The sequence below is a fragment of the Afipia sp. Root123D2 genome (genome assembly GCF_001425835.1).
In the GTDB taxonomy this organism is placed as follows: domain Bacteria; phylum Pseudomonadota; class Alphaproteobacteria; order Rhizobiales; family Xanthobacteraceae; genus Afipia.
The window spans coordinates 567,102-624,131 of the sequence record NZ_LMDP01000002.1 but is presented as its reverse complement, the minus strand read 5'-3'; the positions used below and the strand labels follow the sequence as shown (position 1 = coordinate 624,131).

Annotated in this window: 54 protein-coding genes and 1 pseudogene; 34 read left to right on the top strand and 21 right to left on the bottom strand. The window is 58.9% G+C overall.

Annotated features, from left to right (window positions below):
* Positions 1-144: 144 nt before the first annotated feature.
* On the top strand, positions 145-927 hold the full coding sequence (locus ASC80_RS12115; protein ID WP_056297223.1) for an IclR family transcriptional regulator: 783 nt from the start codon (positions 145-147) through the stop codon (positions 925-927).
* Here ASC80_RS12115 and ASC80_RS24765 read toward each other — a convergent pair.
* Entirely contained in the window at positions 905-1,138 is a 234-nt protein-coding gene (locus ASC80_RS24765) for a hypothetical protein (RefSeq protein ID WP_056297220.1), read from the bottom strand. The genes ASC80_RS12115 and ASC80_RS24765 overlap by 23 nt on opposite strands.
* A 517-nt stretch (positions 1,139-1,655) precedes the next feature.
* On the opposite strand from ASC80_RS24765, the gene ASC80_RS12100 reads away from it, so the two are divergent.
* The 4 genes from ASC80_RS12100 to ASC80_RS24625 all read left to right on the top strand — a co-directional run bounded on the left by ASC80_RS12100 (position 1,656) and on the right by ASC80_RS24625 (position 6,065).
* On the top strand, positions 1,656-2,702 hold the full coding sequence (locus tag ASC80_RS12100; RefSeq protein WP_244487257.1) for a transporter substrate-binding domain-containing protein: 1,047 nt from the start codon (positions 1,656-1,658) through the stop codon (positions 2,700-2,702).
* 165 nt (positions 2,703-2,867) lie between these two features.
* Positions 2,868-3,782 (top strand): ornithine cyclodeaminase family protein, encoded by a 915-nt coding sequence (locus ASC80_RS12095; protein ID WP_056297214.1) that lies wholly within the window; start codon positions 2,868-2,870, stop codon positions 3,780-3,782.
* Between the two features lie 33 nt (positions 3,783-3,815).
* The gene (locus ASC80_RS12090) at positions 3,816-4,973 is read left to right on the top strand and encodes an ABC transporter permease subunit (protein ID WP_082512539.1); all 1,158 of its coding nucleotides are present in this window, start codon (positions 3,816-3,818) and stop codon (positions 4,971-4,973) included.
* 3 nt (positions 4,974-4,976) lie between these two features.
* Positions 4,977-6,065, top strand: a complete 1,089-nt coding sequence (locus ASC80_RS24625) for an amino acid ABC transporter permease (RefSeq protein ID WP_082512538.1) — start codon at positions 4,977-4,979, stop codon at positions 6,063-6,065.
* Positions 6,066-6,117: 52 nt separating this feature from the next.
* Here the strand turns inward: ASC80_RS24625 and ASC80_RS12080 are convergent, their stop codons facing one another.
* Positions 6,118-6,750, bottom strand: coding sequence for a VOC family protein (locus ASC80_RS12080; RefSeq protein ID WP_082512537.1), 633 nt, complete (start codon positions 6,748-6,750; stop codon positions 6,118-6,120).
* An 18-nt stretch (positions 6,751-6,768) separates the two neighbouring features.
* Entirely contained in the window at positions 6,769-7,941 is a 1,173-nt protein-coding gene (metC, locus tag ASC80_RS12075) for a cystathionine beta-lyase (protein WP_056297206.1), read from the bottom strand.
* Between the two features lie 75 nt (positions 7,942-8,016).
* On the opposite strand from metC, the gene ASC80_RS12070 reads away from it, so the two are divergent.
* The 13 genes from ASC80_RS12070 (at position 8,017) to ASC80_RS12010 (ending at position 23,227) form a co-directional block, all read left to right on the top strand.
* Positions 8,017-10,353: a molybdopterin-dependent oxidoreductase gene (locus ASC80_RS12070; protein ID WP_056297201.1), complete on the top strand. Its 2,337-nt coding sequence runs from the start codon at positions 8,017-8,019 to the stop codon at positions 10,351-10,353.
* 22 nt (positions 10,354-10,375) lie between these two features.
* The gene (locus ASC80_RS12065) at positions 10,376-11,185 is read left to right on the top strand and encodes an IclR family transcriptional regulator (protein ID WP_056297199.1); all 810 of its coding nucleotides are present in this window, start codon (positions 10,376-10,378) and stop codon (positions 11,183-11,185) included.
* A 194-nt stretch (positions 11,186-11,379) separates the two neighbouring features.
* Positions 11,380-12,660, top strand: a complete 1,281-nt coding sequence (locus ASC80_RS12060; protein ID WP_056297196.1) for an NAD(P)/FAD-dependent oxidoreductase — start codon at positions 11,380-11,382, stop codon at positions 12,658-12,660.
* A gap of 8 nt (positions 12,661-12,668) precedes the next feature.
* Positions 12,669-14,771, top strand: coding sequence for a hydantoinase/oxoprolinase family protein (locus ASC80_RS12055; protein WP_056297195.1), 2,103 nt, complete (start codon positions 12,669-12,671; stop codon positions 14,769-14,771).
* Positions 14,752-16,395 (top strand): hydantoinase B/oxoprolinase family protein, encoded by a 1,644-nt coding sequence (locus ASC80_RS12050; RefSeq protein ID WP_056297190.1) that lies wholly within the window; start codon positions 14,752-14,754, stop codon positions 16,393-16,395. Before ASC80_RS12055 ends, ASC80_RS12050 begins: the two co-directional genes overlap by 20 nt.
* Positions 16,396-16,408: 13 nt before the next feature.
* A complete protein-coding gene (locus tag ASC80_RS12045) occupies positions 16,409-17,158 on the top strand; it encodes an SDR family NAD(P)-dependent oxidoreductase (protein WP_056297187.1) in 750 nt (249 codons plus the stop codon).
* Positions 17,159-17,230: 72 nt separating this feature from the next.
* The gene (locus ASC80_RS12040) at positions 17,231-17,983 is read left to right on the top strand and encodes an amino acid ABC transporter ATP-binding protein (protein ID WP_056298841.1); all 753 of its coding nucleotides are present in this window, start codon (positions 17,231-17,233) and stop codon (positions 17,981-17,983) included.
* Positions 17,984-18,356: 373 nt separating this feature from the next.
* Positions 18,357-19,307, top strand: a complete 951-nt coding sequence (locus tag ASC80_RS12035; protein WP_244487256.1) for a LysR substrate-binding domain-containing protein — start codon at positions 18,357-18,359, stop codon at positions 19,305-19,307.
* Positions 19,308-19,461: 154 nt separating this feature from the next.
* The gene (locus tag ASC80_RS12030; RefSeq protein ID WP_056298838.1) at positions 19,462-20,694 is read left to right on the top strand and encodes an ABC transporter substrate-binding protein; all 1,233 of its coding nucleotides are present in this window, start codon (positions 19,462-19,464) and stop codon (positions 20,692-20,694) included.
* A 42-nt stretch (positions 20,695-20,736) separates the two neighbouring features.
* Positions 20,737-21,120 carry a cupin domain-containing protein gene (locus tag ASC80_RS23100; protein ID WP_082512536.1) on the top strand — a complete coding sequence of 128 codons (384 nt, stop codon included), beginning with the start codon at positions 20,737-20,739 and terminating at the stop codon, positions 21,118-21,120.
* Between the two features lie 6 nt (positions 21,121-21,126).
* A complete protein-coding gene (locus ASC80_RS12020; RefSeq protein WP_056297177.1) occupies positions 21,127-21,768 on the top strand; it encodes an alpha/beta hydrolase family protein in 642 nt (213 codons plus the stop codon).
* Positions 21,769-22,353: 585 nt separating this feature from the next.
* Positions 22,354-22,701, top strand: a complete 348-nt coding sequence (locus ASC80_RS23730) for a hypothetical protein (RefSeq protein ID WP_156464369.1) — start codon at positions 22,354-22,356, stop codon at positions 22,699-22,701.
* 244 nt (positions 22,702-22,945) lie between these two features.
* On the top strand, positions 22,946-23,227 hold the full coding sequence (locus ASC80_RS12010) for an aldolase/citrate lyase family protein (protein ID WP_156464368.1): 282 nt from the start codon (positions 22,946-22,948) through the stop codon (positions 23,225-23,227).
* 252 nt (positions 23,228-23,479) lie between these two features.
* On the opposite strand, the gene ASC80_RS12005 is transcribed toward ASC80_RS12010, so the two are convergent.
* Positions 23,480-24,544, bottom strand: coding sequence for a ketopantoate reductase family protein (locus tag ASC80_RS12005; RefSeq protein ID WP_056297173.1), 1,065 nt, complete (start codon positions 24,542-24,544; stop codon positions 23,480-23,482).
* Positions 24,545-24,995: 451 nt separating this feature from the next.
* On the opposite strand from ASC80_RS12005, the gene ASC80_RS12000 reads away from it, so the two are divergent.
* The 4 genes and pseudogenes from ASC80_RS12000 (at position 24,996) to ASC80_RS11985 (ending at position 26,877) form a co-directional block, all read left to right on the top strand.
* Entirely contained in the window at positions 24,996-25,499 is a 504-nt protein-coding gene (locus tag ASC80_RS12000; RefSeq protein ID WP_056297170.1) for a YciE/YciF ferroxidase family protein, read from the top strand.
* 20 nt (positions 25,500-25,519) lie between these two features.
* Entirely contained in the window at positions 25,520-25,864 is a 345-nt protein-coding gene (locus ASC80_RS11995) for a CsbD family protein (RefSeq protein ID WP_056297168.1), read from the top strand.
* 120 nt (positions 25,865-25,984) lie between these two features.
* Entirely contained in the window at positions 25,985-26,296 is a 312-nt protein-coding gene (locus tag ASC80_RS11990; RefSeq protein ID WP_056298830.1) for a polyhydroxyalkanoic acid system family protein, read from the top strand.
* 130 nt (positions 26,297-26,426) lie between these two features.
* A pseudogene (locus tag ASC80_RS11985) lies at positions 26,427-26,877 on the top strand (low affinity iron permease family protein).
* 105 nt (positions 26,878-26,982) lie between these two features.
* Here the strand turns inward: ASC80_RS11985 and ASC80_RS11980 are convergent.
* The 8 genes from ASC80_RS11980 to ASC80_RS11940 all read right to left on the bottom strand — a co-directional run bounded on the left by ASC80_RS11980 (position 26,983) and on the right by ASC80_RS11940 (position 34,240).
* Positions 26,983-27,498, bottom strand: coding sequence for an ureidoglycolate lyase (locus ASC80_RS11980; RefSeq protein ID WP_056297165.1), 516 nt, complete (start codon positions 27,496-27,498; stop codon positions 26,983-26,985).
* Positions 27,499-27,538: 40 nt separating this feature from the next.
* On the bottom strand, positions 27,539-28,282 hold the full coding sequence (locus ASC80_RS11975; protein ID WP_056297162.1) for an ABC transporter ATP-binding protein: 744 nt from the start codon (positions 28,280-28,282) through the stop codon (positions 27,539-27,541).
* Positions 28,279-28,998 carry an ABC transporter ATP-binding protein gene (locus tag ASC80_RS11970; RefSeq protein WP_056297159.1) on the bottom strand — a complete coding sequence of 240 codons (720 nt, stop codon included), beginning with the start codon at positions 28,996-28,998 and terminating at the stop codon, positions 28,279-28,281. Before ASC80_RS11970 ends, ASC80_RS11975 begins: the two co-directional genes overlap by 4 nt.
* Entirely contained in the window at positions 28,995-29,981 is a 987-nt protein-coding gene (locus ASC80_RS11965; protein ID WP_056297157.1) for a branched-chain amino acid ABC transporter permease, read from the bottom strand. The genes ASC80_RS11970 and ASC80_RS11965 overlap by 4 nt, the downstream gene beginning before the upstream one ends.
* Positions 29,981-30,880 (bottom strand): branched-chain amino acid ABC transporter permease, encoded by a 900-nt coding sequence (locus ASC80_RS11960; protein ID WP_056297156.1) that lies wholly within the window; start codon positions 30,878-30,880, stop codon positions 29,981-29,983. The genes ASC80_RS11965 and ASC80_RS11960 overlap by 1 nt, the downstream gene beginning before the upstream one ends.
* Before the next feature lie 28 nt (positions 30,881-30,908).
* Complete coding sequence (locus ASC80_RS11955) at positions 30,909-32,138, bottom strand: ABC transporter substrate-binding protein (RefSeq protein WP_056297153.1); 1,230 nt, start codon at positions 32,136-32,138, stop codon at positions 30,909-30,911.
* A 238-nt stretch (positions 32,139-32,376) separates the two neighbouring features.
* Positions 32,377-32,994 carry a TetR/AcrR family transcriptional regulator gene (locus tag ASC80_RS11945; RefSeq protein ID WP_056297148.1) on the bottom strand — a complete coding sequence of 206 codons (618 nt, stop codon included), beginning with the start codon at positions 32,992-32,994 and terminating at the stop codon, positions 32,377-32,379.
* Positions 32,995-33,067: 73 nt separating this feature from the next.
* The gene (locus ASC80_RS11940) at positions 33,068-34,240 is read right to left on the bottom strand and encodes an acyl-CoA dehydrogenase family protein (RefSeq protein ID WP_056297145.1); all 1,173 of its coding nucleotides are present in this window, start codon (positions 34,238-34,240) and stop codon (positions 33,068-33,070) included.
* An 84-nt stretch (positions 34,241-34,324) separates the two neighbouring features.
* On the opposite strand from ASC80_RS11940, the gene ASC80_RS11935 reads away from it, so the two are divergent.
* Entirely contained in the window at positions 34,325-36,010 is a 1,686-nt protein-coding gene (locus ASC80_RS11935; RefSeq protein WP_056297142.1) for a long-chain fatty acid--CoA ligase, read from the top strand.
* On the opposite strand, the gene ASC80_RS11930 is transcribed toward ASC80_RS11935, so the two are convergent.
* A complete protein-coding gene (locus ASC80_RS11930; RefSeq protein ID WP_056297139.1) occupies positions 35,992-38,199 on the bottom strand; it encodes an amylo-alpha-1,6-glucosidase in 2,208 nt (735 codons plus the stop codon). The genes ASC80_RS11935 and ASC80_RS11930 overlap by 19 nt on opposite strands.
* Positions 38,200-38,560: 361 nt before the next feature.
* Between ASC80_RS11930 and ASC80_RS24410 the strand changes: the two genes are divergently transcribed.
* The gene (locus ASC80_RS24410; RefSeq protein WP_082512610.1) at positions 38,561-39,208 is read left to right on the top strand and encodes a PRC-barrel domain-containing protein; all 648 of its coding nucleotides are present in this window, start codon (positions 38,561-38,563) and stop codon (positions 39,206-39,208) included.
* A gap of 21 nt (positions 39,209-39,229) precedes the next feature.
* Positions 39,230-40,489, top strand: a complete 1,260-nt coding sequence (locus ASC80_RS11920) for an MFS transporter (protein WP_056297136.1) — start codon at positions 39,230-39,232, stop codon at positions 40,487-40,489.
* Between the two features lie 20 nt (positions 40,490-40,509).
* On the opposite strand, the gene ASC80_RS11915 is transcribed toward ASC80_RS11920, so the two are convergent.
* Complete coding sequence (locus ASC80_RS11915) at positions 40,510-41,571, bottom strand: glycosyltransferase family 4 protein (RefSeq protein ID WP_056297133.1); 1,062 nt, start codon at positions 41,569-41,571, stop codon at positions 40,510-40,512.
* Positions 41,572-41,778: 207 nt separating this feature from the next.
* On the opposite strand from ASC80_RS11915, the gene ASC80_RS11910 reads away from it, so the two are divergent.
* Complete coding sequence (locus tag ASC80_RS11910) at positions 41,779-43,542, top strand: ABC transporter ATP-binding protein (RefSeq protein ID WP_056297130.1); 1,764 nt, start codon at positions 41,779-41,781, stop codon at positions 43,540-43,542.
* 89 nt (positions 43,543-43,631) lie between these two features.
* Here the strand turns inward: ASC80_RS11910 and ASC80_RS23095 are convergent, their stop codons facing one another.
* Positions 43,632-44,021, bottom strand: a complete 390-nt coding sequence (locus ASC80_RS23095) for a BA14K family protein (RefSeq protein ID WP_082512609.1) — start codon at positions 44,019-44,021, stop codon at positions 43,632-43,634.
* Positions 44,022-44,084: 63 nt separating this feature from the next.
* Positions 44,085-44,348: a hypothetical protein gene (locus ASC80_RS11905; protein WP_056297126.1), complete on the bottom strand. Its 264-nt coding sequence runs from the start codon at positions 44,346-44,348 to the stop codon at positions 44,085-44,087.
* Between the two features lie 2 nt (positions 44,349-44,350).
* Between ASC80_RS11905 and ASC80_RS11900 the strand changes: the two genes are divergently transcribed.
* The 4 genes from ASC80_RS11900 (at position 44,351) to ASC80_RS11885 (ending at position 50,112) form a co-directional block, all read left to right on the top strand.
* Complete coding sequence (locus ASC80_RS11900; RefSeq protein WP_056297124.1) at positions 44,351-45,973, top strand: ABC-F family ATP-binding cassette domain-containing protein; 1,623 nt, start codon at positions 44,351-44,353, stop codon at positions 45,971-45,973.
* Positions 45,974-46,420: 447 nt separating this feature from the next.
* Positions 46,421-47,194 (top strand): ferredoxin--NADP reductase, encoded by a 774-nt coding sequence (locus ASC80_RS11895; protein ID WP_056297119.1) that lies wholly within the window; start codon positions 46,421-46,423, stop codon positions 47,192-47,194.
* Between the two features lie 125 nt (positions 47,195-47,319).
* Complete coding sequence (locus tag ASC80_RS11890; protein ID WP_056298826.1) at positions 47,320-48,453, top strand: M20 family metallopeptidase; 1,134 nt, start codon at positions 47,320-47,322, stop codon at positions 48,451-48,453.
* A 69-nt stretch (positions 48,454-48,522) separates the two neighbouring features.
* A complete protein-coding gene (locus ASC80_RS11885) occupies positions 48,523-50,112 on the top strand; it encodes a class I adenylate-forming enzyme family protein (protein ID WP_056298825.1) in 1,590 nt (529 codons plus the stop codon).
* Positions 50,113-50,343: 231 nt separating this feature from the next.
* Here the strand turns inward: ASC80_RS11885 and ASC80_RS11880 are convergent, their stop codons facing one another.
* Positions 50,344-50,574 (bottom strand): hypothetical protein, encoded by a 231-nt coding sequence (locus ASC80_RS11880; protein ID WP_056297118.1) that lies wholly within the window; start codon positions 50,572-50,574, stop codon positions 50,344-50,346.
* 211 nt (positions 50,575-50,785) lie between these two features.
* Between ASC80_RS11880 and ASC80_RS11875 the strand changes: the two genes are divergently transcribed.
* Positions 50,786-52,360, top strand: a complete 1,575-nt coding sequence (locus tag ASC80_RS11875; RefSeq protein WP_056297117.1) for an adenylate/guanylate cyclase domain-containing protein — start codon at positions 50,786-50,788, stop codon at positions 52,358-52,360.
* A gap of 6 nt (positions 52,361-52,366) precedes the next feature.
* Here the strand turns inward: ASC80_RS11875 and ASC80_RS11870 are convergent, their stop codons facing one another.
* Positions 52,367-53,938: a cation:proton antiporter gene (locus ASC80_RS11870; RefSeq protein ID WP_056297114.1), complete on the bottom strand. Its 1,572-nt coding sequence runs from the start codon at positions 53,936-53,938 to the stop codon at positions 52,367-52,369.
* A gap of 142 nt (positions 53,939-54,080) precedes the next feature.
* Here ASC80_RS11870 and ASC80_RS11865 point away from each other — a divergent pair, with 142 nt between their 5' ends.
* Both ASC80_RS11865 and ASC80_RS11860 read left to right on the top strand, forming a co-directional pair.
* Positions 54,081-54,560 (top strand): glutathione peroxidase, encoded by a 480-nt coding sequence (locus ASC80_RS11865; protein ID WP_056298821.1) that lies wholly within the window; start codon positions 54,081-54,083, stop codon positions 54,558-54,560.
* A gap of 29 nt (positions 54,561-54,589) precedes the next feature.
* Entirely contained in the window at positions 54,590-54,847 is a 258-nt protein-coding gene (locus tag ASC80_RS11860; RefSeq protein WP_056297111.1) for a DUF6894 family protein, read from the top strand.
* A 3-nt stretch (positions 54,848-54,850) separates the two neighbouring features.
* Here the strand turns inward: ASC80_RS11860 and ASC80_RS11855 are convergent, their stop codons facing one another.
* The 3 genes from ASC80_RS11855 to ASC80_RS11845 form a co-directional block, all read right to left on the bottom strand.
* Positions 54,851-55,093: a DUF2188 domain-containing protein gene (locus ASC80_RS11855; protein WP_056297110.1), complete on the bottom strand. Its 243-nt coding sequence runs from the start codon at positions 55,091-55,093 to the stop codon at positions 54,851-54,853.
* 88 nt (positions 55,094-55,181) lie between these two features.
* Positions 55,182-55,397 (bottom strand): hypothetical protein, encoded by a 216-nt coding sequence (locus ASC80_RS11850; RefSeq protein ID WP_056297107.1) that lies wholly within the window; start codon positions 55,395-55,397, stop codon positions 55,182-55,184.
* A gap of 57 nt (positions 55,398-55,454) precedes the next feature.
* Complete coding sequence (locus tag ASC80_RS11845; RefSeq protein ID WP_056297104.1) at positions 55,455-56,336, bottom strand: dihydrodipicolinate synthase family protein; 882 nt, start codon at positions 56,334-56,336, stop codon at positions 55,455-55,457.
* A 305-nt stretch (positions 56,337-56,641) separates the two neighbouring features.
* On the opposite strand from ASC80_RS11845, the gene ASC80_RS11840 reads away from it, so the two are divergent.
* Positions 56,642-57,001: a hypothetical protein gene (locus ASC80_RS11840; protein WP_056298818.1), complete on the top strand. Its 360-nt coding sequence runs from the start codon at positions 56,642-56,644 to the stop codon at positions 56,999-57,001.
* The last annotated feature ends 29 nt before the right edge of the window (positions 57,002-57,030 follow it).

The window sequence follows — 57,030 nt, the reverse complement described above, 5'->3', positions numbered from 1 at the left end:
GCCTTCGGATACCATTTACCAGGCCAGGACTGCCTGTCCCATTGATCGCGTGTCTACGCGATGTCCCTATTTGCGCTGATGTCAATTTTCGAATATTCTATTATACGGAACGCACATTCACATACGCGGGGCGCAGCAGAAGCAATGACCACCACGAACAAAGGGCGAACCCCTCCGCGGGTCGACAGCACGCTTCAAAAAGGACTTCAAATTCTCGAAGCGCTCGCGACGTCCCAGCGCTCGCTAGGCATAACGGAATTATCGACGCTTCTGAAACTGAATAAGTCGAACGTTCATCGCTTGATCAAGACGTTGGGCGTGATGAACTACGTCGTCCAGGACGAAAATCGAAGCTATCGCCCGAGCATGAAGCTTTGGAAGCTCGGCTCGTCAGTGATGAGCCATGCAAACCTGGTTCAACTATGCATTGGGGAAATGAACAAGCTCGCGCAAAAGACCGGTGAAAGCGTCCATCTCTCGGTTCTTGATGGGTTGCGCGTGTTGTATGTCGAAAAAATCGATAGCGCCCAGTCTGTGCGAGCTTATTCCGAAAGAGGAGGGAGTGCCCCTCTTCATTGTACGGCCACCGGTAAGGTATTGCTGGCGTATTCGTACGACGCCCTGAGGGAGCCGATCTCCAAAATGCTTCATAAGCACACGACAAAAACGATTACCTCGATCAAAGCGCTAGACGGAGAGGTCGCTGCGATCCGCAACGCGGGATACTCGGTTAACATGGGTGAATACCGTGCGGATGTTGGAGGTGTTGCGGCCCCCATATTCGACTCCGACGGAAAGAACGTCGCCGCGATCGGCATTTCTGGTCCTACGTCGCGGTTGACGAAGCCGCTGATAAAGGAATTTGTCGCCATGGTCGTCGCTTCGGCGAAGACAGCATCGACGACTATTGCGTCGTTGCAACGGTAAGTGCGGCGATCCAGCCTGCTGCGGGTTCAGTGAACAGTAAGTTGAGTTCATCCCAGCTTGCGTCAAGCTCAACAGGGCTGCGATATCCGATCGTCGTGCGCCGGCGGTCGGTGTTGTCGATCCGCTCGATATCGCCGAACACATCTGCTTTGGCCTCGCTTCTGATGCGATAGATTTTTGCGCGCGGTGTGCCCGACCATCCGCGCCCCATTGTGCTGTCATGCTGGCGCTTATCGGCCAGCCACCAGACGGCGCGAGAATAGATCGATGACCGCCGTCACGTAGAGCCAACCCCCGCCGTCCAAATATAGGCGAAGTCGGCAATCCAAATCTGGTTGGCTGCTGCCCAAACTGGCGATCCGAAGGTTCGCCTGCACGTTTACGATCTGGCGATAATTCTCGTCATTCGGCCGTCGCCGGCACCGAAGCCGCGAGGCCTGTAGCCACGTCAGCCGCCTGATCCGGCGCAGATCACAGTCGACGGCAGCCTGCTGGTGGATCACGCCAGAACGTCTTGCGCCGCAACTTGCCGTTGAAGGGCGCCATGAATGCGTCGCGGTCGTGCGGTTTTAGCGATGGGGCCGTCGGATGCATGGTGGCAATTTGTATCGGTATGCAGCACAGCGATTTTATATATTGACACAAACCCAGCTCTCACGCAGCCTGCAAGAACAGGTGTCCTGCCTGTCCATGTCCGAGGGGACGCTTAATTTGGGAGGGGATTAAGAGTGAAAAAAATTGCCACCACAGTAATCACGGCCGCTGCCGCGATCTTCGTTAGCGTTGCAAGTGCGGCCGCAGCACCAGCGGAGCCTTCGCCGACGGTCAAGACCATTCTGCAGCGCGGGAAGCTGCTCTGTCCTGGGCATAACGGAAGCTATCGTGGCTTCGCCGAAATCGATGACAAGGGTAACTGGAAAGGTCTCGACATCGACCTCTGCCGCGCGACAGCGGCTGCCATTCTCGGCGATCCAAAAAAGATCGAAATTCTTCCTCTAGGCTGGGCTCAGCGCATTCCCGCTTTGCAGTCAGGAGAGATTGACCTGTCTGTCAAGCTGACAGAGTGGACGATGTCACGCGATACGGAGCTGAATTTGCAGTTCAGCCAACCGTACTTCCTGGGTGGCACTCAATTTATCGTTCATAAGAGTCTGGACATTCAATCAGCCAACAATCTTGAAGGTGCGACGATCTGCGGCGAGGCGGGCACGTCCACCATTCGCCATGCGTCCAACTGGCTGACCGGCAAGAAGATCAAGTACAATCTCGTCCAGTTCGAGAAGCAAGAAGAAGCCCAAGCTGCGTACAATTCTGGGCGGTGCGACGCCTTTATCGGCTTCGGCGCGAACCTCGCGGTTTTCAGATTGGACGCAAAGGGCGGTCCGACGGAGAACATCCTGCTGCCTGAACTGATCAACCTGTCGCCGCAGAGCATTGGCATGCGTCAGGGAGACGATCGGTTCGTTGACACGATAAACTGGATCCTGAACGTTTTGATCGCCGCTGAAGCGGAAGGCATTACATCCGCCAACGTCGACGAGATGCGGGCGAGTCCGAAGAGTCCTGTCGCCGCGAAAATTCTGGGCGTGGATGCTGGTCTGGGCGATCGCTTGGGGCTTCCCAACGACTGGGGCTATCGGATGATCAAGGCAGTTGGCAATTATGGCGAACTGTTTGAGCGCAATCTCGGAGCCAAGTCGTCCTATAAGCTCGATCGCGGTTACAACAATCTTTGGAATAAGGGTGGTCTGCTCTACTCGATGACGCTCGACTAGCGGCGTGCCGTTGCAAATAAACTGCGGAGGATCGACGGATCGTGGATCGGTCGACCTCCGCTCGAACACAATCAAAGTACTCGGCGAACTGAGCAACTTTCCGTGGCTTGAGCCCTTGGACGCTCAACGCTAGGCCGATGTCCTGACGCGTACTGGAGATACCAGATGAATGCACCGCTCGTGATGACTGAAGAGGACGTCGAAGCTCAGCTGACCTATGCTGACCTCATTCCGCTCATGAAGAAAACAATGGCACAGTTTTCAGCAGGTGCCGCAATTCAGCCGGAGCGGCAGATGCTGCCTATCGAGCCCGAGCAGCGGTATCTGGGCATTATGCCGGTGGCATTGCCTCACGCCATGGGTGCGAAGCTTGTGACGTTCTATCCCAAGAATGCCGCTGCTGGAATTCCTACTCATAATGCCATGATCGCACTGCTCGACGTGGAGCACGGCCTGCCGCTGGCTTTCATTGGTGCACGACTCATCACTGAGATGAGAACAGCGGCTCTCTCTGCTGCAGTCTCGAGCGTGCTGGCGAAACCAGACAGCAAGATCCTCGGTCTCGTCGGAAGCGGTGTGCAGGCGAAGGCGCACCTTCAAGCTCTCCGCAGCTTATTCGACTTCACGCATGTCCGTGTGTGGAGTCCGACGAAGGCGAATGCAGATGCTTTTGCCGATGAAAACGGGGCAAAATCTCTCCCTCTCGATCAGACAGTGATCGGAGCGGACATCGTCGTCGTCGCGACGAATTCCAGGCAGCCTGTCTTGCGCGGAGCGTGGCTCAAGCCCGGCTCGCATGTGAACTCGGTTGGGTCGCCCAGGCCCAACTGGCGAGAACTGGACGACGAGGTGATGCGCAATGAGGTCATTGTCGATTCCCGGAGCGCGGTCGCATTGGAGGCCGGGGATATCATCCTCTCGAAGGCCCGAATAGCAGCAGAGGCCGGCGAAGTGTTTTCCGGTAAGGTCGTGATCGATCCATCACGGACAACGTTGTTCAAATCGGTCGGTCTTGCGGTGCAGGATATTGCGACGGCTCACTTCCTGTATGAGCGTGCCATGAATCGCGGGACGAATTGATCGATCGGCGTCCGCCTCGATAGGAACCTGGACATGCCTGCAATCACCAGAAGACAATCACCATCGGCGTTGGCCCTTCAGGCCGGGTTCATATGCTTCCTCACGATTGCGGTTGTCGCCTTTTTCGTGAAACTCCATGAGAACCTCGCGGCTCAACACGTCACGTCGGGCTTTTCATTCCTCTGGAGGGCGACTGGCTGGGATATCGGTTACTCGATCATTCCATTCTCGATCCGAGATCCGTATTGGTGGACGCTGCTCGCCGGTGTCGTGAATACAATCGCAGTCGGCTTTATCGGTCTCTTCTTCGCCACGCTGTTTGGGCTCGCTATCGCTGCCATGCGGGTCTACGGCAATGCCGTCATTGCATGGGTTGCGAAGGCCTACGTGGAAGTGGTTCGCAATATCCCGCCGCTGCTGCAGCTATTCGCGTGGTACGCGCTCTTCACATCCCTGCCGCCGCCGCGTTTCGCCCTGCAACCCATGTCGTCTGTGTTCATCAGCGCCCGGGGGATTTTCCTTCCGGGCCTGAACGTCGGCTGGGTTTCGGGTATCGTCATTGGCCTTAGCCTGACGATCATGTTTTTCTTCCTGATCTGGCAGGTCTTCTCTTTCCGTTTCGCATTCACGCCGGTGCGCAGGAAGCTTCAGCATACCACTGTAGCGGTAGCGGTGATGATCGCTACCGTTTCCGTGGCGATCCTCTTCGGTGCAAAGTCGGATACTGCAGGCCTCATCGAGTATCCGGTTCGTTCCGGCCTGAGTATCCGGGGAGGACTGCAGCTTCCCCCTGAACTGGTGGCGTTGATTGTCGCTACGATTTGTTATGGCAGTGCTTATGCTGCCGAGGTCATCCGGAGCGGCTTTCTTGCGATCGATCCCGGCAAGATCGAGGCCGGAAAGGCGCTTGGCCTGAGTTCGTGGACCATTTTTGCGCGAATCCAGATGCCGCTCGTCGTTTCGGCGATCATGCCAATGATGACCAATCTTTACGTCTGGCTTATGAAGGCAACGACCTTGGGGATAGCGATCGGATTTGCCGACTTATTCATGGTCTCAGTCTCGGCCATCAATCAATCCGGACAAACCATCGAGATTCTTCTCATCGTTGCAGTGGTCTTTTGGATGCTAAATTCTCTGGTTGTCCTGTTGATGTCTGCGATCGCGGCGCGATTCAAATACTGGATCTGATCCATGCACACTCCATCGGTCGCATACGTGCCAGTGAGACCTGCCTTAGAGGCTGGTGCAATAAGCTATCTCAGGCGAAACCCGTTCAGCTCCCTGATCACCGCCGCGTTGATCGCCAGCTTTGTCTACCTTGCGTGCCGGTTGTTCGAGTGGGCTGTCGTCAATGCGATCTGGAGCCCCGCCCATCCGGAGCTCTGTGGGCCCGACAGACAGGGTGCGTGCTGGGCCGTGATCGCGGCGCGTTGGCGCCTCATCATGTTCGGACTTTATCCGTTCGAAGAACAATGGCGTTCGGCTATCTCGTCAGCGATCGTACTCGGAACCGTCGCGCTGTCGTGTTTTCCCGTGATGTGGCACGCGAAGAAACTTCTCGCGCTTTGGATCATCAGCTTCGCAGCGTTCAACTGGCTGATGAGCGGAGGAATCCTGGGATTGTCCTATGTTCCCACGCGGATGTGGGGCGGGCTGTCACTTACGCTTTATGTCTTTGCGTTCGTGTGTATCGTTATGATGCCGACCGCTGTCGTCCTGGCGCTCTTGAAGCGAAGCAAGATGCCGCTTATCGCGTTCCCGGTGACCTGGGTGATCGACTTCCTTCGATCCCTTCCGCTTCTGGTGGTTCTGTTCTTTGCAGCCGTGGTTTTGCCTTTCGGCTTGCCGGACTGGATGGCCGGGGAGAAGCTCTATCGGGTCATTGTAGCTTTTGCGTTTTACAACGCCTGCTATCAGGCCGAGGTCATTCGGGCTGGCATTGAATCCCTGCCCAAAGGGCAGGAGGAGGCGGCCAAAGCGCTCGGTCTTGGCTACTTCGCGATCTACGGTCGCGTCATCCTGCCGCAAGCTTTCCGTGTGACACTGCCGGCGACGATCAATCAGGTCGTCATCGTGTTCCTCGAAACCGCGCTGATCGTCATTATCGGATTTTTTGATATCCTGGCATCGGGAAATGCGGCGTTTGGCACCGCGCAGTGGGGAACGACAAGCACTGAAGTCTATCTTTTTGTCGGCGGGATCTTTTTTGCGTGCTGTCTAAGTCTCAGCAAATACGGCGCTTACCTGGAGGGCAGGCTGGCGAAACGCCAGTCGCGCTGAGAACCAAGCGCGCTGAGACAAGACGATCCAGCTGACGGTTTCCGAAGAAGGACTAAGCGAGCGTTATGGGGCCGCTCGCCGTATCGAATTCGAAGCCAAGATGGGTCGGGCCTTGTTTCACGTCGGCCAGGCTGTCGATGTTGAGGATCTTCAGCGTCGATAGCAGGCGAGCAGGCTCAGGCGTTGTCAAAACGATGCGACGGAGCCTGATTCCGAGGTCCTGCTGGCTGGCGCTTGGATGCGGCCCCGGCGACCATTCAATGAACGCCGGCAAAAGGCCCTGCTCCGGGAGATGGCCATCGGCCGGCACCGTCAATCGCCAGCTGCGTTCGCCTCGCTGGAATTTGACGATCTCTCCCAGATCGATGGGACTGGTTCGCACGATATCATCCAGGCTATCCGTTCCGACGACCCAGCAAAGTGGACGCGGCCATTCAGCCAACCGGCGCCGGGTTGCGGGCTCGTCGAACGAGAACCATCTCGGGCGGGTAGGGCTTTCGTCCGGGTTGATCGCGATCAGCTCCAGGAAGCATCCGTCGCCGACCCGCATGACGCAATTGTGCGTAGCCATCATCGGGTGCTTGCCGCCTTGCGGAATTTCTACGCCCAAAGCTGCTTTGAGGAAGGCGACACCTTGCTCAAGTGTATCTGCTCCCACGGACAGGTGGTCGATTGCATTTCTCATGTTGTAAGCTCGCAGACTTCAGAGAAGCGGCAGCGCCTGTTTTAGATCTTCGATCAGCGAAGCCGTATTCTCAAATCCAATATTGAAGCGCACTAACGGTCCTTGCTCCGACCAGGTTGTCGCAGTCCGTGCCGGGTTGACCGGCAGGACGAGACTTTCATATCCGCCCCAGCTCACGCCGATCCCGAACATCTGAAGATGGTCGACGAAGCGTCGAACCTGGCCCTCGGTCGTGGGCTTAAAGACCACGCCAAACAAACCGGCCGCTCCGCTAAAATCGCGGCGCCAGTATTGGTTTCCGGGACAGTCGTCGAATATCGGATGAAGAACCTTGGCGACCTGAGGCTGCTTTCGCAACCAGGTCGCGATTTCGATTCCCGCGTCGTGAACGTGTCTCATGCGAAGGTCGAGCGTCCGCAATCCGCGCAACGCCAAATGCACCTCTTGAGCGCCGGGTTTGTCCCCCACAGCCATAACCGTCTTTCTGATCGGCGTGTGAGTGGTCTCGTTGCATGCGATGAATCCGATCATACCGTCGGAATGACCACCGAGGTATTTCGAGCCTGAATGGACAACGACATCGACTCCCAGGCTCAGCGGCCGGCAGAAAATTGGCGTGGCCCAGGTGCCATCGAGGATCGTGATCACCCCGTGACGCGTCGCAGTCTTCGCAATACCCTGGATATCGGGGAATTCAAACGTCCCGGAGCCCGGTGCTTCAAACATCACGACAGAAGTGTTATCGCGAAATTTCTCTTCGATCGCTTCGCCGACCATCGGGTCATAGTACTCGATCTCGACGCCCGTGCGGCTCAGGACCTGGTCACAGAATCCACGTGTGTTGCCATAGACGTGATCCGCAACCAGGACATGGTCACCGGATTTCGTCGTTCCCAGAAGCGCGAGCGTGATCGCGGCAACCCCCGACGAGACGATTGTACACCCGAATGCGCCCTCAAGTTCGCACATGATCGTTTCGAGGTGAAACGACGCGCGCGTGCCGTATCGCCCATAATAGAGGTTTCCGGTTTCGTAACGACGGTCCCGGGCAGCCTCGAAGGCAGCCAGGGTGTCGAACAGAACAGTCGACCCTATTTCGATCGGCGGATTGACGAGGCGGCCATCTCCGCCTGTTTCTCGGCCGGAATGGACCAGTGTATTTCCGAGGGGAGTATTCCCTGAGTTTGACATGCGCAACTAATGACAACTGTTCAGGTATGTGTCAATATATAGAAAGTTTGTGTTATATATCAGTACGAGACCCAGATGACAAATGCTTCGACTCGCGTGACGGCAAGCCATTGGGGAGCTGGAGTGGCGGTCGTCAGAGACGACAAATTGGTGGAGATCGAAGGGCACCCGACTGACGTGAGCCCATCACCCATCAATCGCAACATCGCATCGAGTCTCAACGGGCGTGCGCGCGTGTTGCGGCCGGCAGTTCGCGAGAGTTGGCTAAAACACGGCCCGCAAGCAAGGAAGGGCGAGCGGGGTCGTGAGCCGTTTGTCGAGGTTGAGTGGGACGAGGTCCTGGAGCTGGTTGCCCGGGAACATCGCAGGATCGTGGAAACCCACGGTAACGAAGCGATTTACGCCGGCTCTTATGGTTGGGCGAGCGCTGGGCGCTTTCACCACGCGCAGGGACAGCTCAAGCGATTCCTCAACCAGTTTGGCGGGTTTGTTCGTTCCGAGGGAAACTATAGCTACAATGCGGCCCTCACGTTGATGCCTTACATCGTGGGAGGTAACTACAGGGATCACATTTCGCAGGCCACACGGTGGAGCGTCGTCGCCGAACATTCGGAACTGGTGGTGATGTTCGGAGGTATGCCCCTTCGAAATACTCAGGTGTCGGACGGCGGCGTTGCGCGGCATCGGCTTCCGGGCCGACTGGCAGCTTGTGCAGAGGCGGGTGTCAAGTTCGTCAACATCAGTCCGCTCCGTTCCGACGTGATGTCTGTTCTCGACGCCGAGTGGCTGCCTCCGCGACCGGGTACGGATACTGCGATCATGATGGGCCTCGCCCATACGATCATTGCGGAAGGACTTCATGATCGTGCGTTTCTTGACCGCTACACCGTCGGTTTCGATCGCATACGCGCTTACCTGTTCGGCGAGAGTGACGGTGTTGTCAAAACGGCTGACTGGGCTGCCGCGAAATCAGGGCTCGACGCTGAGAGAATACGAAGGCTTGCGCGCGAGATGGCGACGCACCGCACGCTGATTTGCACTGCGGCGGGTTTGCAGCGCGCCGACTATGGCGAACAGCCATTGTGGATGACGGTGACCTTGGCCGCTCTTCTTGGGCAAATAGGTCTGCCGGGCGGCGGATATGGGATTGGTTATGGTGTTAACGCCAATGTCGGCGTTGCTGATCGGCCGTTCCGCTGGGCGGCCTTTCCTCAAGACCGCAATGATGTGGAGAACTACATCCCCGTCGCCATGATCTCGGACATGCTGCTGAATCCTGGCGGAAGGTACGACTACAATGGCGAAGCGAGAAGATTCCCGGACATTCGGATGGTTTGGTGGGCCGGGGGAAACCCCTTCCACCATCACCAGGATCTAAATCGTCTCCGTGCCGCGTTTCAGAAGCCCGAAACGATCATCGTCAACGAAATCAACTGGACGGCGACAGCGCGCCATGCGGACATCGTCCTACCCTGCGCCGCTCCTCAGGAGCGAACCGACTTCTGCGGCGGGCATTCGGATAATGCGCTGATCCCCATGCCGCAGCTGGTGCCGCCTCCGGCTCAAGCGATGTGCGAGTTCGACATATTCGCCAGGCTGGAAAAGCGTATGGGAGGACGGGGGACTTTCAGCACCAATAAATCAGTGGACGAGTGGTTGAGGCAGCTGTGGTCGGAGACGATGGAGTTCGCCGCGGAAGCCGGAACGACCTTGCCCGACTGGGATACATTCATCGCAGGGGATATTGTCGATCTGCCCGACCCGTCGCCGAATCAGGTTTTTCTTTCCGAATTTCGAGCAGATCCGGAACGCAACAGGTTGTCGACGCCGAGCGGGCGTCTCGAATTGTATTCCGAGAAGATTGCCTCGTTCGGCTATGACGATTGTCCGGGCCACGCTACATGGTTTGAGCAAAGAGACCTCGCGGACGGGCAGGCAAAACGGTATCCGCTCTCCCTTGTTTCCGGGCAGCCCGAGACGCGTTTGCACTCGCAGCTCGACAACGGCGACTTCAGCAAAAGCAAAAAAATCAGGGGGCGCGAGCCTGTGCTCATTCATCCTGATGACGCCCGCGAGCGGGGCATCAACGACGGTGATATCGTCGAGCTCTTCAACGAGCGCGGTCGCTGCTTGGCGGGCGCCAAGGTCACCGATGACATCGTCAGAGGTGCTGTATTCCTGTGGACGGGTGCCTGGTACGATCCGGACTTTGATGCCGAACGGAATCGTGATCGGCACGGAAATCCGAACGTGCTTACTCACGATCGACGGACATCGCGTTTGACACAAGGGCCGGCTGCCCACTCGACGCTGGTGGAAATCCGTCGCTTCGATGGTGACCTGCCTCCGATCACTGTGCACTCGGTGCCGCAATTTGTATCGCGTGATCGCCGCGATCCTTCGAATTCCTAACGTTCTGTGATATGGGCGCTTGATGCAAAAGCTATCCAAAGACCTACCCAAAGCGAAAGCGTCCGAGTCAGGTGTTACGCGACAGGCGAAGGTGGACTCGACGCTCACCAAGGGCCTTCTTCTGCTGGACGCTCTCTCAGGGGCCACGACCGGTAAAGGCGTCAGCGAACTCTCGCGGGAGGTCGGTCTTACGAAGTCCAACACCTTTCGTCTTCTGCAGACTCTCACGGCGTTGGGATATGTGCAGCACGGAGAAGACAAGCTCTATTCCGCGACGCTCAAGACGTGGCGGGTGGGTCGGAAGGTCATCGACAATCTCAATCTGCCTGAACTGGCTGGAGATGAGATGCGCAGGATTGCCGATGCGACCAACGAGACGATCTATCTGGCCGCACCTGAAAACCTGTCTGTCATCTACATCGATATGATCGATAGCTTGAGGCCGATACGGAGCTGGAATCGTATCGGGGGCAGCGCTCCCATCCACTGTGTTGGAACGGGGAAAGCAATCATTGCTGCCAACTATGCGTCGTTGCGTGGTGCGCTGAAGGGGGGATTGGCCAAGTATACCAGTCGCACGATTACGACGCTTCCGGAGCTTGAGGCCGACATAGAGGCCACGAAGAAGAACGGCTATGCATTCGACTCCGGCGAGTTTCGCGAAGGTGTCGTCGGGACGGGGGCGGCGATTTGTCTGCCGAACGGAATTGCGATCGCAGCGATAGGTATATCGGTGCTGGAGACTCACCTGTCCGAACACGGCCGCGACAAGTTGGGCCGTTTGGTGCGAGAAGCTGGCGAGCGCATTTCAGCTCAGCTCGCGCGGCATTGATGGTTCTGCGCGCCCGCTAAGACGCGGCGCTCTGCTTCAGTTTTATACCCACACCGAAAATCGCACGGCTGGAGCGCTTCATTGCGCTTGTTGTAACGTGCCGAGATACAGAACATATATGCTGCATATTGACACGTACAATTTAATCCTCCAACGTATCTAGCGAACTCAACAGTCTCCGAAGGAGGCGAGAAATGCCCTTAGCGAGGCATGATGCTCCCATTTCTCTTTGGGATGTTTCTGCAATTGAACAAGACTGCAGCGTCGTCATGGACGGCGCGCAATCGGCTGAGGTCGTCGTCATCGGAGGCGGGTTTACCGGCCTGTCGACCGCACTGCATGCCGCGCAAAAAGGACTCGACTGCCTCGTTCTCGAAGCGAACCACATCGGTTATGGCGGGTCGGGACGTAACGTCGGCCTCGTCAACGCCGGTTTGTGGCTTCCGCCTCAAGACGTCCGTGCAAAACTTGGCGAGGCCGGAGGCGCTGCCCTGGTCGATCTTCTAGGGCGTGCGCCGGACTATGTTTTCTCGCTGATCGAGAAGCATCAGATTCAGTGTGAGCCGACGCGGGCCGGAACGATTCATGCGGCACATTCACCCGCAGGGTACGAGGATCTCGCTCGGCGAGCTGAGGAATGGCGCCGTCTCGGGGCGCCTGTGGACTTGCTATCCCGTGAAGATGCCGCACGGAAGATTGGCACGTCGGCTTTCCATGGCGGCCTTCTCGATCGTAGGGCGGGGACGATAAACCCAATGGCTTATGCGAGGGGTCTTGCCCGAGCTGCGTCCGCTGCAGGGGCCAGGATATTCACCGGCGTCCGCGTGAAGTCGCTCAGGCCGAACGGAGATGGCTGGCGGGTCGAAACAACCTCCGGGCCGGTCGATGCCAAGAAAGTCGTTCTCGGAACGGAGGCTTATAGCGACGCTCTCTGGCCCGGGGTGAATACGGCTCTGACCATCATCCACTATTTTCAGTTCGCAACCGAGCCGTTGGGCTCGAAAGCCGATTACATCCTGAAAGAGCGTCAGGGGCTCTGGGATACCGGGGCGATCATGTTTTCGCTCCGCCGCGACGCCTATAACCGTCTGATCATTGGCTCGATGGGATCCGTCATTGGTGGTCTGACCGGCCTTTCCAAGCGCTGGGCAACGAAAAAGGTCCGACGCCTTTTCCCGGACCTTGGTCCTGTGAAATTTGAAACGGCTTGGCATGGCCGCATCGGGATGACGCCCGATCATCTTCCGCGCATCCATCGGTTGGCCGATGGGGTGTATGCCCCGATCGGCTACAACGGTCGAGGTATTACGCCTGGGACAATGTTTGGACGGGCGATGGCCGACCTTTTGTCGGGTGGATCGGAAGAGGATTTGCCTCTGCCGATTTCTCCACTGGAAAAGGCGCCAAACCGGGCCGTGATGTCCAGGTTGTACGAACTAGCTTTTACGGCAAACCAACTGATCAAGAGTGTGTGAGCGGCCGGATGACAAAGATGCAAGCGAGAGTCGGAGTGGATATTGGAGGCACGTTTACCGACGTGGCGCTGGAGTGTGCAAGCGGCCTCTCGACTTGCAAGGTGCTGACAAACTATCGGCAGCCGGAGCAAGCCATCCTCGAGGGGATCATCAAGGTCGTTCGCCAGGCTGGGCTTCGCCCCGGAGATATTACCCAAGTCATCCACGGTACGACCCTGGTCACGAACGCTCTGATCGAACGACGTGGCGCAAAGCTGGCGTTCATCACCACCGAGGGATTTCGGGATGTCGTCGAGATGCGTTCGGAGAACCGTTTCGAGCAATACGATCTCAACCTGAAGCTCCCGACGCCCCTTGTTGCGAGGCAGGATCGTTACACGTTGAAAGAGCGCATCGCCGCTGACGGTTCGATTCTTCTTCCACTGGATCTGGAGGAAGTGAAAGAGCTCGCGGCGCGGATCGTCGAGCGTGGCTACGAGGCCGTGGCCGTTGGATTGATGCACGCATATGCGAACGGCGAGCATGAACGGGAGATTGAGCGCGTCCTGAAAGCTGCGGCTCCGGACCTGTCGGTTTCGCTGTCGTCGGTCGTCTCACCCCAGATGAGGGAATTCGAGCGGTTCAATACCGTTATCGCAAACGCCTATGTTCGGCCGCAAGTCGCAAGTTATCTTAACAGGCTGGTGCAGCGGCTTCGAGACGCCGAGATTCCTGCTCAGGTCTTCATGATGCATTCCGGTGGCGGCTTGATTAGCGTCGAGACAGCCGCGGCACAACCGGTTCGCCTCCTGGAATCCGGACCCGCGGGGGGCGCCATCTTTGCTGCCCAGTACGCGAACACACACAGCATAGAAAAGGTTCTGTCGTTCGATATGGGAGGAACGACAGCGAAAATCTGTCTCATCGAAGATGGGGCGCCGAAAACCGCCAATAGCTTCGAAGTCGCGCGGACGTATCGCTTCAAGAAAGGCTCCGGCATGCCGGTTTCCACGCCGGTGGTGGAAATGGTTGAGATCGGTGCCGGAGGAGGATCGATTGCCACGGTTGACGCAATGGGGCGTATCCAGGTCGGTCCGCGATCCGCGGCATCCGAGCCGGGGCCTGCCTGCTATCAGCGAGGCGGCGAGGAGCCGACCGTAACAGACGCAAATCTGATCCTGGGACGGCTCGATCCGGACAATTTTGCTGGCGGCGATTTTCTGCTGTCAGTCTCAATGGCGGAGCGTGCGGTCGACGAGCGGTTGACGCATGTCGCCGGTGTCGCGCGGTCCGATGCGGCTTTCGGCATCACGGAGATCGTCGACGAAAACATGGCCAATGCGGCGCGGGCCCATACAATCGAGAATGGACGAGACGTCGAAGCTTTCACCATGGTCGCATTCGGAGGAGGTGCGCCTCTCCACGCTTGCCGGCAATGTGAAAAACTCGGCATCGGCTCTCTTCTTATCCCGCCTGGAGCCGGCGTCGGCTCGGCTATCGGCTTCCTCAGGGCGCCGTTCAGCTACGAGGCAACCCGTGGCTTCTTCCAACGCCTGTCCAACTTTAACATCGATGAGGTCAACGCGGTGATCGAGGATCTCGATCGTGAGGCGCGCTCGTTTGTCAGCGCCGCGGCTGGCGACGCTATCGTCACCACCAAGCTCGTCGCCTTTATGCGATATTCGGGGCAGGGTTGGGAAATTCCGGTTACGCTTCCTCACCGAACCTTCACTCTGTCGGACACTGACATGGTCAAGGGAGCCTTTGACGATGCCTATCGCAGGCTTTTCGGAAGGACGATCGACGGCCTCGCGATAGAGGTTGCGAACTGGTCTCTCACCGTCGCCACGACATTGAAGCCCATTGCCAAGGTCACGCGTCTGGCAGGCGCGAGGAAGGCTCCTGTCTCGAAGACAAGACACTTCTTCGATGCGGCGCTCCGACGTACGGTCGAGGCAGCGGAAGTTCAACGAAGCGATATGCTTCCGGGGACGAGGGCGATTGGGCCCGCCATCATCGTCGAAGACGAGACGTCGACTATCGTTACGGATGCGTTCGAGGCCATCGGCCAGCAGGACGGCAGCATCCTGCTAGTGAGGAAGGACCGTGCGAATGCCCAGCTCCGTCATTGATTTCCAGATAATGTGGAATCGTCTGATTGCCGTTGTCGAAGAGCAGGCGACGACACTCGTCCGCACTGCGTTTTCAACATCAGTCAGGGAGGCCGGCGATCTGTCGGCAGGTCTTTTCGACAGTCGTGGGCGCATGATAGCGCAGGCGGTGACGGGCACCCCGGGCCATGTCAACGCGATGGCGGAGAGCGTGGGCCATTTCATACGGGAGATCGGTCGGGAGAACATCTTTGAAGACGATGTCTACATCACCAACGATCCGTGGATGGGTACGGGACATCTCCACGATATCACGGTGGTTTCTCCGACCTTCCGCGGAGGAGTGCTCATAGGCTTGTTTGCGTGCACGGCGCACGTGGTCGATATCGGCGGTCGCGGGTTCGGGCCGGACGGCAACGACGTCTATGAAGAAGGCCTCCAGATTCCGATTATGAAGTTTGCGGACCGGGGCAACGTCTCGCAAACGCTCCTGAAGATTGTGCGCGCGAACGTGAGGGAGCCAGACCAGGTCGTCGGCGACCTGTACTCGCTTGCCGCTTGCAATGCGGCGGGCGACAAGCGCTTGCAGGAAATGCTCGACGAATTCGGGATCGCTGATATCGAGCGGCTCTCGGACTACATCATCGAAGTCAGTGGTGCGGCGACTCGGGAGGCGATCGCTCGTGTCCCTGCCGGAACGTACTTCAACACGATGGAGGTTGATGGTTATGATGCGCCGGTTCACATGGCGGTCCGGCTCACGATCGACGGCGAGAGCCTGAAGGCGGATTTCGCTGGGACGAGCGGGATGAGCAAGTTCGGAGTGAACGTTCCCGAGGTCTACACTCGCGCATACGCGTGCTATGGGCTCAAATGCGCTATCGCGCCAGACGTTCCGAATAATTATGGCTCGCTGGTACCGTTCGATATCGTCGCGCCGGAAGGTTGCATTCTGGCCGCGCGCCGGCCGGCGCCCGTCTCGATCCGGCACGTCCTGGGACATTTGGTGCCGGATGTTGTTCTGGGAGCGCTGTCGCAAGCCATGCCCACCATCGTGCCGGCCGAGGGTGCCAGCGCATTGTGGAATATCCAGATCTCCGCCAAACCGCTCGAGGGTCGCGAGGGACGCGCCACTCAGTTGCTCATGTTCAATTCCGGCGGCACAGGCGCGCGCCCGTCGATAGACGGTCTGAGCGCAACGGCCTTTCCATCGGGCGTCAAGACAATGAGCGTTGAGGCCACCGAACAGATCGGCCCGATCGTGGTCTGGCGCAAGGATCTGTGTGAAGGGTCCGGCGGGGCGGGAGAATTCCGGGGGGGACTCGGACAAACGATCGAGATCGAACCGTGCGAGGGCTATGAGTTTCATTTCAATGCGATGTTCGATCGCATCGAAAACCCGGCCCGAGGTCGTAGCGGAGGCGCTCCGGGAGCTGCGGGCTCCGTTCGATTGTCTGATGGAACGCAGCTCAAGGGAAAAGGGCGCCAGAAGGTAAGCGCCGGCCAGAGGCTGGTCCTGTCGTTGCCGGGCGGAGGTGGATTCGGAGACCCACGTAGGCGCGCGCGCGAGCAAATTCAGGCTGATTTGGTCGCCGGTTATATTTCGCGCGAGCAGGCCGCGTTGGAATATGGGCTGAAGGACTGAAGGGGAAATCACGATGAAAAAATCTATCGCACTTGTTACCGGCGCAGCGCAGGGAATTGGCCTCGCGTGCGCGGAAGCGCTGCTTGAGCAGGGCCACTTCGTGATCCTCAGCGATATCAATGCCGACCTCGTCAAAGCCGCTTCGCAGAAGCTTGGGAAGCAGACTGACTTTGTCGGTTGCGATATGAGTGATCCCAAGGCCATCAATTCGATGTTCGATGAGATCGAGACGAAGCACGGTGGGATTTCAGTTCTGGTCAACAATGCCGGCATTGCTATGCCGAAGCCATTTTTCGAGACCAGCGTGGAAGATTTCCGCAAGGTCATCGATATCAACCTCGTGGGGGTCTTCCTTGCGATACAGCGTGCAGCGAAATCGATGATTGCGAACAAGATCGAAGGCGCAATCGTCAACATGTCCTCAATCAATGCTGTTGTCGCAATTCCGACTATCGCATCCTACTGCGCCTCCAAGGGAGGGGTCATGCAGCTGACAAAAGCGACATCGCTTGCGCTGGCGCCTCATGGGATTCGCGTGAACGCGGTTGGACCGGGATCGATCGACACCGAAATGATGGCGGGAGTGAACGCAAACCCCGAGGCGATGAAGATGGTCATGTCGCGCACGCCGCTCCAGCGCATCGGATTGCCGCGAGAGATCGGAGACGTTGTTGCATTTCTTGCAAGCCCGAAGGCGAGCTACATCACGGGAGAGACGATTTACGTCGACGGTGGCCGACTTGGTATGAACTATACTTGTTAGCCTGCCGCGATACCCGATAGTCGGGGATCTTGTATGCTCGGGCGATCTTACATTTATGGAGGGATACGGGCCATGGCGCCGACTTCTGCTGCACCCGCAGTCGTCATCCGTAGTCTGAACAAGTTCTACGGTGGTTTTCACGCACTGAAGAACATAGATCTCATCGTCTCTCGTGGAGAGAAGATAGTGATTTGTGGCCCGTCTGGATCGGGTAAATCGACCCTGGTCCGATGCGTCAATCAGCTGGAAGAGCACGAATCCGGCGAGATCGAAATACTCGGCAGTCCTGTTCATGGGCGGTTACCGCACATCTCAGAGATTCGTCGCGACGTCGGAATGGTCTTTCAGAGTTTCAACCTGTTTCCGCATATGACTGTTCTTGAGAACTGCATTCTCGCGCCAACGATTGCTCGAAAGATGAGTGCTGCCGATGCAAAGGTTTTGGCGATGACGTACCTCGAGAAGGTGCATATCGCCAATCAGGCCCAGAAGTATCCGGGCCATCTTTCCGGTGGACAGCAGCAGCGTGTTGCGATCGCGCGAGCACTGTGCATGAAGCCACAAATTCTTCTTTTTGATGAGCCGACGTCAGCACTGGATCCGGAAATGGTTGGCGAAGTTCTCGAAGTCATGGAAGATCTCGCGCACGAAGGAATGACCATGCTTTGCGTGACCCATGAGATGGGCTTCGCCCGGAAGGTTGCTGATCGGGTCGTCTTCATGGATGGCGGTGAGATCATCGAAGAAAACTCACCCGAAGAATTTTTCGGTAATGCGCGGAATCCACGGGCACGCAGCTTCCTTCAGCGCGTCCTGGCTCACTAGGTCGTGTACGCCTAACGGATTCCGTTAGAGATCTGTCATTCAGTTCTGGAGGGGGCCTGATTGGATTGCTGCAGTCCGACGGATTTCACTGAAGGGTTATTCTATCTCTGCTGCCGAACAAGCCGCGCGGTGTCGCTCGTAAAGATGTCCTTATGCGGCCGTGAGGGTGGTGCCAAGCGCGCGCGCTGGCGCTCTAAGGAGGATGGCTGGTCTGCCCAGAAGAGCCTCGCACCCGAGCCAGCCTGCCCCGCACGACTGCGCTTTTGAATGCGGTCCTTACAGGCTTCACTTCCACTCGATAGGTCCAATATGCGACTTTGAAAAGTCGCATAAGTGGTAGTTATGAAGCGCTCTGATCAGAGGAGTACGCCTGGTGGGACCGAAAAAACTGATGGTCGGCAAGATTGAGCTACGACATCTTCGTTATTTTCTGGTCACTGTGGAGGAGATGCATTTCGGTCGTGCCGCCGAACGCCTGGGCATCGCCCAGCCAGGACTAAGCCAACAGATAATGGCTCTGGAAGAAATCGTCGGAACTCCTCTGTTCGATCGCAGGAAACGCGCTGTCCAATTGACGCTGGCTGGTGAGATTTTTGCGGGAGAGGCACGCAAGACCATCGCGCAATCGGAAATGGCTCTCCTCGCTGCACGGCAAGCGGGACGGGGTGAAGTCGGCCGGATTGCCGTTGGTTATGTCGGTTCAGCTGCCTACACCGGCATGCTCACAAGAGTAATCAATAAATTCCGTGATGATTACCCGGACGTCGAGCTGCAGATCTCCGAGATGGAGATGCTGGAACAGCTTAATCAGATCAGCGAAGGAAAACTGGATATCGGGTTTATTCGACCGCCCGTAACATTGCCGATCGGGATTGCGAGTGTCGAGGTGCTGCAGGAGCGTCTGCTGCTCGCGATACCGTCAACTCATGCGCTCGCGTCGCGAGAACGCGTCCCACTGGCCGCATTCAATTCCGATATTTTTATCACGCCGCGCCATCCACCGAAGGTCAGCTTCCATAAATATACGACTCAGGCTTGCCAGGCGGCCGGGTTCTTCCCTCGATTGGGGCCACAGGGGCGAGATTTCGTCACCATCACGAGTATGGTTTCGATTGGATTGGGGGTCGCATTGGTCCCTCAGTCCGTAAAGTGCATTCAACTGCCCGATGTCCGTTTCAAGCCAATTATCGGTAAGTCGATTTATGCCGAGTTGGCGGTGGCATTCCGCCGAAGTGAGCCTTCGCCTGCAGCACGAGCTTTTGCACAACACGCCCGGCGATTTGCGTCGCCAAACCTGCGACAGGCGCCGGATACGCGCGTCTGATAACTCAAACCTATCAAAAAATTCAAATCCACATATTGAAACAATTGAATCCGGCAGACGATACTGGTGCCCGGTTATTGGATGCCTCCGTAGTTGATTGGCTATGAAGTGGCTTAAGCAGGCGGCGTCAGACCGCAAGGGAAGGGAACAAGTTATGACAGGACGAATTGGCGAATTGGCCCGATGGCTTTCGCTTGTCGCATTCGGTGTCCTTTCAACTGCGGCAGCACATGCGCAGACGTCGAATGAAAAGCCGGTAAAAATCGGCGTGCTCGGCGACATGGCTGGCTACAACGCGGACATCTCCGGTAAAGGTGCCGTGGAAGCCGTGAAGATGGCCGTAGAAGACTTCGGCGGAAGCGTTCTCGGCCGACCGATTGAAGTGCTTTACGCCGACCATCAAAACAAGCCTGACATCGCGTCGAGTATCGCGCGCCGTTGGTACGACACTGAGGGTGTCGAAGTCATTACGGACTTGGTTGGGTCAGGAAACGCATTGGCCGTGATGTCCCTGGCCAACGAGCGAAAGAAGCTCGCGTTTCCGGTGAACGCGTCTTCGTCGGATATCAATGGAAAGTCCTGCAATCCATACACGTTGCAATACAACTTCGATTCGTACGCCTTGGCCAAGGCCACGACCAACGCGATTCTGAAGAAGGGTGGCGACAGCTGGTTCTTCGTGACAGCAGACTATGCGTTCGGTCACTCAACCCAGAAAGACGTTGAGGGATTTGTGAAAGCAGGTGGCGGAAAGTTGGTTGGAGCGGTAAGGCATCCAGCAGGAACCGCAGATTTCTCTTCTTTCATTTTGACTGCTCAGGGGTCGGGAGCAAAGGTCATTGCGCTCGCCAATGCGAGCAGCGACACGGTCAATTCGATCAGAACAGCCAGCGAGTACGGAGTCACTCAAGGCGGCAAGCAGACACTGGCCGGAATGCTTTTCTTTCTCTCGGACGCTCACGCTTTGGGGCTTAATCTGGCTCAGGGTCTGACCTTCACGACGTCATTCTATTGGGACATGAATGATGAAACGCGCGCCTGGTCAAAGCGGTATTTCGCGCGGGTGGGGAAGATGCCGACGATGGTGCATGCGGCAAATTATTCCGCGATCATCCACTATCTGAATAGTGTCAAGGCTACAGGGTCTCTCGATGCCGATCGCGTTATGGCTTCGATGAAGCAGATGCCGATCAACGACTTTTATACAAAAGGCGGAAAGATCAGGGATGATGGCCTTATGATTCACGATCTGTTTTTGATGCAGGTCAAGACTCCTCAGGAAAGCAAGTATCCCTGGGATTATTACAAGTTGATCTCCCGAGTTCCTGCGGCGGAGGCATTCCGGCCTTTAGAAGAAAGTCAGTGCTATCTGCTCAAGAAGAACTAGTTATCGGGCGAGCTCTGCTCGCCCACGTGGTACGGAGATAAAATGAGCGTTGAAAAATACCTGATCAAGGCTGGATCGGTGGCCGGCTATTCGCCGGCAAATCATCGGCACACGGTGAATTCCCGATTGATTGGTCGTGAAAACGTGGGCGCTCAAAACTTGGAGGTGGTGCTGGGTGTCATGGAGCGTGGTCCAGGAGCGCTCCCTCACGCTCATCCTGATCTTGAGCAGGTCTGCTATTTGCTGGAGGGTAGCGCGCACGTGACGGTCAATGATGCGGAGTTCGACCTGGGGCCGGGCGATTGCTGCTATTTCCCAGCGAAAGCAAAGCATTCGTTCGTTGTTACAAGTGAGGGTCTGACACGAGTGCTCGTCATATACTCTCCCCCGTACGAAGAGGATCCTCGCCGCGTCAGTCTTGATTAGGAGCGTATGACGACAAGTTTTCTGATTGACGGGCCAGAACAGGCAAAAATTACGATTCTTCTCGCGCATGGTGCGGGTGGGGCGATGGATTCCGCCTCGATGACCGCACTCGCGAAAGCTCTGGCTGACTCCGGCTTTCGTGTCGCGCGCTTCGAGTTTGGCTATATGGCCGGGCGTCGAATATCGGGCAGCCGGAAGCCACCACCGCGCGTGGCCATGCTCTTGCCGGAATATATGGCTGCGATTGAAGTGCTCGACCGGAAGGGTCCGCTGATTATCGGTGGAAAATCGATGGGCGGTCGCGTTGCAAGTATGATCAGCGATGAGCTTGCTTCGGCTGGTCAGATTGCCGGTCTTCTTTGCCTTGGCTATCCATTCCATCCACCGGGCAAACCGGACCAGCTGCGCACCGCGCACCTCGCCGAAATGCGAACGCCAACTCTGATTGTGCAGGGATCGCGAGATCCGTTCGGCAATCGTGAAGAGGTTTCATCGTACGCGCTGTCGAGGAAGATCGAAATTCTCTGGCTCGAAGATGGCGATCACGACTTGAAGCCACGAAAATCCGTATCCGGATATTCGGCGGCGGATCATTTGAAGACTCTTGGTGAGACGGTCTCATCCTGGGCCGGGAAGATAGTTCGCTGATTCCCGTTTCGCTCGTCGTGACGACTACCGCAGCGGCATAGGCGGCCGGGGAGCGCTGGCGTCGCCGGGTTGCGGCGGAAGTTGAGCTGGCGCAGGCGGCGGGACGTAGGCGTCATGCTGTACGGAGCCTCGCCGATATGTCTGCTCTTGCCGATAGGCCGGTGGCGGAGCGGGCGCTATGGCGCGCGGCGGAGCCGCGGCTGGTGTTGAAGCACGCTGGGGCCGCGGCGGCGGAGCCGGCTTCGAGGACTTCGCGGGGAGCTTCCGGCGCGCTTCGTGTTCCGTGACTTTCGCGACATCGCGGCTCAGTTGTTGCTGACCGGTTTGCAGCTCCTCTACTGTTTTCCTTAACGAAGCGATTTCGTTCGCCATCGATTCTATCGACTGCGCAAGTTCCGGTGGAATCGCGGCCTGCGCCGGAACAGTCTCCACCGCTTGCGTAGAAGGCGCTGCCGCAGGTTCTGCTGGCGTTGCGGGTGCCGCGTCAGCGGCTTGTTGCGCGGGCGCGGGATCGGCAGCCCGTTCCGGATGAGGTGCGGTGGCTTGTGCGTTGGCAGTGTCCTGTGGGTCGGCTGCGTTGGCATTTTGCGCTGGAGCCGAGATGCCGGCGAGAAGCTGTGGCACAAGGTCCGAAAGCTGCCGCTTGGCTTCCTGACCATAGAAGTGCCAAGCCGCAGCCGCGGCAATGCCAATGCAGACGACGAACAGTACGACACGGCGACCGGTACTCGCGGATGTCGTCGGAATGCGAATGTCGCCGATGTTATCATTCGTGACGTGGAGCGGCGGCTCGCCAGGCGTTTCGCTGGCTGCTTCGGGCACCGCCGCAGGCGTGACATTGAGATCAGCCGGTTTATGCGCGACGCGCGGTGCCAGATCGCGGAGCTGCGCCACGATGGCGTCGTGCGGGTCGGTTTGCGGGTCAGCGTATGACAATCTGAATGGCTCCGTGATGGTGCGATGCGCGATGCGCGGCAATCGTTCCGCTCCATCCGAATGCACAGGAGGCATCGCGCTTTGACCATAGCAAGGCGGCACGATGAAAGTTGTGAGGCAGCGGAACCGGCATTATCGCGGGCACCCGGCGCAACGCGGATGTTTGGTTGGATCGTTGCCCGACACGCGCTTCGCTGTCCGCTCCATATCCAAATCTTTGCTGAATCCGAAAGGACGCCCCGTGGACCTGCCCGTCAATACCTTCAAGCGTGCCATCATGGCCGGCCAACAACAGATCGGCTTCTGGACAGCCCTGGCGGGCCCCACCGCCGCGGAAATCCTCGCCGGCTCCGGCTTCGATTGGCTGCTGCTCGACGGCGAACATGCGCCCAACGACGTAGCCAGCATTCTGGCCCAGATGCAGGCGATGATGGAAGATTCGACGCAGCCGGTGGTTCGCGTGCGAGGCGCTCGCGCGCCGCTACATGGCGGCAGGTTGCGTTTATACGGCCGTTGGAATTGACACCGGCCTGTTCGCACGCACCAGCGAGGCGATCGCCCGCAGGTTCAAGGCCTGAGCAAGTTTTTCAACTGAAGGGACTGCTCCACCTGGTCCGCTTCGGGCGCAGAGTCCTGACCGGCAACGTCAGGAGCAAAAAGCAAAGCAGAAAGACGCCCGATACGCCGGCGTCAAACCTTCAGATCGCTTCATGCCTGAGGCAAATGCGATCTGCGCTGTATTGGCGATGGCAAAAGACGGCGGACATGCGAGCTGTTACAGCGCGCCGGATCCACCCGTCACGATCTTCTCGTTCAGTTTCTGATCGACGATCTGCACCGTGCGGTCGATATCGGCATTTGGCATGCCGAGCTGATGCGAAATCAACTTCACCAGCAGGTCGACCCGCTCGATGAAGGGCGCTCCGCTGGCCACCGCGCGGGCTGCCGACGACGGCTTGAGAAGGCTTTCCGCCGCTTTGGCGTATTTTGCAAAAGGCACCTGATCCTGTGGATCGGCTCCCAGACGCCGAGCGACAGCATCGACGTGATCATAGATCGACTGTGAGAGTTTCAGGTCACCATGCACGGCTTCGCGGATCGGCTGGGGATCGGTCGGCGTGATGCAGCGATAATTCCCGGTCAGTAGCATCGACCATTTCGCAAGCGGGACGAACAGCGAGTCGAACACCTTGAGCTTTACCGGCACGTCATGGCCATCCAGTTTTACGGCATCGATGTCCGCTTCCAGCTCGCGAAGCAGCCGGTTATGGGCTTCATCCGCAAATATCGAGGCTTTGAAATTTGTCGGCAGGCCGACGTGCAGGACATTCGCGGCTTCTTCGGGCGGACGGAAAGCCTGCGGGTCCGGCGAGCACAGCGTCACCAGTCCCGGCTTGAACCGTTCCCATACCTGGGCATTGGTATAGGCCTCCTCGAGGTCCATACCCGACAATCCCTCGATCCGCTTGAGATAGGGAAGGGGCGGCATGTTCATGATCGAAAGACAAGGCAGGTTCGCCTCGGCGATCTTGACCATCAGAACCCGGATCGTATGGTTGGTGTATTGCGGCTCCTGCATTGCAAGAGCAACGAGATCGTAACGGGAAAGATCGACCTTATCGGGTGAGGTCGCGTCCAGTTTCCCGGGCAGATCGCGCGAAAAGATCGATCGGTGTGTCGGCTCGTCACGCAGCTTGATGCGAACTTCGGTGCCGTCGCGGTTGATGAGCTCGGCAGTGTTCTTCCGGCAAACAAGGGTCACGTTGTGACCGGCCATCAGCAGCTTCGTTGCCAGCAGCGAGCCATACGAGGCTCCAAGAATCAGAACATTGCGTGCCATGCTCACTCATCCACAAATTATACTTTGGCGCCTCAACTCACGTTGGGCCGGGAACATCCGTCACATCAGAAGTCCCGCCTGAGCGAAGGAAGGGCGCAGGCCAGACCCCTTACATCACAGGGGGATAGCTCCTTGGGACAAGGAACGCCCGTATCTACCGCAAGTCGATAAACATCACAATATGAAGGTTCCTGCCTCTATTTGTCCCGGGGCGCTGCACGGACCGGTGCCACCAAGGGCTGTATTTCAGGACATTCTGGAGACCCGCGTCGTCTCCGGCAATTAAGGTCGCCGCTTCACGCCCGCGATTGTCTGCTCCATGGATCGATGTCTCTGCGCGCCAGCCGTAGAAAGGCTCCGCCTTATTTTGCGGTCTACGGAACGCAATGTATTTCCGGCACTTGTTACTTCGGATCGCCGAAATGTCGGTGAGATCACGTCAGGAGCGGATATGGCCAAGAAGCCCAAATTACTCAGCGATCTTTTCCATGAGAAGCTGAAGGATGTCTATTTTGCTGAAAAGAAGATTCTGACCACGCTGCCGAAGATGGCCAAGTCTGCCCAGTCGCGGGAATTGAAGGCCGCTTTCAATAAACATCTCAAGGAGACGCGCGGTCAGGTCAAGCGGCTGGAAAGTGTTTTCAAGATTCTTGGCAAACCGCCGCGAGCCAAAAAGTGCGAGGCGATCATGGGTATCACCAAGGAAGGTGCCGAGATCATGGCCGACTTCAAGAATATGCCCGCGCTCGACGCGGGACTGTTGGCTGCAGCGCAGGCTGTCGAGCACTATGAGATGTCGCGTTATGGCACTTTGAGGACGTGGGCCAACGAACTCGGTATGCGTGATGTCGCAGCGCTGCTTGAAGCAACGTTGAAAGAGGAAAGGGCGACCGACGAGGCTCTCACCAGGCTCGCGAAATCCGTCATCAACATCGAAGCCGAAGCCGAACTGTAATTTCTTTGAAGGACGGACAAATGGATAAAGATCGTATCGTGGGGACGACCCAGAACATCGCGGGCAAGGTGCAGGCGGAGGCTGGCCGCCTTGCTGGCAGCGCGTCAAATCAAGCCGAGGGGCTGGTTCGAGAGGCCGTTGGCGCAGCGCAGGATATCTACGGACAGACCAAGGACAATGTCCGCGAGATCGGTGAAGCTGCCAGCGGAATGGCTCGCGACGTTTATCGGGACGGCAGCGATGCCGTAGCCGGGCGCGTGAAAGACAACCCGCTGGGGGCATTGCTGATGGCGGGTGCCTTCGGCTTCGCGCTCGGAATGATGCTGGCGCGTCCAGCACCCCGCCGACGGCGCTATTTATTATAATATCCTAATAATGATATCCTAAATAACGGAGCGTAAAAAAGCTTGATGACTTATCGTCGTCCGGCTTTTTCCAGTTCGAACGGCTCGAACGGAGCTGTCGCTGCCGCACAGGTGAATATCTTGGTTCAGCCTTTGATCGTTTCAATTCCTCACAAGCTCGGCAAGGATGAAGCCATCCGTCGAATGAAGGACGGCCTTTCAACTGTGAACACCAAATACGCCCACCTCCTGCAGGTGAACGAGGAGGTGTGGAGTGGCGATCGTTTGGCATTTCAGATCACGGCCATGCGTCAGCAGGCGAGCGGAACGATCGATGTTACCGATGATCATGTTCGGCTGGAGGTGACGCTACCTTGGCTGCTCGCTGGAATTGCGCACGGCGCTCAAGCCATGATCCGCGAGCGTGGTTTGCGTATGCTCGAAAAGAAGTGAGAATCCGCCTTGGAGCGGCCTGTTTTTGGAATAAGCGGAACAGGTTTTCCCGCAGAGCAGGGAACCCAAATGCTTCAGCGACATTAATGTGCACTACGGCCTAGCCGGAACATCCTGTGAGCGATGAAAAATGGCGTCTCAAAAGGCCGCCACCGGCCTGAATTCCTTGTTTGGCGAAATCGCAAATCGGACCTCCCAGGCTGCTGGCCGCGCCGCAACGTTTATCGTGGCCGCCAGCGTCGTTTTGGTCTGGGCGATTTTCCGGCCCGATATTCCATTATTCAGACACGTGGCAGTTGGTCATCAACACCGGAACGACCATCGTAACGTTCCTGATGGTCTTTCTCATTCAGAACTCGCAAAATCGGGATAGTGCAGCGATTCAGCTCAAGCTTGATGAACTGATCCGCGTCAGCACCGTGCAGAATTCCTTTGTAGGGATCGAACACCTCACGGATGATGAGCTTGAGGAAATTCGTGAGAAGTGCGAAAGGCGCGCCGCCACCAGTAAAAGAGGAGATACTCCCATCAAGCTGGCTGAGGAAAATGCGGAGCGCGCTGCGGATAATGCCGTCGAATGAAGGCTGGTTACTTCGTTCGGCACGAGGTTGCGCCGTGTCGTCGGACGATTGATGTTGAGTTTCCTTGCTGAAAGCTCAAGGCAGCGGAGAGTCGCCGTCGCGGTCTTATGCCTGAATCGTTAGGCCATGGTCCGGGGCAAGCCAGAACTCCTCGCAGTCGCGCGCGTCGCCGGTTTCCCACATCGTCATGGTCATCACGGCGGTGTCGTCGAGAGCGATCATTGGCGCGTGCCAAACACCCGCGCCATAACAGATCGCCTGTGTCGCGGTGCCGATGAAGGCGAGCGCGTGTGAGGTATCCGGTTTTCCGGCCGGATCGGCTGGTGCGACGATGACGAGATATCGTGAGCAACGCATCGGAGTAAAAATCTGACAGGACAACGGATGCCGTTCGAGGCAATCGACCGTAAACGGCAGTTCGGATTTCGCGACCCGGTACAGATCGATCACGGGCTTTGTGCCAGCGGCGTGAGCGAGATCGCGCGTTCCGCCGATACGCTGCGCACGGCCCTGGTTGACCAGGCGTCCGGTCTTGTCGCCGACCTCGATGACCGAGCCGAACGGTGCGAATTGCTCGGCAGACAGCGGTTGGGCTTGGATCGTGCGTCGATTGGCGGACATGATCGCGATCCTGCTGACAATCCGTCGCGAGAGCGGCAGGTCAGAAGTTGATGCCGAGCCAGGATTTGACCTGCTCGTGGAGATTGCCCTGGAAATCTTCCGGTGCGCCGGAGGCCGTGATTTCACCGAGGCTGAGCACGTAAATGCGTTGCGACATCGAGATCACGCGGCGCACGTTATGATCCACCAGCAGGATCGCCATCTGCTCCGATGCGAACAGCTTGATCCATTCAAAGACCTCTTCGACGATCTTCGGCGACAGTCCGATCGAGGGCTCATCGATCAGGCAGAGCCGTGGTCGCATCAGCCAAGCCTTGGCGAACTCGACCATCTTCTGCTGACCGCCGGAAAGATCGCCCGCCTGCGCCTTGAGCTTGGGGCGTAGCGCGGGAAACTTGGCCAGCATCTCGTCGAAGCGGCGGTCGACTTCGGCGCGGTTCGGCGTGCCGGTTGCGCGGCTCAGGCTTTCCAGCGGCAGGCGCAGGTTCTCGGTCACCGTCATGAACGGAAACAGGCTGGATTCCTGCGGAATGTACCAGATGCCCTTGGCGGAGAGATGATGCGGCGCCAATCCGGTGATGTCGTTGCCTTCGTAGACGACGCGGCCGCTTTTCGGCGTTAGAAATCCGCAGATCGATTTCATCACGGTCGATTTGCCGGCGCCGTTCAGTCCGATCAAGCCGGTAATTGAGCCAGCTTCCACCGTCAGGCTCAGCGAGCGCAGCACATCGATGTCGCCGATATAACCGGCGGTGACGTTCTCCATGGCGAGGACGCTGCTCATGCGGCGTGTCCTCCGAGGTAAGCTTCGATCACCTGTGCATTGTTCAGCACGTCGCGGGTCGACGCGTCGGCGATCACGGCGCCCGCGTTCATGCACACCGCGCGCGGGCACAGTTCGACGACGACCGGCATGTCATGGCTCACCAGGATAAAGGTCTGGCCATTGGCATGGCGCGACTTGATGAACTCGCCCATGATTTCCTTCATCGTGGGATGCACGGCAGCGAACGGTTCGTCCAGCAGCGCGACCTTCGGCGGCACCATGAAGCAAAGCCCGAATTCCAGCAGCTTCATCTGTCCGCCGGACAATTGCCCGGCATCGAGATGACGCACGACGCCGAGGCGGAGTTCGTCGATCAGCTCGCTGGCGCGGGTCAACGCTGCCTGCGCATCGAGACCGAGCGCACGGCCGGCGACAAGCAGATTATCGACCACGTTCATGCGTCGGAAAACACGGGTGAGCTGAAACATCCGCATCACACCGAGATGAGCGAGCTGCTCAGGCTTCAAACCCTGGCACGGCTTGCCATCGAGCAGGATTTCGCCGGCATCAGGCTGAGCATGTCCGCTGAGAATGTTCAGCAGCGTGGTCTTGCCCGATCCATTGGGGCCGATCAGGCCGACAAGCTCGCCTTGGGCGATGTCAACGGTGACGTTGTCGACGGCGGTCAGGCCGCCATAGCGTTTCACGACGCCTCTTGCGGACAGCAGGCTCATGCGGACCTCACCTTGCGAACCAGCAGCGTGAGAATTCCCCACAGGCCGTCACGGAAGAAGCGGGCGAAGATCACCACCAGCGCCGCGAACACGACGAGCTGATAGCCGCCGATATCGCGCAGCCACTCCGACAGGACGTAGACAAGGAACGCACCGGCCAGCGGTCCGACGAGGGTTCCCATACCGCCGATCACGGTCATGCTGACGATCAGGCCGGTCTGGCCGATCAGGCCGAGTTCGGGCGTCACGAGTTCGGCGAAGTGGCCATACAGCGCGCCGGCAAAGCCCGAGGCTGCCGACGACAGCGCGAAGGCCGCCGTCTTCCAGAACACCACGTCGACGCCGCTGCGCGCGGCCGCGACTTCGTCGTCGCGGATCGCCTGGAGGAACAGCCCGGCCTTGGAGCGGAGCAGGGCATAGAGGCCGATGAGCAGAGCGGTCAACACGGCAAGGAACAGATAGTACCAGCCGATCCGGCTGTTGAAGAGCGCGGGCACGCCGAGGCCAAGATCGCCGCGCGTGATCTCGATGGAGTTCGAGGCAACGAGACGGAGGATTTCGGCGAAGCTCAATGTGGTGAGCGCGAGATAGGGGCCGGACAACCGCAACACGATGCGGCCGAGGATCAGCCCGATCAGGCCGGCGACGATGATCGCAGCGATGATGCCGAGAACCGGCGGCACGCCGAAATAGGTGCCGAGCAGGCCGGTGGTATAGGCGCCGATCATGGCGAAGGTCGCAGGTGCCAGCGAGAACTGCCCGGTGTAGCCGGCGAGCAGGTTCCACGCGCCGGCGAGGATCGCGAAATACATCGAGACCACCAGCACGCCGAGCCAGTAGGCGTTGGTGACGACGGCCGGGACCAGTGCCACAACCGTCAGGAGCGCGAGCGAGACGCGGAATTCGACTTCCGTCTTCGCGGTCGAAAGCTTTGACGGAGACGCCTTTTGCGGAGTCGGCCCGGTGGTTGATGGAGTGGACATCAGACCTCCCGCCCTTTTTCGCCGAACAGACCTTGCGGACGGAACAGCAGGAACAGGATCAGCAGGCCGAGGCCGAATGCGTCGCGGTAACCATAAGACAGATACACGGCGCCGAAACTTTCAATGACGCCGAGCATGAGGCTGGCGATGATGCTCCCGGGCACCGAGCCCATGCCGCCCAATACGACGATGATGTAGGATTTGATCGCGGGGAACGCGCCGACATCCGGCGATGCGTTGATGACCGGCGACAGCAGTGCGCCGGCGAAGGCAGCGAGACCGCCGGACAGCATGAATACGATGCTGCTGGCGCGCGCGGTGTCGATGCCGGCGAGAGAGGCACCGAGGCGATTCTGCGCCACGGCCCGGATTTGCTTGCCCCAGAACGACCATTTCATCAGCGCTGCAGTGATGGCGATAACCAGGATGGCGATCCCCGCAGCTGCCAGCCGATGGCCGCTGATCAGGATCGGGCCGATCGTGACGCGACTGATGTCGACAAGGGTCGGTCCACGGAAGGCGTAAGGGCCGATCACTTTGTCGACGAGGTTGATCAGGAAGAGTGACAGACCGAAGGTGACGATCACGGCGTATTCGTCGCGCATCAGGCCCCAGGACGTGTAACCGGCATAGAGCGGCCGCATCAGCGTCCGCTCCGTCACCCAGCCGAAGGTCGCACCGACGAGGAACGCGAGTGGCAGGGCGACCCATACCGGGACGCCGAGCGCGACCGCAATTATCGAGTAGGCGTAGGCACCGACCATGTAGAATTCGCCATGGGCGAAGTTCACGATGCGCAGGATGCCGAAGATCAGCGAGAGGCCGACCGCCATCAGCGCATAGAACAGGCCGGTGATGAGGCCGTTGACCGCGAGGTCAACGGCGAGCGCTGCGTTCATCGTGAATGCCAGATGTTATTTGTGTTGTTTAGTTCTTGGGCTTCCAGAGCTTGGACGGATCGAGCGGCTTGCCCGGTTCTTCCACCAGCACCGAGTCGCTGACCTTCTGGTTCACGTCCGTCAGCTGGAAGGTCACGTAAGGCACTTCGAGCCACTGGTTGAACTTGTAGCCCTTGTCTTTTGCGAAGGTCATTTCGCCACGGGTGCCGACCAGCTTGGTCTCTCCCAACGCCTTGATGAGAGCATCGGGTTCGGTGGATTTCGCGCGCTTGACCGCATCCGCGATCACCAGCAGGGAATCCGCGGCCTGGAACAGCAGGCGGTTCGGTGCATTCTTGGTCTTTGCCGTGTAAGCGTCGCCGACCTGCTTGCCGAGTGCCGGCTGGTTCATCTTGGGATGATAGAGGCCGAACACCAGCAGGCCCTTGCCGGCTTCCTTCACGTTCTGCCAGAAGTCCGGATAGTCAGCGAGACCGGAGCCGTCATAGAACCATGTCTTGGACGACGGTGCGATGCCCTGCTCGTAAACCTGATTCATCATGATGTAAGCCGCGGGCGGCAGCATCACGTTGATGATCGCATCCGGCGGATTGGCGCGCAGCGGCAGGATCGCCGGAAGGAAATCCTTCGAGGCGCGATCGAGGGTTTCATATTTGTATTCGATCTGCGGCGCCTGCTCCTTGAGCTTGGCGCCGATCACCTTGGCGAGGCCGATGCCGTAGTCGGTGTTTTCCGCGAACGCCACAACGCGCTTGGCGCCCAAAGCCTTCATCGCAGCCGCTGCCGCATCGCCGACGCGGTTGTTGTAGTTGCCGGGATTGAAGACCTCGGCATAACCCTTCTCGCGGATCGCGTCGGACCAGCCGTTCGTGTTGACGTAGGGGATGTGGTAGCGCTTGGCGACTTCCATGCCGGCCAGCGCCGCGGAGCTTTGATGTTCACCGGTGATGGCGACGACCTTGTCGCGGGTGATCAGTTTTTCCACCGCAGCACGGGCCTTTTCCGGCAGCCCTTGCGTGTCTTCGATCACCAGCTCGATCGGGCGGCCATCTACGCCGCCGCCGTCATTGATGATCTTGGCCATCACTTCAAGGCCGTCCTTCACCTGGGTGCCTTGCACAACAGAACCCGGCGGTGATTGGGTAATGGTGACGCCGATCTTGATCGGATCAGCGGCTTGCACGCCCGAGGCGAACAGGATCGACGCGGATGCGAGAAGTCCCGCGCCCAAGGCGTTGCGGATGGAAACGATGGTCATGGGGTTGTCTCCCGGCTGGTGATTTATTTTGTCGTTTTGCCTCCGGGCAGTATGGCCAAACTGCCATCCGTTTGGCAAGCGCGGTTCCGTCGCACGCGGCCAGCGTCATGGAGCGCTCTGGATCGTTGGGCGCGCAAGGCGCTTTCAACCGGAGCAGGAGGCCATCCGGAATGGCGCGCTCGACCGCAGCCGGATCGAGGAGACGCTGAAGCGCGGCGGCGAGATCGAGTGAGGCTGATCAGTTCCGCAAAAAGCCCTCGTGAAGGGTGGAAAACACCGCCTCTCCCTTTTCGACGAGATCGTATTTCCGTCCGTAGAGGAGCCAGACGGCTGTAACGTGGCACATGCCCCCCATTAGAAGAGACATGGCCGTATAAGGGTCGAGATTCTTGCGATAGGCGCCGGAGTGAATGGCCTGCTTGATGAGTTCGACATAGCGGAGCGCGTACCTGTCGACGGCCTTTTTGATGCGCGGTTCGGATGCGATCACGCTCGGCCAGATTTCGAGAAAGAAGACACGGCCCCAGCCGGGATTTTCGCTGATGTATTCGAAGTTCGTCAGGAAGATAATCTTGAGTTGCTCGACGGCATTGCTTTTACCCGGGCTGAGCCGAGGTTCGGTCTTGTCGTAGAGCGCGGCAAAATTCTCTTCAGGCACCTCGAGGACAAGGGCTCGCTTGTCTTCAAAATAGTCATACAGGCTTGAGAGCGGTACTTTCGCGGTACTCGCAATGTCCGTGAGCGAGGTCCGGTCGATACCTTTTGCGCCGAATAATTTTGTCGCCGCGGCAAGAATCTGCCTGCGTCGTTCCTGGCTGCGCACTTGCTTCAGCTTCAGTGTCTGGGATGTCGCCACTTATCATCTCATTTATAGTCGGGCCGGGGGAGGTTCCCTTCTGCGATGCCGGAGGCCGGACAACGCGCATCCTCTAGGGCGATGCATTCCTGCGTTCATGCGTCCGGAAGGCATTCCGTGCAATGATCTGGCGCATGATCTCGGATGTGCCGTCGAGAATTCGCACCACACGCGTCTCGCGCCAAATCCGCTCAATGGGAAGATCCTTCGAATAGCCGGAGCCTCCGAACAACTGCATCGTTGTGTCCGCCACGCGCTGAACCATCTCGGCGCCGGCATATTTTGAGAGCGCAGCCGCAGCGGTACGTGCGGCCGCGTCGTCCTGGTCATAGCGCCAGGCGGCTTCGTATGCGACCAGCCTCGCGGCATGCAGCGAACTGGTCATGTCCGCGATCGTCCATTCGAGACCCTGATGATCACGCAGTTTCCGGCCGAAAGCCTCGCGCGTGGAAACGTGATCGAGGGCATAGCTCAAAAGCTGCGTGGCGGCGCCAACGCAATATGCGCCCCAATGAGTCCGGCCGGCATCGAGGCATCGCATGGCGATGGCAAAACCTTCGCCCTCTTGTCCCAGCAGATTCTCCTGCGGAATGCGGCAGTTCTCAAAAATGACTTCGGCATGGTCGGAGCCTCGCCCAGCTGCCATTTCCACGGTTCTGCCGATACGCAGGCCGGGCGTGTTCGCCTCGACGGCAAAAGCTGCGATTCCCTTGGCACCGGCGGCGGGATCGAGCGTTGCGAAAACCGTGAAAACCCCTGCGACGGTCGCGTTGGTGATGAATGTCTTTTGGCCATTGAGAACATAGTGCGCACCGTCGCGCCGCGCCGTGGTCGTGATCCGTGCCGCATCCGATCCTGCTCCCGGTTCGGTGAGGGCAAAGGCTCCGATAGTTCTGCCGGACGCCAGCTCAGGCAGCCATCGATCGCGCACGGCCGGTGTTGCGTAGAACTCGATGGCCTTGGAGCCAATATGCACGTTGACCCCGCTCAGATAGTAGAACGCAGTGTGTGCTTTCGCGACTTCCTCGATCGCCAGACAACTGCCGAGCATTGACAGGCCGAGCCCGCCATATTGCTTCGGCGTGTTGGTGCCGAACAATCCCATACGGCGCAGGCCATCCATGGCGGCGGCCGGGACGCGTCCTGTCTCCTCGACATTGCGATCGTGCGGTTGAAGTTCCGCGCGGACAAATTCACGAACCTGATTTTGCCATATCGCCAGATCGTTCGGGAGATGAAAGTGCATGGGTCACCAAAATTCGAATAATCTTCGAAAAATGTTGCGCGCCTTCCATGGAGATGTCAAGATTTTCGCAAGCTGGAGGTGGGAATGCTTGCCGGATTGATGCAACAAGTGCCGCTGTCACTGAATCTGGTTCGGGAACGGGTCGCTGACCTTTTCCCGGGCAAGCATGTAACGACACGCTTCAAGACGGGCATTCACCGGGCAATCTATGCCGACATTCTGGATCGCGCCGCGCGTCTCGCGAATTTCATTCACGGGAACGGAGTCGAGCGCGGATCACGAGTCGCGACCCTGGCATGGAACTCGCATCGTCATCTTGAGCTTTATCTTGCCGTGCCATGCATGGGCACCGTGTTGCACACGATCAACGCACGGATGACGGCGTCCGACGTCGCGATGCTGCTTGCACACGCCAATGACGAGATGCTGTTCGTCGACCGCTCGATCTGGGATGTGATCGGGGCAGATATCAATCTGCCGCCGTGTGTTCGGCATCTGGTCGTCATGGAAGACGAAGCGTCGGAAGTTGCCGGATCGAATTTTCCGGCCGGTGTTGTGTGTCACGACTACGAAGATGCAATCGGCCGTTGTGCGAGCGTGTTTGCGTGGCCGGTGCTCGACGAGAACGAGGCGGCAGGGTTGTGTTACACGTCCGGCACCACGGGCGAGCCAAAGGGCGTGCTCTACAGTCACCGGTCAACCACGTTGCATACGCTGGCATGTTTGTTCGCCGACGGGATCGCCATGCGCGAGCGCGATGTCTGCATGCCCGCAGTTCCGATGTTTCACGCCAATGCGTGGGGTTTTCCCTATGCCGCTCTTATGGCCGGCGCCGATCTTGCTTTGCCGTGCCGTCAGACCGATCCGGCAAGTCTGGTTGAACTGATCGAGGCCGCGCAGGTAACGATGGCCACCGCCGTTCCCACGGTCTGGCTGGGTTTCCTCAGTCATTTGAAGGCGGATGCGTCCGCGCTCGGCCGGGTGTCGTCGCTGAAGCGGCTGCCTGTGGGCGGCGCGGCAATCGGCCAGTCGTTCATCGAGGAATTTGCGAAGCTGGGCATCGATGTGATGCATTGTTGGGGGATGACGGAAATCTCTCCGCTCGGTCTAACCAATTCCGCCCGATCGAAGCTCGACGCCGAAGAGCTTCGGACATCGCGAACGGCGCAAGGTCTTCCAATTCCGGGGTGCCGGCTCAGGATCGTGGATGACAACGGAATGCGCTGTCCCTCCGACGGGCGCAGCTCAGGCGAACTTCAGATCAGCAGTCCGTGGGCCGCTGCAGCGTATTTCAATCGAGCCGACACAGCGTCCGATTCTTTCATTGTAGATGAAGAGCGGACGTGGCTACGCACGGGAGATGTCGCGACAATTGATCCGAATGGATTTGTGCGGATCGTCGACCGCGCGAAGGACCTGATTAAGTCGGGCGGAGAGTGGATTTCAAGTCAGGCGCTCGAACTACAGCTCATGAATCATCCCTATATCCGGGAAGCCGCGGTGATCGGTCGGCCGGATCCAAAATGGCAGGAGCGGCCTGTCGCCTGTGTTGTGCTGCAGTGCGATACGCCCGAGGCGCGGGTTCACTTTGAAGAACAGTTCCGGCCCTATCTCGCGCGTTTCTTTTCGAAGTGGCAGATTCCTGAAGATGTGCTTTTCTGGAACGAGTTGCCGAAAGGAAAAACCGGAAAGACCGACAAGATCGCTCTGCGGAAAAATATTTCCGCTGACCTGCCGTTGGGCAGCGCCAACTACGCGCCGCCGTCCTGAGCGCTCAGGTGACTGACTGAAACCTCGATGCCGCCTTTGTTGCGAAGAATCTGAAGCGAGACGTTATCGTCATAGCGATACAACGCGAAGTCGATCTGATGCTCTCCGATTTCGAGATTGCGCAGAATCAGCATGTCGAGGAACGGCGGCAGCATGGGATCGATCAGGCGGATGCGGTTACGCTCGGGCTCAACCTGCAATCCAAGGCATGCTTGCAGCATTGCGAATGGAGCGCCGCTGGCCCATGCCTGAGGTGAACAGGCCACCGGATAGAGTGTCGGCGCTTGACGCTTCTGGCGCCGGAAGCCGCAGAACAGTTCGGGCAACCGCCGCAACTCCATGTATGACGCCGCGCCACTGATGCCCTCGAACACGCGGCAGGCCTCGGCCTTGAATCCGTAACGCGCCATGCCGACCGCGATCATGCTGTTGTCGTGCGGCCAGATCGAGCCATTATGATATGACATCGGATTGTAGCGGGCCTCTCCCGCGGCCACGGTGCGCACGCCCCAGCCGGAGAAAAATCGCGGCGACATCAAGCCCTGGACCACGCGCCTAGCGTGCTCAGGGGTAGCGAGACCACCGAACAGCACGTGACCGGCGTTGGATGTCGAGACTTCACAAGGGCGGCCGTCGCCGTCGAGCGCGATTGCGTAGGTGCCGATTTGTTCACACCAGAACGCATCGTCGAACCTTACGGCCAGCGTTTCGGCCTCCTGTTCGAGCCGGGCGGCTTGGTCCGCGAATCCCAGGAGCAGGGCGGTCTTTGCGATCGAGCGCTTCGCGGCATAAACATAAGCCTGCACTTCGGCGAGCGCGATCGATCCTTCGGCCAGCCGGCCATCTGCATGGAAAACGGAATCGAACGAATCCTTCCAGCCCTGATTGGCGAGTCCGTCGGTGTTGTTGCGTGAATGACGGAGGAATCCGCTTTCATCGGTGGCGGAATGGTCGTCGATCCATCCCAGTGCGGCCTCGATGTTCGGCCACAGGGAACGGATCGTTTCGATATCGCCGGTGCGCTGTGCGTATTCTCCCGCCAGCAGTACGAACAGCGGTGTCGAGTCGACACTGCCATAGTAAAGCCCGAACGGGACCTCGCGCAGATGCGCCATTTCACCATTGCGCATCTCATGCAGGACTTTTCCCGGCTCGGCGTCATTGAGCGGGTCGATGGTCGTCGCCTGAAATGCGGCCAGCCGTGTCAGGACGCCGTGCGCCAGTCTCGGCTGACACCACAACATCTGGAGTGCAGTAATGATTCCGTCGCGCCCGAACGTGGTCGAATACCAGGGAATTCCCGCGTACGGATAATCTCCTTCCGCAGTCTCCGTCGTTAGCATGCGAAGATCGAAGAGCGAGCGTTCCAGTATCTGGTTGAAGACGTCGCTCGATGTGCCGATGGCAATTGTTCCGCCCCGACGGTCGCGGCGGGCACGGGACGCGAGCGCCATCCCTTTGAGAAAATGGGCTGTTTCATCACCCGGCTTGCCGTTGCATTTCACCGACACGAAGATGGATTTGCGCTCGTGCGGCGCCAGCGTCAGGTTGTATCGGGCGTGGCTGTCGCTGATCTGGTCGGGCTGCGGTTCGAAATGAAGCGACGTCGTCCGCTCGACATTGTCCAGCCCGTCGTACGAAAAGAAGACGTCCTGTCCGCCGAGCACCTCAGCCCGATGGGTTCCGCGCCGCGCGCGCCGCATTCCGCGAACCTCGAAGATGTCCGCGAAATCGTTCGCGAAAGCGAGGGCGATCGACATCGTCGCGCGATGGTTGCCATGGTTGCGAATACTGAAGCGGGTATAGAAGTCTTCCTGCCAGACAAAACTGGTTCGCACGATGTGGATGGTGTCCTTGGGCAGGACGAGACGATTCTTGATGTAGGTGTCAGGGTTGGTCAGATCGACGGTAAGGACAGCATTGTCGTCGCGAACGTTAGACCCGAGCAATAGCGGTTCCAGATCGTTGATGGTCAGCTCGAATCGCGACAAGTACCTTGTATCGTTGTTGAAAATTCCGTCCGGCTCTCCTGATGACGCGCCGATGTCGCCGTGGCTGTCGACCACCGCGAATGTGTCGTTAGCCTTCAGCGTGCGGCGTGGCCGCGACGTCGACCCGGTCGCAGGGATGTAGAAAGGAGTTTCTTCGGGAGACGTGATGCTTCGCACCGCGGGTGATGGGACGACCAAGGGACCAACTTTCAAGCGCGACGTTCGGGATCATATTAGACGCATGGACCGACAGTTCGGTTCCATCGACGAATCTATCATAAATTTCGCATCGCCGCAGCCACGCGGGTATCAATGCAAGGATAATCGGGCCGCTTTGGCACGGATTGTTGCTTTCTGCCTCATACTCGCCCCGTTCTTCCACAACGCTCGACATGAATTTTGGCCGTGACTTCATGTCGTTCGCCGATGGTGTGCACCGAAGTGCCGGCGCCAGCGGCGGTGAGGGCTGGGAAGTACGCATAACGTTCACCTGATGGTGTTCGATCGTTCGCGTTTCGATCGAGAGAAGGGGATTCTCATGCCTGATAACGAGAAGGTTATGCGCTTACATGCAAACGTATTCACTGGTTTCGCCGTCGCCATTTTGATCTGGTCGCAGGCCAGTGGAGTTTCTGCTGCTCAAGAGACGGTCGTTGCGGGACACGCCCTGACGGTTGGATTGCAATACGCGCAAGCCGCTGAACCGAAATCGCCGCAAGCGTCACCGCCGGCGAATTCTGCTGCGCCTGCGCCGCAGACGTCGCCTCCGGCCGCACCTGCGGCGCAGCCACCGGCGAAATCGCCGGCTGCGACCGAGACCCCCGCCATCGTCATGAACGGCCAGCAGGTTGTGAGCATTCTCAGCAAGAAAGTGCGTGGCGCGGATGGCGCCGACATGGGCCGTATCGTCGACATCGTCGCTGACAAATCGGGGCAGTTGCGGGCGGCGATTATCGATTTTGGCGGGTTCCTTGGCGTCGGCAGCCGGCAAATTGCGGTCGACTGGAATGCGATTCGCTTTCCATCCGACGGGAAGACAGACTCTGTGGAGGTCGATCTGACGCGCGATCAACTGCGTGTCGCGCCTGCCTACAAGCCGGGGGAGCAGATCGTGGTGCTGGGCCAGCCGTCTACTGTCGGCGTGCAGACGAAGCGTCCGGCCGCGGACGCTGCCAATTCAGCCGCGAAAGGTGAGCCATCCAAGTAACAACCAGCCGATGGCGTTGGCATGGATGAGAAAAGCAATGCCGATTTCAGGGATGTCACGGCCGGTGAAAATGATGCGAAGGGAAAGAGCGCATCGTCACGGAGCCGGCGGGGTCTCGACTGGTTCGTCTTCTTCGTCGCCGATGTGCAAACGGGATTCGGCCCCTTCGTCGCCGTCTATCTCACCGCCCAGAAATGGACCCAGACCGACATTGGCCTGATCCTTACGGTCGGCGGCCTGATCGCGTTGTTCGGGCAGATTCCCGGGGGCGCCATCCTTGATGCGATGCGGTCGCCGCGGCTTGCCGCAGCCCTATCGGTGGTGCTTATCGGCGTTAGCGCGTTAATTCTCGCGCTGTGGCCGGTCTTTCCCGCGGTTCTCGGGTCACGAATCCTGCAGGCCGGAGCAAGCTGTATTCTGGGCCCCGCGATTGCAGCGCTCAGTCTCGGACTCGTGCGCCGTACCGAGATCGGCGAACGGCTCGGCCGCAATGGATCATTTGCCTCGATCGGAACCGGTCTCGCGGCCGCGGGCATGGGCGCATGCGGCTATTACATTTCAAACCAGGCGGTGTTTTTCGTCACCGCCGCCTTCGTCGTTCCGGCCCTGATCGCCCTGCTGCAGATCAACACCCGCGATATCGATCCGAACCGGGCTCACGGGAGTTCAAAAACGCAGCCGCTGACGCTGGCGGCCGTGAAAAGCCTGCTGACCAACCGCACGCTGGCGATTTTCGCGTTGTGCGTGCTGTTGTTCCATCTCGCCAACGCCGCCATGCTGCCATTGGTAGCAAGCATGCTGACGCTGCAATCAAGTCAGTCGTCGGCCGCGTTGATCGCCGTCGCGATGGTGGTGCCGCAGTTCGTTGTTGCAATATTGTCGCCCACCGTTGGGCGGAAATCGCAACAGTGGGGCCGACGCCCGATCTTGCTGATCGGGTTTTCCGCGCTGGTGATCAGGGCGGTCCTGTTCGCAGCGGTCACACCGTCGGAACTGATCGTGCTGGTTCAGGTGCTCGACGGCATTTCCGCCGCGGCGCTCGGAGTTCTGGTTCCGCTGTCGATTGCCGATATCACCCGCGATTCCGGACGATTTAACCTGACGCAGGGACTTGTCGGATGCGCGATGGGGATCGGCGCATCCATCAGCACCACGCTCGCAGGTATTCTGTCTGATCGGTTCAGTAGTTCTTTTACGTTTCTCGCTCTCGGCGTGGTCGCCGCGATTGGGCTTGCTGCGGTTTGGAAATTGATGCCGGAAACGCGGCCCGAGCTGGATTGATCGGCCGGGCCGCCTGTACGTTAGCCGGCAACAAGCCTAGGCTTTGGCTTCCCGGTCATCTGGGAGCAAACTGTTTCATAGGATTTGAGATAATCCTGCGCCATCCGCGTTGATGTGAATCGTTGTTCGAATTTTTCACGAATGACGGCTCGAGACAGAGTCGAGATGTTCCTCACAGCTGCAATGGCGCTGGTCTCGTCTTCAACGACGAAGCCGGTCACGCCGTCCTCCACGATCTCAGGCGCAGCCCCCCGATTGTAGGCGATGACGGGCGTACCGCAGGCCATGGCCTCTATCATGACGAGGCCAAACGGTTCCGGCCAGTCGATCGGGACAATCAGCGCAATTGCGCCGCTCAGGAATTTCGATTTTTCACTGTCCGTGATCTCGCCGATGAAATCGATGTGTGGCTTTTCGATCAGATGACGAATCTGAGCATCGAAATAATCCTGGTCCGCAGGGTCGACCTTTGCGGCAATTTTGAGCGGCAAGCCGCACCGCTCCGCAATATGGATCGCGCGATCAACTCTTTTCTCTGGCGAGATGCGGCCCAGAAATGCGAGATACGAAGGTGTGACCCCTTCAGGCTGCAGAAGGTTGATCGGTAAACCGTGGTGGACGGTGTCCACCCATCGCGCCTTGTGAATTGGGCGGCGCTGAGAGCTCGAGATCGAAATCAATGGGATCGATGAAAACGTATCGAACACCGGCTGATGCTCAGGCAGATCAAGTCTGCCATGCAACGTTGTCACGAAGGGTATGTTCTGGCGGGACATCACCGAGAACGGATAGTAGTCGAGGTGAAAATGCAGGATGTCGAAGTCGGCAGCGCGGCGGCAAACCTTCTCGATCATCATCATATGAAGTGCGTTCGGATCGCGCACTGAGCCGTCAAGGCGCAACGCCCGTGGCCACATCGGTGAAAGCGTTGCTTTCGTGATGGAATCTCCGCTGGCAAACAGCGTGACATCGTGGCCGAGCGACACCAGTTCTTCGGTCAGCCACGAGATGACCCGCTCCGTTCCGCCGTAAAGTTTCGGCGGGACAGCTTCGGTCAGGGGAGAAATCTGCGCGATACGCATAGGTGTTGCCTCCATTGTGGCGGCCGCGGACATCTTTCAGGTGCCACAGGATCGCCCATTAAAGCTGGAAGGGTCGTGCTTCGAGCGGGCAGCATAGAAGGAACTCAACTGTTCCTTTGGTCATACAACAAGCCAATCATGCTCACGTTCCATACGCGGCCGGTTCATCTCATGAACGGTTTCTTCCACCGCCGTTGAGGTTTTTTCATGAACGACCTGAGTGATTTCGCGCAACGCCCCGTGGCTTTCCTGATCCGCTATCTACTCAATCGGAAAGTGTCTCATGCTTTCATTCTCGGCGCAGTTGTCGCCGCGGTGGCCTGCTCGGTCAGCACGCAGTACGGCGTGAAGCTTCTGGTCGATGCGCTTTCGGCCGGACCAAGCAACGGAACTCCCTGGGCCGCATTCGTTTTTCTGGTCACGCTGATTGCCGCCGACAACCTGTTGTGGCGCTTGGCAAGCTGGACTGCCAGTTACACGTTCGTCCATGTCACGGGCGATCTCAGGCGCGACCTGTTCCGTCACATTACCCAGCATTCCCATAGCTATTTTTCCGACCGGCTTCCCGGCGTTCTCACCAGTCGCGTGACGGCAACCTCCAATGCGGTTTTCACCATCGAAAACATGTTCTTCTGGAACGTGTTGCCGCCGTGCCTTGCAACCTTTGCTGCGATCGCATTTCTGGTCACGGTCAACTGGATGATGGCCGCGAGCCTGATGGCGGTTGCGGGAATCGTTGTTGTTGTGATGTTCAGGTTTGCTGCGATGGGGCGGCCACTGCATCATGATTTCGCGGAGAAGGCCGCGCATGTCGATGGCGAGATGGTCGACGTCGTCAGCAATATGGCGCTGGTGAAGGCGTTCTGCGGGATGATGCGCGAGCACTTCCGCTTCGATCAGACCGTCGACCGCGAACTGAACGCCAGGCGCCGGAGCCTGCAGTATCTGGAGAAATTGCGGCTCGGGCACGCGTTGATCACGGTCATCCTGACGCTTGCGATGCTCGCGTGGGCGATCAGCTTGTGGCAGCAAGGCGCCATCAGTACCGGCGATGTGGTTCTCGTCTGCACATTGGGAATATCGGTTCTGAGCGCAACGCGCGATCTCGCCGTGGCGCTGGTCGATGTCGTCCAGCACATGGCGCGTTTGTCGGAATCGTTGTCGACGCTGCTGGTGCCGCACCAGTTGCGCGACGATCCCCACGCCATTCCTTTGGTCCACAAGGGTGCCAGGGTTTCTTTCGAGGACGTGCAGTTCACCTATCCCGACGGGCGGCAGGTGTTTGGGGGGTTGAATCTCGACATCCGAGCCGGCGAGCGCGTCGGGCTGATTGGTCCTTCCGGTGGGGGCAAGTCAACGCTCGTGACCTTGCTCCAGCGTTTCTACGATGTGGACGGCGGACGGATCCTGATCGACGGGCAGGATATCTCCCTGGTGACGCAGCACAGTCTGCGCGAGGCGATTGCCACCGTTCCGCAGGATACCGCGTTGTTCAATCGTTCGCTGCTCGAGAACCTCCGTTACGGCTGCCCCGAGGCGACGGATGAGGAGGTCGCGCGCGCGGCCTTCGATGCGCGATGCAGTTCGTTCATCGCCGACCTGCCGGATGGTCTAGATACGGTGGTGGGCGACCGCGGCTTCAAACTGTCCGGTGGACAGCGTCAGCGAATTTCGATTGCGAGAGCGTTCCTGAAAGATGCGCCGATCCTGCTGCTCGACGAGGCGACGTCGGCTCTCGACAACGAAGCCGAGGAAGAAATCCGCGATACGCTGACCCGGCTGATGCAGGGGCGTACTGTCATCGCCATTGCGCATCGTCTCTCGACGTTGCGGAATTTCGACCGGATTCTCGTCATGAGCGACGGTCGGCTGATCGAGGACGGTTCACCGGAAATCCTGCTCAAGCGCAAGGGTGCCTACCGCCAGATGATGGATCGCGAGGTGCGCCGTCTGGGAACGCATGCGGCGTAACGGTGCTCACATGCGTGGATTTGCGCAGAGATGGGAACGCTGCGCAAATCCAGTCTGTTCATGAGTGTTTGTCTATGCGATCGCTCGCCTCACGGGCAAGGATGACGGTCTCCGTCATATCCAAGATAGGTCCCTGAGGCTGGATCGTATGATTTGAATCGTTGCATACAGTAGGCGACGCTGTCGTTTGCCCGGGCATTGCTGTTGGCAATTGCGCTACCGATCATGGCACCCGCTACGAATCCTCCAATGCCGGGTCCCCAGCCGTAGTGCGGATGCCGATGCCAACGGTGGCGATGATGCCAGCCATGATGGCGCCAATGATGCCCACGCCAACGGGCTTCAACAATATTGGAGTTCTTTGAAGTTTTGGCGATAGTACCGGCCGAAGACACCGGCGACAGCGGAGCCGCACTCGCTATCGACGTTGATATCGCAAACAACGCAACGCTCAGTCCGGCGAAAAGGTTTTTTCTCATATCGTACATCCTCCTGTTTGATGCGTCTGAAAACAACCTTCCGTCGTGCCGAGGGTTCAAACCTTACAGATGTTTAAGAAGTGCTTCCCCGCTTCGTGATCCGAATACCGTTAAGGTTTGAGTCGCGTATTTCTTGATGATGCTGGCGTCGCATTCGCGGCCCGCATTTCCGGAGATCGTCCGCAACAGGCTGTGGCCGCCGACGTCGTTGGGCTCGATTTGATGCCGATTGTCGCGATTGCCCGGATTGGCCGAGGTCGAACGCCCTTCCGCTGGCGCGCTATATGGCATAAGCACGGCCGCAAATTCTTCCTCTGGCGCGTGCATCCATGATTCGTCTCGACAATATCAGTAAGCAGAACGGCCACCAGATCCTGTTCATCGAAGCGTCGACGGCGCTTCAAAAGGGCGAAAAAATCGGGCTTGTCGGCCCCAACGGGTCCGGCAAAACGACGCTTTTCCGCATGATCACCGGCCAGGAACTTCCCGACGAGGGACAGGTGTCGCTCGATCGGGGCGTGACCATTGGTTACTTCAGCCAGGACGTCGGCGAGATGTCGGGCCGCAGTGCGGTGTCCGAAGTGATGGATGGCGCTGGTCCCGTCAGCGCTGTCGCGACCGAGCTCAAGGAGCTCGAAGCCGCCATGGGCGACCCGGACCGGGCCGATGACATGGACGAGATCATCACACGCTACGGCGAAGTGCAGGCGCGGTTCGAGGAGCTGGACGGCTATGCGCTGGAAGGCCGGGCGCGCGAGGTTCTTGCCGGCCTGAGTTTCAGTCAGGAGATGATGGACGGCGACGTCGGAAAGCTGTCGGGCGGCTGGAAGATGCGGGTCGCGCTGGCCCGGATTCTTCTCATGCGTCCCGACATCATGCTGCTTGACGAGCCGAGCAACCATCTCGATCTCGAGAGCCTGATCTGGCTGGAGGCATTCCTGAAAGGTTTCGAAGGCGCGCTGCTCATGACCTCGCATGACCGCGAGTTCATGAATCGCATCATCAACAAGGTCGTCGAGATCGACGGCGGCACGTTGACGACCTATTCGGGGGATTACGAGTTCTACGAGCAGCAGCGGGCGCTGAGCGAAAAACAGCAGCAGGCTCAGTTCGAACGTCAGCAGGCGATGCTGGCCAAGGAAATCAAGTTCATCGAGCGGTTCAAGGCGCGCGCATCACACGCTGCACAGGTCCAGAGCCGGGTGAAGAAGCTGGACAAGATCGAGCGTGTCGAGCCGCCGAGACGTCGTGAAACGATCGCGTTCGATTTTCTGCCGGCGCCGCGCTCCGGTGAGGATGTCGTGAGTCTCAAGGGCGTCCGGAAAGATTACGGCAGCCGTCGCATTTACGATGGCCTGGATTTTCAGGTTCGCCGCAAGGAGCGCTGGTGCGTGATGGGCGTGAACGGCGCCGGAAAATCGACGCTGTTGAAACTGATCGCGGGGTCGTCCGATCCCGACGACGGCACGGTGGCGTTGGGAAGCAGCGTAAAGATGGGTTACTTCGCACAGCATGCGATGGACCTGCTGGACGGCGAGCGCACGGTGTTCGAGGAACTGGAATATTCGTTTCCGCAGGCCGGGCAGGGTTCGCTTCGCGCCCTGGCCGGCTGCTTCGGATTCTCCGGCGACGATGTCGAGAAGAGATGCCGGGTGCTGTCAGGCGGCGAGAAGGCGCGGCTGGTGATGGCGAAGATGCTTTTCGATCCGCCGAATTTCCTGGTGCTGGACGAGCCCACCAACCACCTCGACATGGCGACCAAGGAAATGCTGATCACCGCGCTCTCGCAGTTCGAAGGCACCATGCTGTTCGTCTCGCATGATCGCCACTTTCTGGCTGCGCTGTCCAATCGCGTGCTGGAACTGACGCCTGAGGGGATTCACCAGTATGGCGGTGGCTATACGGAGTACGTCGCCCGCACCGGTCATGAGGCGCCTGGTCTGCGAAGCTGAGCAGGTCGCGTCACGGGCTGTCGCGCCATTATCTGCACATCATTAATCCGTATCGGATGCTCCAAGGGTCCGAATTGCGGGTAACATCAATGCAGTAACGGATATTTACAGGCCTTCGGGCCTCACTATATGAAATACGAACCCCAGAACGCATGCGGCTCCGAGCGACCGAGTAATTTATTGCCCGGCTGCTCATGATTAAGAAATGTTCTTTCGATTATGGGCTCGCATGGAGAGGTGGCTGCAAACGGCCAAAGCGTCTTTAAACCTTGTAATTTTTAGGGTATTTGCCTGCCGTTCCGGCCGTTTAAAATGTGAGACATCAGCCCACCACCGGCATCCCGTCAAAGATTAGCGAAGCGTCATGCATTCGCCGGAGCTCCTTTTGAGCCATGGCGGGCGAGCAGTGGTTGTTATTGTCGGGCCGCCGACAGGAGAGTGAATACAATGAGCGCTTTTCACAGGGAAAAGGTTCTTTCCGTCCGGCACTGGACCGACTCCCTTTTCAGCTTCACGGCGACGCGGAATGCCGGCTTTCGTTTCCAGAACGGTCAGTTCGCCATGATCGGCCTCGAGGTTGAGGGCCGGCCGCTGGTGCGGGCCTACAGCATGGCTAGCGCCAATCATGAAGAGGCGCTCGAATTCTTCAGCATCAAGGTGCCGGACGGCCCGCTTACCTCGCGCCTTCAGAAGATCAAGGAAGGCGATACCATTCTGGTCGGGCAGAAGCCGACCGGCACGCTGATCACCGGCAATCTCATTCCGGGCAAGCGGCTGCTGCTGCTCTCGACCGGTACCGGGCTCGCGCCGTTCGCCAGCCTGATCAAGGATCCGGAGGTCTATGAGAATTTTGAGACGATCATCCTCGCTCATGGCTGCCGCCAGACGTCCGAGCTCGCTTACGGCGAGACGCTGGTCGCCAGCTTGCTGGAGGACGAACTCTTCGGACCCATGGTCAAGGACAAGCTGATCTACTATCCGACCGTGACGCGCGAGCCGTTCCGCAATCGTGGCCGTATCACCGATCTGATCGCATCGGCACAATTGTTCGATGATGTCGGGCTGCCGCCGCTGAATATCGAAACCGACCGCATCATGCTGTGCGGCAGCCCGGGAATGCTCGAAGAGCTCCACGATATGTTCGAGGAACGCGGTTTCATTGAAGGCAGCCACAGCGAACCAGGCCATTTCGTGATCGAGAAGGCGTTCGTCGAGCGCTGAGCCTGATCGGCCGCAACCCGTTAATCTCCCGCGAGACCCATCCGGCGCGCGTTCATTCGCTGACACGCGCGCCTATGGCTGATAGAACGTCACCTGAACCCATGCTGGTCACAGGTCAATTCATCATGCCGATCGATCCTATCGCTCTCTCCCGCGAACTTATTGCCTTCAACACCATCAATCCGCCCGGTAACGAGCTGAGCTGCATTGTGCATCTCGAGAAAATTCTCGCCGCTGCAGGATTCGAGACGTCGGTGCGCAGTTTCGCGCCGGATCGGGCGAACCTGATCGCGACCGTCGGCGGGGCAGGAGACAAGCCGCCGCTTTGCTTCACGGGGCATGTCGACACAGTGCCGCTCGGCAGTGCGCCATGGAGCGTCGATCCATTCGCCGGCGAGATCATCGACGGCAAGATGTACGGCCGCGGCTCGACCGACATGAAGTGCGGCGTCGCGGCGTTTGTCGCGGCGACCTGCAACAATATCGCGCAGTTGAAACAGGCCGGCGGTGTGGTGCTTGTCATCACAGCGGGAGAGGAAATCGGCTGCGAAGGCGCCTTTCATCTGGCGCGCAGCGGTGAACTCGGGCGTGCCGGTGCGATCATCGTGGCCGAGCCGACCTCCAACGCCGCGCTGGTGGGGCACAAAGGCGCATTGTGGCTGCGAGCCACTCTGACAGGCGTCACCGCCCACGGCTCGATGCCGCATCTTGGCGTCAGCGCGGCTTACAAGGCGGCAAAAGCGCTGACCATCCTTGAGAAATTCCAGTTCAATATCGCGCCGCATCCTTATCTCGGATCGCCGACGCTCAATGTCGGCACCGTCCACGCCGGCCTCAACTTTAATTCCGTGCCAGACCGCGCCGAGATCGGCATCGATATTCGCAGTATTCCCGGTCTCGACCATGCGCGGATTCAGGAGCATCTCAGGGCGGAGTTGGGCGACGACGTGGCGCTGGAGCCGACGGTGGATGTCGGCGCGATCTGGACCGAACCATCCTTGCCGTGGATCGGCGAGGTTTACGATGTCGTTCGTGGCGTCACCGGAGAAGATCAGGGTCCCGAGCCAAGGACCGCGCCGTATTTCACCGACGCCTCGGCGTTGACGCCGGCTCTTGGCAATCCCCCGACGATCATTCTTGGGCCCGGTGAGGCTGCCAAGGCGCACCAGACCGACGAGTATTGTTCGGTTCAGCGCATTCATGAGGCGGCGGACATCTATGCGAAGCTCGCTCTGCGATGGTGCGGTGCGGAGAGTTGATGCGCTCTTGTGACAGGCAGGACCGGGGACTACACTTGGTCAAAACAAGCAGGAAATGCCTGACACGTGATCGACTGGTCAAACTATCCCATTCCCGACATGCGGCTTGAGGCCCATTTCGGCGATCGTATTATCCCAGCATTCTGCGATCGCCCCGCCAATCTCTGGCAAATGGTGGCCGAGGCCGCGGCGAAGAATCCCGGTGGCGAAGCTCTGGTTGCCGGCACGCGGCGCATGACCTGGGCAGAGGTTGCCGAACAATCGGCACGTGTTGCGGCGGGCCTTGAAAAACTGGGGCTGAAAGCCGGCGATCGCATCGCGATGTTGCTCGGCAACAGGATCGAGTTCGTTCTGACGATGTTCGGGGCTGCGCGCCTCGGTCTCGTCACCGTCGTACTGAGCACACGGCAGCAGAAGCCGGAGATTGCCTATGTTCTCGCGGATTCCGGCGCAAAGCTGATCGTTTATGAGACCGAACTTACCGAGCGGGTACCCGATGCCGCGGCCGTGCCTGACCTGATTCATCTGATCCCTATGACGGCGACAAGCGGTCTGCAATTCAGCGACCTGACGGAGCACGCATGCGAGGATGCTCCGGCCGACGTGTCTGAAGAGGACACGTGCCTGATCCTCTACACGTCGGGGACAACCGGCCGCCCCAAAGGCGCGATGCTGGCGCACTTCAACATCGTCCATTCGTCGATCGTTTATGAAGCCTGCATGGGCCTGACGTCGGCGGATCGTTCGATCGCAGCCGTCCCGCTGGCGCATGTCACGGGCGTGATCGCGAATATCACGACAATGGCGCGCTGCGCCGGCGCCCTGATTATCGTGCCTGAGTTCAAGGCTGCGGATTTCCTGCAAGTTGTCGCGCGTGAGCGGGCGACGCAGACGGTCATGGTCCCCGCGATGTACAATCTCTGCCTCTTGCAGGCGGATATCGAAGCCTGCGATCTGTCGGCGTGGCGGATCGGCGGCTATGGCGGCGCGCCGATGCCGACAGCGACGATCGAAAGGCTGGCGCAGAAAGTGCCTGGACTGAAACTCGTCAATGCCTATGGCGCGACCGAAACAACCTCACCATCCACCATCATGCCGCCGGAACTGACAGCCGCGAACCTCGACAGCGTCGGGCTGCCGTGCCCCGGCGCGCAGATTATCGTGGTGGACGATCAGGGCCGCGAACTGCCGCGTGGCACCGTCGGTGAAATCTGGATTCACGGGGGCTCGATCATCAAGGGCTACTGGAATAACGCGAAGGCGACAGCGGAAAGTTTCACCGGCGGCTTCTGGCACTCGGGCGATCTGGGCTCGATCGACGCGCAGGGTTTTGTCCGTGTGTTCGACCGCCAGAAGGACATGATCAACCGCGGTGGTCACAAGATTTATTCTGCCGAGGTCGAATCCGTTCTGGCTGCTCATCCCGACGTGGTGGAAAGCGCGATCATCGCGAGACCCTGTCCGGTGCTCGGCGAACGCGTGCACGCCGTGGTGGTGACGCGCAATCCCGAACTCGAATCGCATGTCTTGCGCAAGCTCTGCGCGACGCAACTCTCCGACTACAAGGTGCCGGAGACGGTCGAGTTGACGAATGAGCCGTTGCCACGGAACGCCAATGGCAAGGTGATGAAAAAGCTGTTGCGCGAACGGCTGCAATGATTGCGCCGCGTGCCCTTCACAAGGCTGCTGGTGGCTCCTATATTCGTATCGTCAACAACAATGAAAGGAGGTGGTCCAGTGTCTCATTCGTCGCGCTGTCACCTCGCTGGGATCGCCGGTAAGACCGTCTAAGTCCTGCCACGGCGGTCTCACCGCCTGTGCCAGCGAGAAATAGGGAAGGGCGTGCCGCGACATCTGCGGTGCGCCCTTTCTTTTTGACAATTGAAAACGTCAATGCTTCTGGTGGTGCGGCTTCCGGGGTCGCGCTTTCGGTTTCCGATGCGCCGCATGGTCTGTGATGATGGCGGGTTGCTTCGGTGCAGCCAGGGCCTTGCGGGATTCGATCAGCCGCGCGTCATAGCCGGGTGAAACCGTCGCGGTCGGTGGCCGGGCGTGGGCAGGCACCACGAGGGTCGACCCCAGGATTGAAGCTGCGACGGCCAGACTCAGGCGAACAACCATGGCGCTTCTCCTGTCACAGAAGGTGCATTGCGAACTGACCCAAGCTAGCACGACAGACAGGCGTTGTTTCGCGATCCAGACCTGTCACCGGGTGTCGCCCATCCGATGATATATCGTTTGTGACGCTGGACGGCGGAGCCGATTCGTTGCTTCATGCCGTCGTCTCATTGCATTGCGAAACAATCGAATTTTCCCAATAAGGATCATCGTCATGGTGAGCGCCAGTTCAGGGCAATCCAAATCCAGCGGTGTGCTTCTCGGGCTCATGATCGCAGCGCTGCTTGTCTTGTTGCCGGTCGCGGTCTGGCTCGACCTCACCAACCTTGCCGACGCCTCGCTGCGACGTCAGGCCAGCGATCTGAATTCGGTCATCACCAGTGTTCGCGGCTACTATGGCGCCAACGTGGTCAAGCGGATTCTCGATCACCCGGGATCCACCCAGGTGGTGCACAATTACGAGGACATTCCGGGAGCGATTCCAATTCCGGCGACCCTGTCTCTGGAGCTCGGAAAAGTCATCAGCGAGCAGCAGGCGAACATCACCTATCGTTTCGTCTCGGATTTTCCGTTCAAGGGCAGGGCGGCCCACAACCTCGATGACTTCGAGAAAAAGTCGCTGGAGAGTCTCCGGAAAAACCCGGAGCAGAAAATCGTCGATGCAACATGGTCGCCGTTCCGCGACACCGTTCGGCTGGTTGCTCCGATCATGATGGGGGCGGCGTGCGTCAGCTGTCACAACGTCCATCCGGATAGCCCTAAGCGGGACTGGAAAGTGGGCGATGTTCGCGGAATTCAGGAAGTCAGCATCACCCAGCCGATCGCCGCGAACCTGTTCTCGTTCAAATACCTGCTGATGTATTTCGCGCTCGCGGCAGTGAGCGGCGTGTCGTTCCTCGGAATGCAATACCGGCAAGGCAAGGTGATTCAGGGCATCAATGCCGAGCTGGAATCAGCCAATGATTTCCTCGCCTCACTGTCGATGAAAATCTCACGTTACATTTCGCCGCAAATCTACAAGAGCATTTTCAGCGGCCAGAAGGATGTGACCATTCAGACCGAGCGCAAGAAGCTCACGATTTTCTTCTCCGATATCCAGAATTTCACTGCGACCACCGAGCGTCTGCAGCCTGAGCTGATTACCCAATTGCTGAATGAGTATTTCACTGAGATGTCGGCGATCGCGCTGGCTCACGGCGGAACCATCGACAAGTTCATAGGCGATGCGATGCTCATCTTCTTCGGCGATCCGGAAACGAGGGGCGACGCGGCTGACGCCAAGGCGTGTCTGGAGATGGCATGGGCCATGCAGCACCGTCTTGCGGAACTCAATGCGGTGTGGCGCAAGGCTGGAATCGAGCAGCCGTTCCGTGCCCGGATCGGAATCAATTCCGGTTATTGCAATGTCGGGAATTTCGGCAGCGCCGACCGCATGGATTATACGATCATCGGCGCTGAAGCGAACCTCGCGGCGCGTCTTCAGTCGATCGCCGAGCCCGGCAAGATCGTCATCAGCTATGAAACCTATGCGCTGGTACGCGATGAGATCGTCGCGCATGAGTTACCGCCGATCACCATGAAGGGCATCAGCCGCGAAGTGGTTCCTTACACGGTGGATCGATTGGTCGGAGCGGGAAGTGACGACGATGATATTCTGATCGAGCGCATGCCGGGGCTCGATCTTTATCTCAATCCCGCGGTGATCGATACAAAGGATGCGGAACGTATCCGCACGGTTTTGGGTGAGGCGATGGCCGCGCTGGACAAGCGGCAGCCGAATTCCGCATAAGTTGTGTCACCGGCCGTCCGGGGATCCGGCGCTCAATTCGGCCCAGTCGAATTCCTCTTCGAGCCGGTGGAACGCATCGTCCCCGATCTCGCCGGATGCGCGCAGTGCATTGAGCGCGGCGCGCGCAGCCGCGATGGCCCGCCGCCGCAACGGATCGGCAGGCAGCTCGCGCGGCGTTTCGCCATCCGGAGAGTCGCCGGCCGCCGCCAGCAAAGCCGTATATTCGAGCCGCAGCACTTCCGCGGTTTCGGACGGGTCGCCGTCGATCTCGGCAAGCGCCGCGCGATAGGCAGCAGTGCGAGCGCGGCCGACCTCGCGCCCGACAGGGTCGGCTGCATCGAATTTCATACGGGAGATCAAGGGGCGCAGGGTCAGGCCCTGGATCAGCAGCGAGCCGAGCACGACGCTGAACGCCGTGAGCAAGATCAGATCGCGAAACGGGAAGACGGCGCCGCCGGCAGAGCCGTCCGGCAATGCGAACGCCGCCGCCAGTGTCACGATTCCGCGCATCCCGCACCAGGAAACCACGATACCGCCCTGCACTGTCGGCGGCGAAAGGTCTCGGCGACGGACGCCCCCGCGTTTGGCGACGGCGTAGCGCAGCGCGGCGTTGTAGCTCATCACCCAGATAATTCTCGTCAGGATGACCGTCAGCAGAACCGCGCCGGCGACGAGGCTGTAGTGCAGTCGCATCGGGTCGGCGAGGCGCTCCCAGATCGGGCGCATCTGCATGCCGATCAGCACGAACGCGACCACATTGAGCAGAAACACCATGGTGTCCCAGACCGCATAGGACGGCACCCGCATCCGGGCTGAGGTTTGCGCCGGTACGGTGCGCGCAAGGGTGATGGCATAGACAACGATGGTGAGAATTCCGGAAAGGCCAAGCCGCTCAGCGGCGATCCACACTGTGAATGTTCCGGCGAATTGCAGGATGATGGCGCTTGGTGCGTCCGTGACGTGCTTCGTCACCATCATCGACAGCCGTGCGAAAGCGTAGCCGGCGATCAGGCTTCCGGCCAGCGCCAGCGCAATGTAGGGCGCAAAGTCGCGGGCGTGGACCTGATCCAGCACGACCGCGCCCACGGCGGCGCGATAGATCAAAAGCGCGCTGACGTCGTTGAGGAGACTCTCGCCTTCCAGAATCTTGAGAAGGCGGTGGGGCAGGTTGACCTGGCGCAGGATCGCGGTCGCTGCCGCGGCGTCAGGCGGCGCGACGATCGCTCCCAGCGCAATCGCCGCGCCCCAGGGCATCGCGGGCACCAGCCAGTGCGCGACGGTCGCGACGGCGGCGGTGGTCAGAACCACGGCGACGAAAACCAGCGTCGACACGGAAAGCCAATTGTCGCGCAGGTCGCGCAACGAGGTGTCGAAAGCAGCATCGAGCAGGACCGGGGCGACGAACAGCGCCAGCGCGAGATCGGGCTCCAGTGTCCATGACGGGCCGCCGGGGACGAAAGCCAGAGCCGCGCCGCCAAGCGCCAGAAACACCGGGTAGGGTACGGATAGCCGCCGGGCCAGCGCCGACAGGGCGACCGATCCCAGCAGCAGTCCGATGATCCATTCGAAATCGTGCAAGGGTTTTCGCTCCAATGAACCGGCCTGTCGCCTTTATCACGGCAGAGGCCCGCTTTGGAATCCGGCGCTGACTGCTTATGTTGCCCTCTCAAGTGTCCGCGAACGTTCGGCGGGCCGCATATTCCTTCAGGATATCCGCTTCATGAGCCGTGTTTACGATTTTTCCGCAAGAATGCTGGATGGCAGTGACATCTCGCTGTCTGCGTTCGAAGGGCAGGTTCTGTTGATCGTCAACACTGCCAGCGCCTGCGGCTTCACGCCTCAATATCGCGGTCTGGAGGCACTTTATCGCGCACATCAGGCGCGGGGGTTTTCGGTCCTCGGCTTTCCGTGCAATCAGTTTGGCAGGCAGGAGCCCGGAAGCGAAGCGCAGATCGCGGAGTTCTGCTCGCGCGAGTATGCGGTGACGTTTCCGATGTTCGCCAAGATCGAGGTTAACGGCGACAATGCTCACCCCCTCTACCGGCATCTCACACGTGAGCGGCCGGGATTGATGGGCCTGGAAAACATCAAGTGGAATTTCACCAAATTTCTGGTCAATCGCGACGGCGCGGTCGTCACCCGTTATGCGCCGACGACAAAGCCGGAATCCCTGATCACGGAAATCGTTTCGTTGTTGTGACCGGCTTGTAACGCAGAAGTTGAGGATCCATGCCGCGCTATTTTTTCAACACCCGCATTGGCGCCGAACTGATCCGTGACGCGGAGGGGATCGACTTACGCGATCCGGATCACGCCTGGCAGGTCGCCCGCGCCACGATACGCGACTTGTTGCAGGAAAGTGGTCAGAACAAATCGCTGATCACCGCAAGTCTGGAAGTGACCGACGCAGCAGGAGAGATTGTACTGGAATTTCCCTTCAGCGAAGCCCTGCTCGATCCCTCGGACGATCCGCCGACGTCGCATTGAGAATCAGTCGTCCGCAACCTCGGTCGATGGCCGGTCGTTTCCCCGCACCGTCTCTTCGTGCCATCGGCCTGTTTGATCCTCGAACTGGATCACAGCCGACGGCCCGGGCACGCGCTGCTCGGCTGCGGCCTTGGTTGCTGCGGCGTGAGCGGCCTCATGAGTAGGGAAGGGTTCCGAAAACACGCCATTGACCTTGTAGGCCCAGCCGCCGTCGTGCTCGACGACTTCGTATATGACTTTTGTCATCCGATCGTTTCCTTGTAGCAGGACGGTAGCGCTCTCTTCATGTAAGGACGCGGCGCACGTTTCCAACCAGGACGAACCAGAACCAAGTTCAGTATTTCTCTTGTTCCAGGGTCAGTGGTTTCCAGTGTGTCGGCGGCTCGGGACCAATCACACGGTTTTCGATGTTGGGAATCCGGGTGTTGGCCGACCAGGACCGCGTGCCTCTATGCCAGAAGCCTTCGACATCGGTCGGCCAGTCGGCGCAATGCAGAAGGACGAACGTTCCGTCCTTAGGCGCGGTTGCGATATCCTGCCACTCGCTCATCGGTCGCTCCCGTTCAGGATTGTCCATGGGCTCAGGTGGCGACGGAGCGGAAAGCCGTCAACCGGCTCCGATCTCGTTCAGCACCCCTTCGACGATTTTTTGTTCGTCCGCGGATAGCGCCGATTGCGGCGCAATCGGGTCGCCGACGGCATAGCCCTGGATGTCGAGCCCGGCCTTGATGCAGGCAGCCAGATTGAAGCGGGCGAACACCTCGTTGATGCGCCATAGCTTGCGCTGCAATTTCATCGCCTCGTCCCAGCGGCCAGCCTTGCAATGGTCGTAAAGCGCGACGCTTTCGCGCGGCACGATGCAGGCCGGTCCCGCCATCCAGCCGACGCCGCCGATCATCATCACCGCCGCCGGAATATGTGCCGACGCGGAAAACACCTGCAGGTCGTCGCCGCAGCGATTGATGATCGACAACAGCCGTCCGGTATTGCTGGAGGCGTCCTTGATGTAGCGGATGCGCGGATGAGTGGCGAGGCGGGCGATCACGTCGAGGGTCAGGTCCGACCGCTGAAACTGCGGGTTGGTGTAGATCACGACCGGAATATCGACGGCATCGGCGATCGCGCGGAAATAGGCCTCGACCTGTGCGTCCCTGATCGGAAAATAAGCCTCGAGAATCGCGAGAATGCCGTCGGCTCCGGCCTCCTGACAGGCGCGTGCCTGCGCCACCGCATCGGCGGTCGAGGTCGAGGCGACGCCTGCGATCACCGGCACCCGGCGCGCGGTGGCTTCGATGGTGGCCTTCACCACGGTCATGCGCTGTTCTCGCCCGAGATAAGCAAATTCACCAGTCGAGCCGAGCGGCGTGAGGCCGTGGACGCCGGATTTGATCAGATCGTCGCAGAGACGCCCAAGAACATCGGTGCGGATTTTCCCGTCGGCCGCGGTCGGGGAGACGAGGTAGGGAAAAACACCGTGGAGGTCGGACATCGAGGGGGAGATTCCTTGAGGCTGGGAAAGACGAATGAGGACGAATAAGGGAGATTAACGTTTGAAGCACGGTTCGGCCAACTGCGCATCCCCAGCGATTGTGATTTTAGACATGCGGCTAATGTACTGACGCTAGATGTTGAGGTGAACAAAGTCGGTCATGATACGAGTCGCTGATTCGGGCGCGTTTCGTTCCGGCAGCGTTCCAGGCGTTAAAAAATTTCGCAGTGTCTGCGTTGATGCGTTGCATAATGGGACATGTCGCAAGCATCGCCAACCGGAAATGGCGAATGATCGGAGAAGCAATGACCGCAATCACGTTCAGATTCATCGCATCCGCGCTCTTTCTGGTGCTGGCATCTCATGGTGTGCGGGCACAGGACGTGCAGGGAATCGAAATCTGCACCGCCGAGAAGACGATGGAGCGCCGGACGAGCTGCCTGCAGAGCAACGTCAATTTCCTCAAGGCTACCATCACTAAGGCGGCACTTGAGAATCAGCAGAAGATCGATGCCGCGAACCGCCAGATCGAGGCGCTCAAGACCACGGTCGCCGGGCTGCAGAAGACAGTGGAGCAATTGCAGGCGGCGAAGGTTCAGCCGGCCAAGGATACCCCTTCCAAGGATCAGCCGAAGGACAACGCGAAGGGCGCGCCCGCGAAATGATCGGCAGCCTCAACTTGCTCCTAGGCTCC

What these genes read in the sequence shown, in the direction of transcription:
- ASC80_RS12115 (WP_056297223.1), top strand. Translation starts at nt 145, where the DNA reads ATGACCACCACGAACAAAGGGCGAACCCCTCCGCGGGTCGACAGCACG.
- ASC80_RS24765 (WP_056297220.1), bottom strand. Translation starts at nt 1,138, where the DNA reads ATGGGGCGCGGATGGTCGGGCACACCGCGCGCAAAAATCTATCGCATC.
- ASC80_RS12095 (WP_056297214.1), top strand. Translation starts at nt 2,868, where the DNA reads ATGAATGCACCGCTCGTGATGACTGAAGAGGACGTCGAAGCTCAGCTG.
- ASC80_RS12090 (WP_082512539.1), top strand. Translation starts at nt 3,816, where the DNA reads ATGCCTGCAATCACCAGAAGACAATCACCATCGGCGTTGGCCCTTCAG.
- ASC80_RS24625 (WP_082512538.1), top strand. Translation starts at nt 4,977, where the DNA reads ATGCACACTCCATCGGTCGCATACGTGCCAGTGAGACCTGCCTTAGAG.
- ASC80_RS12080 (WP_082512537.1), bottom strand. Translation starts at nt 6,750, where the DNA reads ATGAGAAATGCAATCGACCACCTGTCCGTGGGAGCAGATACACTTGAG.
- metC (WP_056297206.1), bottom strand. Translation starts at nt 7,941, where the DNA reads ATGTCAAACTCAGGGAATACTCCCCTCGGAAATACACTGGTCCATTCC.
- ASC80_RS12070 (WP_056297201.1), top strand. Translation starts at nt 8,017, where the DNA reads ATGACAAATGCTTCGACTCGCGTGACGGCAAGCCATTGGGGAGCTGGA.
- ASC80_RS12065 (WP_056297199.1), top strand. Translation starts at nt 10,376, where the DNA reads ATGCAAAAGCTATCCAAAGACCTACCCAAAGCGAAAGCGTCCGAGTCA.
- ASC80_RS12060 (WP_056297196.1), top strand. Translation starts at nt 11,380, where the DNA reads ATGCCCTTAGCGAGGCATGATGCTCCCATTTCTCTTTGGGATGTTTCT.
- ASC80_RS12055 (WP_056297195.1), top strand. Translation starts at nt 12,669, where the DNA reads ATGACAAAGATGCAAGCGAGAGTCGGAGTGGATATTGGAGGCACGTTT.
- ASC80_RS12050 (WP_056297190.1), top strand. Translation starts at nt 14,752, where the DNA reads ATGCCCAGCTCCGTCATTGATTTCCAGATAATGTGGAATCGTCTGATT.
- ASC80_RS12045 (WP_056297187.1), top strand. Translation starts at nt 16,409, where the DNA reads ATGAAAAAATCTATCGCACTTGTTACCGGCGCAGCGCAGGGAATTGGC.
- ASC80_RS12040 (WP_056298841.1), top strand. Translation starts at nt 17,231, where the DNA reads ATGGCGCCGACTTCTGCTGCACCCGCAGTCGTCATCCGTAGTCTGAAC.
- ASC80_RS12030 (WP_056298838.1), top strand. Translation starts at nt 19,462, where the DNA reads ATGACAGGACGAATTGGCGAATTGGCCCGATGGCTTTCGCTTGTCGCA.
- ASC80_RS23100 (WP_082512536.1), top strand. Translation starts at nt 20,737, where the DNA reads ATGAGCGTTGAAAAATACCTGATCAAGGCTGGATCGGTGGCCGGCTAT.
- ASC80_RS12020 (WP_056297177.1), top strand. Translation starts at nt 21,127, where the DNA reads ATGACGACAAGTTTTCTGATTGACGGGCCAGAACAGGCAAAAATTACG.
- ASC80_RS12005 (WP_056297173.1), bottom strand. Translation starts at nt 24,544, where the DNA reads ATGGCACGCAATGTTCTGATTCTTGGAGCCTCGTATGGCTCGCTGCTG.
- ASC80_RS12000 (WP_056297170.1), top strand. Translation starts at nt 24,996, where the DNA reads ATGGCCAAGAAGCCCAAATTACTCAGCGATCTTTTCCATGAGAAGCTG.
- ASC80_RS11995 (WP_056297168.1), top strand. Translation starts at nt 25,520, where the DNA reads ATGGATAAAGATCGTATCGTGGGGACGACCCAGAACATCGCGGGCAAG.
- ASC80_RS11980 (WP_056297165.1), bottom strand. Translation starts at nt 27,498, where the DNA reads ATGTCCGCCAATCGACGCACGATCCAAGCCCAACCGCTGTCTGCCGAG.
- ASC80_RS11975 (WP_056297162.1), bottom strand. Translation starts at nt 28,282, where the DNA reads ATGAGCAGCGTCCTCGCCATGGAGAACGTCACCGCCGGTTATATCGGC.
- ASC80_RS11970 (WP_056297159.1), bottom strand. Translation starts at nt 28,998, where the DNA reads ATGAGCCTGCTGTCCGCAAGAGGCGTCGTGAAACGCTATGGCGGCCTG.
- ASC80_RS11965 (WP_056297157.1), bottom strand. Translation starts at nt 29,981, where the DNA reads ATGTCCACTCCATCAACCACCGGGCCGACTCCGCAAAAGGCGTCTCCG.
- ASC80_RS11960 (WP_056297156.1), bottom strand. Translation starts at nt 30,880, where the DNA reads ATGAACGCAGCGCTCGCCGTTGACCTCGCGGTCAACGGCCTCATCACC.
- ASC80_RS11955 (WP_056297153.1), bottom strand. Translation starts at nt 32,138, where the DNA reads ATGACCATCGTTTCCATCCGCAACGCCTTGGGCGCGGGACTTCTCGCA.
- ASC80_RS11940 (WP_056297145.1), bottom strand. Translation starts at nt 34,240, where the DNA reads ATGCACTTTCATCTCCCGAACGATCTGGCGATATGGCAAAATCAGGTT.
- ASC80_RS11935 (WP_056297142.1), top strand. Translation starts at nt 34,325, where the DNA reads ATGCTTGCCGGATTGATGCAACAAGTGCCGCTGTCACTGAATCTGGTT.
- ASC80_RS24410 (WP_082512610.1), top strand. Translation starts at nt 38,561, where the DNA reads ATGCGCTTACATGCAAACGTATTCACTGGTTTCGCCGTCGCCATTTTG.
- ASC80_RS11920 (WP_056297136.1), top strand. Translation starts at nt 39,230, where the DNA reads ATGGATGAGAAAAGCAATGCCGATTTCAGGGATGTCACGGCCGGTGAA.
- ASC80_RS11915 (WP_056297133.1), bottom strand. Translation starts at nt 41,571, where the DNA reads ATGCGTATCGCGCAGATTTCTCCCCTGACCGAAGCTGTCCCGCCGAAA.
- ASC80_RS11910 (WP_056297130.1), top strand. Translation starts at nt 41,779, where the DNA reads ATGAACGACCTGAGTGATTTCGCGCAACGCCCCGTGGCTTTCCTGATC.
- ASC80_RS23095 (WP_082512609.1), bottom strand. Translation starts at nt 44,021, where the DNA reads ATGAGAAAAAACCTTTTCGCCGGACTGAGCGTTGCGTTGTTTGCGATA.
- ASC80_RS11905 (WP_056297126.1), bottom strand. Translation starts at nt 44,348, where the DNA reads ATGCACGCGCCAGAGGAAGAATTTGCGGCCGTGCTTATGCCATATAGC.
- ASC80_RS11900 (WP_056297124.1), top strand. Translation starts at nt 44,351, where the DNA reads ATGATTCGTCTCGACAATATCAGTAAGCAGAACGGCCACCAGATCCTG.
- ASC80_RS11895 (WP_056297119.1), top strand. Translation starts at nt 46,421, where the DNA reads ATGAGCGCTTTTCACAGGGAAAAGGTTCTTTCCGTCCGGCACTGGACC.
- ASC80_RS11890 (WP_056298826.1), top strand. Translation starts at nt 47,320, where the DNA reads ATGCCGATCGATCCTATCGCTCTCTCCCGCGAACTTATTGCCTTCAAC.
- ASC80_RS11880 (WP_056297118.1), bottom strand. Translation starts at nt 50,574, where the DNA reads ATGGTTGTTCGCCTGAGTCTGGCCGTCGCAGCTTCAATCCTGGGGTCG.
- ASC80_RS11875 (WP_056297117.1), top strand. Translation starts at nt 50,786, where the DNA reads ATGGTGAGCGCCAGTTCAGGGCAATCCAAATCCAGCGGTGTGCTTCTC.
- ASC80_RS11865 (WP_056298821.1), top strand. Translation starts at nt 54,081, where the DNA reads ATGAGCCGTGTTTACGATTTTTCCGCAAGAATGCTGGATGGCAGTGAC.
- ASC80_RS11860 (WP_056297111.1), top strand. Translation starts at nt 54,590, where the DNA reads ATGCCGCGCTATTTTTTCAACACCCGCATTGGCGCCGAACTGATCCGT.
- ASC80_RS11855 (WP_056297110.1), bottom strand. Translation starts at nt 55,093, where the DNA reads ATGACAAAAGTCATATACGAAGTCGTCGAGCACGACGGCGGCTGGGCC.
- ASC80_RS11850 (WP_056297107.1), bottom strand. Translation starts at nt 55,397, where the DNA reads ATGAGCGAGTGGCAGGATATCGCAACCGCGCCTAAGGACGGAACGTTC.
- ASC80_RS11845 (WP_056297104.1), bottom strand. Translation starts at nt 56,336, where the DNA reads ATGTCCGACCTCCACGGTGTTTTTCCCTACCTCGTCTCCCCGACCGCG.
- ASC80_RS11840 (WP_056298818.1), top strand. Translation starts at nt 56,642, where the DNA reads ATGACCGCAATCACGTTCAGATTCATCGCATCCGCGCTCTTTCTGGTG.